The sequence below is a fragment of the Tellurirhabdus bombi genome (genome assembly GCF_021484805.1).
GTDB classification, from domain to species: domain Bacteria; phylum Bacteroidota; class Bacteroidia; order Cytophagales; family Spirosomataceae; genus Tellurirhabdus; species Tellurirhabdus bombi.
Genome location: NZ_CP090557.1, coordinates 2,710,544 through 2,768,214, shown reverse-complemented (window position 1 = coordinate 2,768,214; position 57,671 = coordinate 2,710,544). Strand labels below are relative to the sequence as shown.

Annotated in this window: 49 protein-coding genes and 1 tRNA gene (2 of these 50 running past the window's edge); 33 read left to right on the top strand and 17 right to left on the bottom strand. The window is 50.9% G+C overall.

Features of this window, described 5'->3' with window-relative positions:
- A protein-coding gene (locus L0Y31_RS11650; RefSeq protein WP_234733239.1) for a hypothetical protein crosses the window boundary here: on the top strand, window positions 1–305 show its 3' portion. 280 nt of this gene lie to the left of the window's left edge; only the last 305 of its 585 coding nucleotides appear in the window; its start codon lies beyond the left edge, outside the window; it ends in the stop codon at window positions 303–305.
- A complete protein-coding gene (locus L0Y31_RS11645; protein ID WP_234733238.1) occupies window positions 274–1,974 on the top strand; it encodes a hypothetical protein in 1,701 nt (566 codons plus the stop codon). Before L0Y31_RS11650 ends, L0Y31_RS11645 begins: the two co-directional genes overlap by 32 nt.
- Before the next feature lie 273 nt (window positions 1,975–2,247).
- Here the strand turns inward: L0Y31_RS11645 and L0Y31_RS11640 are convergent, their stop codons facing one another.
- The gene (locus L0Y31_RS11640; protein WP_234733237.1) at window positions 2,248–2,469 is read right to left on the bottom strand and encodes a hypothetical protein; all 222 of its coding nucleotides are present in this window, start codon (window positions 2,467–2,469) and stop codon (window positions 2,248–2,250) included.
- A gap of 94 nt (window positions 2,470–2,563) precedes the next feature.
- Here L0Y31_RS11640 and L0Y31_RS11635 point away from each other — a divergent pair, with 94 nt between their 5' ends.
- From L0Y31_RS11635 to L0Y31_RS11550, 18 genes are all read left to right on the top strand, one after another.
- Entirely contained in the window at window positions 2,564–2,926 is a 363-nt protein-coding gene (locus tag L0Y31_RS11635; RefSeq protein ID WP_234733236.1) for a hypothetical protein, read from the top strand.
- Window positions 2,923–4,302 (top strand): hypothetical protein, encoded by a 1,380-nt coding sequence (locus tag L0Y31_RS11630; protein ID WP_234733235.1) that lies wholly within the window; start codon window positions 2,923–2,925, stop codon window positions 4,300–4,302. The genes L0Y31_RS11635 and L0Y31_RS11630 overlap by 4 nt, the downstream gene beginning before the upstream one ends.
- Window positions 4,299–5,228: a DUF6712 family protein gene (locus L0Y31_RS11625; protein WP_234733234.1), complete on the top strand. Its 930-nt coding sequence runs from the start codon at window positions 4,299–4,301 to the stop codon at window positions 5,226–5,228. Before L0Y31_RS11630 ends, L0Y31_RS11625 begins: the two co-directional genes overlap by 4 nt.
- A 10-nt stretch (window positions 5,229–5,238) precedes the next feature.
- Window positions 5,239–5,526, top strand: coding sequence for a hypothetical protein (locus L0Y31_RS11620; protein WP_234733233.1), 288 nt, complete (start codon window positions 5,239–5,241; stop codon window positions 5,524–5,526).
- Window positions 5,483–6,013, top strand: coding sequence for a hypothetical protein (locus L0Y31_RS11615; protein WP_234733232.1), 531 nt, complete (start codon window positions 5,483–5,485; stop codon window positions 6,011–6,013). Before L0Y31_RS11620 ends, L0Y31_RS11615 begins: the two co-directional genes overlap by 44 nt.
- The gene (locus L0Y31_RS11610; RefSeq protein WP_234733231.1) at window positions 6,010–6,438 is read left to right on the top strand and encodes a DUF5675 family protein; all 429 of its coding nucleotides are present in this window, start codon (window positions 6,010–6,012) and stop codon (window positions 6,436–6,438) included. The genes L0Y31_RS11615 and L0Y31_RS11610 overlap by 4 nt, the downstream gene beginning before the upstream one ends.
- A gap of 6 nt (window positions 6,439–6,444) precedes the next feature.
- The gene (locus tag L0Y31_RS11605) at window positions 6,445–6,831 is read left to right on the top strand and encodes a hypothetical protein (RefSeq protein ID WP_234733230.1); all 387 of its coding nucleotides are present in this window, start codon (window positions 6,445–6,447) and stop codon (window positions 6,829–6,831) included.
- A 61-nt stretch (window positions 6,832–6,892) separates the two neighbouring features.
- Window positions 6,893–7,585, top strand: a complete 693-nt coding sequence (locus L0Y31_RS11600) for a hypothetical protein (RefSeq protein ID WP_234733229.1) — start codon at window positions 6,893–6,895, stop codon at window positions 7,583–7,585.
- Window positions 7,585–8,097, top strand: a complete 513-nt coding sequence (locus L0Y31_RS11595) for a hypothetical protein (RefSeq protein ID WP_234733228.1) — start codon at window positions 7,585–7,587, stop codon at window positions 8,095–8,097. The genes L0Y31_RS11600 and L0Y31_RS11595 overlap by 1 nt, the downstream gene beginning before the upstream one ends.
- 49 nt (window positions 8,098–8,146) lie before the next feature.
- Entirely contained in the window at window positions 8,147–10,042 is a 1,896-nt protein-coding gene (locus tag L0Y31_RS11590; protein ID WP_234733227.1) for a hypothetical protein, read from the top strand.
- Entirely contained in the window at window positions 10,035–12,116 is a 2,082-nt protein-coding gene (locus tag L0Y31_RS11585) for a hypothetical protein (protein ID WP_234733226.1), read from the top strand. The genes L0Y31_RS11590 and L0Y31_RS11585 overlap by 8 nt, the downstream gene beginning before the upstream one ends.
- A gap of 12 nt (window positions 12,117–12,128) precedes the next feature.
- A complete protein-coding gene (locus L0Y31_RS11580) occupies window positions 12,129–15,458 on the top strand; it encodes a hypothetical protein (RefSeq protein WP_234733225.1) in 3,330 nt (1,109 codons plus the stop codon).
- Between the two features lie 140 nt (window positions 15,459–15,598).
- The gene (locus L0Y31_RS11575) at window positions 15,599–16,030 is read left to right on the top strand and encodes a hypothetical protein (RefSeq protein WP_234733224.1); all 432 of its coding nucleotides are present in this window, start codon (window positions 15,599–15,601) and stop codon (window positions 16,028–16,030) included.
- 1 nt (window position 16,031) lies between these two features.
- On the top strand, window positions 16,032–16,514 hold the full coding sequence (locus L0Y31_RS11570) for a hypothetical protein (protein ID WP_234733223.1): 483 nt from the start codon (window positions 16,032–16,034) through the stop codon (window positions 16,512–16,514).
- Between the two features lie 10 nt (window positions 16,515–16,524).
- Window positions 16,525–19,785, top strand: a complete 3,261-nt coding sequence (locus L0Y31_RS11565) for a hypothetical protein (protein ID WP_234733222.1) — start codon at window positions 16,525–16,527, stop codon at window positions 19,783–19,785.
- A gap of 46 nt (window positions 19,786–19,831) precedes the next feature.
- Window positions 19,832–21,847: a hypothetical protein gene (locus L0Y31_RS11560; RefSeq protein WP_234733221.1), complete on the top strand. Its 2,016-nt coding sequence runs from the start codon at window positions 19,832–19,834 to the stop codon at window positions 21,845–21,847.
- Window positions 21,829–22,308: a hypothetical protein gene (locus L0Y31_RS11555; protein WP_234733220.1), complete on the top strand. Its 480-nt coding sequence runs from the start codon at window positions 21,829–21,831 to the stop codon at window positions 22,306–22,308. The genes L0Y31_RS11560 and L0Y31_RS11555 overlap by 19 nt, the downstream gene beginning before the upstream one ends.
- A 10-nt stretch (window positions 22,309–22,318) precedes the next feature.
- Window positions 22,319–25,657 (top strand): phage tail tape measure protein, encoded by a 3,339-nt coding sequence (locus tag L0Y31_RS11550; protein WP_234733219.1) that lies wholly within the window; start codon window positions 22,319–22,321, stop codon window positions 25,655–25,657.
- Here the strand turns inward: L0Y31_RS11550 and L0Y31_RS11545 are convergent.
- The 3 genes from L0Y31_RS11545 to hflX all read right to left on the bottom strand — a co-directional run bounded on the left by L0Y31_RS11545 (window position 25,654) and on the right by hflX (window position 28,364).
- Window positions 25,654–26,856 carry a tyrosine-type recombinase/integrase gene (locus L0Y31_RS11545; protein WP_234733218.1) on the bottom strand — a complete coding sequence of 401 codons (1,203 nt, stop codon included), beginning with the start codon at window positions 26,854–26,856 and terminating at the stop codon, window positions 25,654–25,656. The genes L0Y31_RS11550 and L0Y31_RS11545 overlap by 4 nt on opposite strands.
- 116 nt (window positions 26,857–26,972) lie before the next feature.
- Window positions 26,973–27,044: transfer RNA gene (locus L0Y31_RS11540), tRNA-Arg, on the bottom strand.
- A 63-nt stretch (window positions 27,045–27,107) separates the two neighbouring features.
- Window positions 27,108–28,364, bottom strand: a complete 1,257-nt coding sequence (gene hflX, locus L0Y31_RS11535) for a GTPase HflX (RefSeq protein ID WP_234733217.1) — start codon at window positions 28,362–28,364, stop codon at window positions 27,108–27,110.
- Window positions 28,365–28,933: 569 nt separating this feature from the next.
- Between hflX and L0Y31_RS11530 the strand changes: the two genes are divergently transcribed.
- From L0Y31_RS11530 to L0Y31_RS11520, 3 genes are all read left to right on the top strand, one after another.
- Window positions 28,934–30,319 (top strand): MATE family efflux transporter, encoded by a 1,386-nt coding sequence (locus tag L0Y31_RS11530; protein ID WP_234733216.1) that lies wholly within the window; start codon window positions 28,934–28,936, stop codon window positions 30,317–30,319.
- A 51-nt stretch (window positions 30,320–30,370) separates the two neighbouring features.
- The gene (locus L0Y31_RS11525) at window positions 30,371–31,084 is read left to right on the top strand and encodes a Nif3-like dinuclear metal center hexameric protein (RefSeq protein ID WP_234733215.1); all 714 of its coding nucleotides are present in this window, start codon (window positions 30,371–30,373) and stop codon (window positions 31,082–31,084) included.
- A gap of 193 nt (window positions 31,085–31,277) precedes the next feature.
- Complete coding sequence (locus tag L0Y31_RS11520) at window positions 31,278–34,724, top strand: pyruvate carboxylase (RefSeq protein ID WP_234733214.1); 3,447 nt, start codon at window positions 31,278–31,280, stop codon at window positions 34,722–34,724.
- Window positions 34,725–34,820: 96 nt separating this feature from the next.
- On the opposite strand, the gene clpB is transcribed toward L0Y31_RS11520, so the two are convergent.
- The 5 genes from clpB to pheS all read right to left on the bottom strand — a co-directional run bounded on the left by clpB (window position 34,821) and on the right by pheS (window position 41,751).
- Window positions 34,821–37,472 (bottom strand): ATP-dependent chaperone ClpB, encoded by a 2,652-nt coding sequence (gene clpB / locus L0Y31_RS11515; protein ID WP_234733213.1) that lies wholly within the window; start codon window positions 37,470–37,472, stop codon window positions 34,821–34,823.
- 182 nt (window positions 37,473–37,654) lie between these two features.
- On the bottom strand, window positions 37,655–38,200 hold the full coding sequence (locus L0Y31_RS11510; protein ID WP_234733212.1) for a hypothetical protein: 546 nt from the start codon (window positions 38,198–38,200) through the stop codon (window positions 37,655–37,657).
- A 14-nt stretch (window positions 38,201–38,214) separates the two neighbouring features.
- Window positions 38,215–39,132 (bottom strand): tryptophan-rich sensory protein, encoded by a 918-nt coding sequence (locus tag L0Y31_RS11505; protein WP_234733211.1) that lies wholly within the window; start codon window positions 39,130–39,132, stop codon window positions 38,215–38,217.
- A gap of 87 nt (window positions 39,133–39,219) precedes the next feature.
- On the bottom strand, window positions 39,220–40,518 hold the full coding sequence (locus tag L0Y31_RS11500; protein WP_234733210.1) for an OmpA family protein: 1,299 nt from the start codon (window positions 40,516–40,518) through the stop codon (window positions 39,220–39,222).
- A 198-nt stretch (window positions 40,519–40,716) separates the two neighbouring features.
- Window positions 40,717–41,751 (bottom strand): phenylalanine--tRNA ligase subunit alpha, encoded by a 1,035-nt coding sequence (pheS, locus tag L0Y31_RS11495; RefSeq protein WP_234733209.1) that lies wholly within the window; start codon window positions 41,749–41,751, stop codon window positions 40,717–40,719.
- A 313-nt stretch (window positions 41,752–42,064) separates the two neighbouring features.
- Here pheS and L0Y31_RS11490 point away from each other — a divergent pair, with 313 nt between their 5' ends.
- Both L0Y31_RS11490 and L0Y31_RS11485 read left to right on the top strand, forming a co-directional pair.
- The gene (locus tag L0Y31_RS11490; RefSeq protein ID WP_234733208.1) at window positions 42,065–42,496 is read left to right on the top strand and encodes a LytR/AlgR family response regulator transcription factor; all 432 of its coding nucleotides are present in this window, start codon (window positions 42,065–42,067) and stop codon (window positions 42,494–42,496) included.
- 243 nt (window positions 42,497–42,739) lie between these two features.
- Window positions 42,740–43,156, top strand: coding sequence for a LytR/AlgR family response regulator transcription factor (locus L0Y31_RS11485; RefSeq protein ID WP_234733207.1), 417 nt, complete (start codon window positions 42,740–42,742; stop codon window positions 43,154–43,156).
- A 151-nt stretch (window positions 43,157–43,307) separates the two neighbouring features.
- On the opposite strand, the gene L0Y31_RS11480 is transcribed toward L0Y31_RS11485, so the two are convergent.
- Window positions 43,308–43,994, bottom strand: coding sequence for a porin family protein (locus L0Y31_RS11480; RefSeq protein WP_234733206.1), 687 nt, complete (start codon window positions 43,992–43,994; stop codon window positions 43,308–43,310).
- 127 nt (window positions 43,995–44,121) lie between these two features.
- The gene (locus tag L0Y31_RS11475; protein WP_234733205.1) at window positions 44,122–44,826 is read right to left on the bottom strand and encodes a porin family protein; all 705 of its coding nucleotides are present in this window, start codon (window positions 44,824–44,826) and stop codon (window positions 44,122–44,124) included.
- A gap of 230 nt (window positions 44,827–45,056) precedes the next feature.
- On the opposite strand from L0Y31_RS11475, the gene radA reads away from it, so the two are divergent.
- The 3 genes from radA to L0Y31_RS11460 are packed head-to-tail and all read left to right on the top strand — an operon-like array spanning window position 45,057 to window position 48,309.
- A complete protein-coding gene (gene radA, locus L0Y31_RS11470) occupies window positions 45,057–46,430 on the top strand; it encodes a DNA repair protein RadA (protein WP_234733204.1) in 1,374 nt (457 codons plus the stop codon).
- A 30-nt stretch (window positions 46,431–46,460) separates the two neighbouring features.
- Window positions 46,461–47,414, top strand: a complete 954-nt coding sequence (locus L0Y31_RS11465; protein ID WP_234733203.1) for a tryptophan 2,3-dioxygenase family protein — start codon at window positions 46,461–46,463, stop codon at window positions 47,412–47,414.
- Window positions 47,415–47,460: 46 nt separating this feature from the next.
- Window positions 47,461–48,309: a sugar phosphate isomerase/epimerase family protein gene (locus L0Y31_RS11460; protein WP_234733202.1), complete on the top strand. Its 849-nt coding sequence runs from the start codon at window positions 47,461–47,463 to the stop codon at window positions 48,307–48,309.
- A 79-nt stretch (window positions 48,310–48,388) separates the two neighbouring features.
- On the opposite strand, the gene L0Y31_RS11455 is transcribed toward L0Y31_RS11460, so the two are convergent.
- The gene (locus L0Y31_RS11455; protein ID WP_234733201.1) at window positions 48,389–48,775 is read right to left on the bottom strand and encodes a T9SS type A sorting domain-containing protein; all 387 of its coding nucleotides are present in this window, start codon (window positions 48,773–48,775) and stop codon (window positions 48,389–48,391) included.
- Between the two features lie 336 nt (window positions 48,776–49,111).
- Here L0Y31_RS11455 and pgeF point away from each other — a divergent pair, with 336 nt between their 5' ends.
- Both pgeF and L0Y31_RS11445 read left to right on the top strand, forming a co-directional pair.
- Entirely contained in the window at window positions 49,112–49,885 is a 774-nt protein-coding gene (gene pgeF / locus L0Y31_RS11450; RefSeq protein ID WP_234733200.1) for a peptidoglycan editing factor PgeF, read from the top strand.
- 142 nt (window positions 49,886–50,027) lie between these two features.
- Window positions 50,028–50,195, top strand: coding sequence for a GlsB/YeaQ/YmgE family stress response membrane protein (locus L0Y31_RS11445; RefSeq protein WP_234733199.1), 168 nt, complete (start codon window positions 50,028–50,030; stop codon window positions 50,193–50,195).
- A 72-nt stretch (window positions 50,196–50,267) separates the two neighbouring features.
- Here the strand turns inward: L0Y31_RS11445 and L0Y31_RS11440 are convergent, their stop codons facing one another.
- Entirely contained in the window at window positions 50,268–51,056 is a 789-nt protein-coding gene (locus L0Y31_RS11440; protein ID WP_234733198.1) for a biotin--[acetyl-CoA-carboxylase] ligase, read from the bottom strand.
- Window positions 51,057–51,154: 98 nt separating this feature from the next.
- On the opposite strand from L0Y31_RS11440, the gene rsfS reads away from it, so the two are divergent.
- Together rsfS and ftsH are read left to right on the top strand one after the other, a co-directional pair.
- Window positions 51,155–51,541, top strand: a complete 387-nt coding sequence (gene rsfS, locus L0Y31_RS11435) for a ribosome silencing factor (RefSeq protein ID WP_234733197.1) — start codon at window positions 51,155–51,157, stop codon at window positions 51,539–51,541.
- Window positions 51,542–51,641: 100 nt separating this feature from the next.
- Window positions 51,642–53,678: an ATP-dependent zinc metalloprotease FtsH gene (gene ftsH / locus L0Y31_RS11430; protein WP_234733196.1), complete on the top strand. Its 2,037-nt coding sequence runs from the start codon at window positions 51,642–51,644 to the stop codon at window positions 53,676–53,678.
- Between the two features lie 67 nt (window positions 53,679–53,745).
- On the opposite strand, the gene L0Y31_RS11425 is transcribed toward ftsH, so the two are convergent.
- Together L0Y31_RS11425 and L0Y31_RS11420 are read right to left on the bottom strand one after the other, a co-directional pair.
- Window positions 53,746–54,564 (bottom strand): hypothetical protein, encoded by an 819-nt coding sequence (locus L0Y31_RS11425; RefSeq protein WP_234733195.1) that lies wholly within the window; start codon window positions 54,562–54,564, stop codon window positions 53,746–53,748.
- A 78-nt stretch (window positions 54,565–54,642) separates the two neighbouring features.
- Window positions 54,643–55,341, bottom strand: coding sequence for a hypothetical protein (locus L0Y31_RS11420; protein WP_234733194.1), 699 nt, complete (start codon window positions 55,339–55,341; stop codon window positions 54,643–54,645).
- Window positions 55,342–55,566: 225 nt separating this feature from the next.
- Here L0Y31_RS11420 and L0Y31_RS11415 point away from each other — a divergent pair, with 225 nt between their 5' ends.
- Window positions 55,567–56,352, top strand: a complete 786-nt coding sequence (locus L0Y31_RS11415) for a UDP-2,3-diacylglucosamine diphosphatase (RefSeq protein WP_234733193.1) — start codon at window positions 55,567–55,569, stop codon at window positions 56,350–56,352.
- Here the strand turns inward: L0Y31_RS11415 and L0Y31_RS11410 are convergent.
- On the bottom strand, window positions 56,336–56,965 hold the full coding sequence (locus L0Y31_RS11410; RefSeq protein ID WP_310587083.1) for a carboxypeptidase-like regulatory domain-containing protein: 630 nt from the start codon (window positions 56,963–56,965) through the stop codon (window positions 56,336–56,338). The genes L0Y31_RS11415 and L0Y31_RS11410 overlap by 17 nt on opposite strands.
- 195 nt (window positions 56,966–57,160) lie before the next feature.
- A protein-coding gene (locus L0Y31_RS11405) for a phosphatidate cytidylyltransferase (RefSeq protein ID WP_234733191.1) crosses the window boundary here: on the bottom strand, window positions 57,161–57,671 show its 3' portion. The gene runs 329 nt beyond the window's last position; 511 of the gene's 840 nt are visible here — the last part of the coding sequence; its start codon lies beyond the right edge, outside the window; it ends in the stop codon at window positions 57,161–57,163.

Below are 57,671 nucleotides of genomic sequence, written 5' to 3'. Positions count from 1 at the left end.
TGCTTAACACCCGGATTCGCAAACTCGAAGACTCTGCCGATTCCGATAAGGTCAAAGCCGCCTGCCACGCCAATTTGATCAAGCTCAACGGCTACGACAAGCCCCAGAATGTGGAAGAAGGCTCGAAACAGATTATTCTCAACATCGACTTTAATCCGGCTCTCATTGGCGCCAAGCCCATTCCGAAGCTGGAGCAGACGGTTGAGCGATTTATTGGCGAAAAAGCCAAACGCGAATTGATGATTGAAGACGTAGATTTTGAAGACATTACCGATGAACGAGACACTGCTAAACTACCTGAGTGAGCTGGAGCCGGATCGGGAACAACTCTCCCTGGAAGGCGTTGATATCAAAGACCTGCACTACAATTATATCCAGCTCATTTGCCTCCTGATCGGAGCGCAGCACCTGACTGCCGTGGCCGGTCGTGGTACCGGAAAGAGTGAGGGTATTCTGGCTCCCCGGCTCCATCGCCTGGTGGATGTAATGCCCCGGAGCAGCATTGTGGCCATTGGGACCACTTACATCCAATTGCTCGACCGCACGCTCCCGGCCTTGCTGAAAGGGATGGAGCGGATGGGCTACCAACGCGATAAGGACTACTGGATCAGGCGTTTTCCCGATAAAAAGGACAACCTGATCTTGCCGCACAACTGCCCACTCGATCCCCAGCATGCCATTTTTATCCGCAACCGCAATTCGGTTGCCGCTTTGCGCCTGGTTAGCCAGGACAGACCAGGCACGGCGAACGGTTTGTCGGTCAATGCCATTATTGGGGATGAAGCCAAGTTTCTCAACAAACCCAAGCTCGACACGGAAGTATTGGCCATCAACCGGGGCGATGAAGAGTTATTTGGCCACATCGCGGAGCACCATTCGACGACCTTCACCACGGACATGCCCACGACCCGCGATGGAGACTGGATTCTCAAAGAAGAAGACGAATGCCTGAAGCCCCAACACCAGGAAGCGATCCGGCTCATTCTGGCCGTGCAGCTGGAGATTTACAAGGAAAAAAAGCGCCTGAAGATCGGGCGCAACCACGCCAGTCGGCTCCAGCGCATTGCCAAGTACGAAAGCTACCTCAATGAATTGCGGCGCAGCCTGGTACACTACGCGTCGGCCAGCTCGTTTGCCAACGTGCACGCCCTGGGTCTGGGCTACTTCAAACGGCTATTCCGTACCCTGCCGCCCCTGGTGTGGAACACGGCGGTTTTGAATAAGCGCATGGAAGGGGTCGAGAACGGTTTTTATCCCGACTTTGATCCGAAAAGGCACTATTACGATTCGGTCGATTATGCGTATGTGGATGGGGTGGACTTCCTGACCAAAGGGTTCAACGACTGTAGGAAGGATGCTGACATTGACCATAAAAAGCCTTTAGTCATTGCGATGGATTACGGGGCATCGTTCAACTGTCTATGGGTGGGCCAACGCACGGGTAACGTGGTGCGGTGGCTCAACTGCTTTGGCCTGGCCAGCCCGCACAAGACCCAGGACGTGGTGCGCCTGTTCTGCAAGTACTACAAGTATTTCTATCTGCGGCATGTTGAGTATGTCTTTAACCATACCGCTATCGTTCGGGATGGGAAAAGCGATCTGACGTATTCTCAGGAAGTTATGAAGGTGCTCACCGAAGAAGGCTGGAAGTTCACGAAGAAGTACACTGGACAAACACCCAGCTACCACGGACGATACCTGGCCTGGGGGATTGCCCTAAAAGAAGGGGACGCTCGCTTCCCGGTGCAGCGCTTCAACCGGGAGAACACCATGAAGGGCGTTAGTGCCATGCAGCACGCCCGCACCCGTGAGGGCAGCAAGGGCTTTGAGAAGGATAAACGGGATGAGAAGAACATGGAGGTTGATCAGTCCACCACTACCCACTACACCGATGCGGCGGACGAACTGTTCTGGTACCTAAGCATCACATCCACCAACTCGACCGACCTATTGCCTGCCATCTTTACGAAATAATTATTCATCAACACCAGTCAATGCCCTAGCCCACCCCGTCCGGTTATCCGGTTACAGGGTGGGCTATCATATATCAGAGGGGCGGAAAAGTGCAGTTGCACTCGACCGACTGTGCGTGGCGGGGATAACTGACAGAAAACAAGCCTCTTTTTGCCTCTTTTTCAAAAGCAAAACCTGTAAATCAAGCCATTAAGCCAAAAAGCGTTAAAAAAGAGCGCAAAAAGGCGTGACAGATTTGCAACAGTGTTTAGCTGCAACTGAACTGATGTTCAATTATTTGAGGGGTCGGTTCCAGGTCGTAGGCATTTTGACGGAAAATCCGGCTTTGATTAGTATTTCTTCCTTTTTACCCGTGGAAAGGGTGCCTTTTACGAGTCGATGCAGATAGGTGCGCCGGTGGGCTAAGGTGTAGCCACAGCGGAGCCAGGTGGCCAGGTATTCCTCACTGGTGAGTAGTCGCTTCAGGGCTAGATCGGTGGTAAGTGCTTTTGCCATAAGGAGCAAGATAACGCTTTTCGGTCGGTTGATGTCGTTTTTTGCCCCGCTCCACGGTGCCAATTTGCTGCCCACTTTGAAGCTACTGGCACCAATGTCGAAACCAAACACGCAACGTTATGTAACCCCTTCCACTCCGGCTATGCTTTCCTGGAAGGAAGCCGTAGCTATCATCGAAACCACCGATCACCGGGGCGTACCGAAACCTTTCTCGATCACCTTCTGTACTGCCGACCAAAACCGGGGCACTGGAGGGGAGATCATCCGCTATGCGCGGGCCGTCTGGTACGTCCCCGGAGGTCGTGTAAAAAAACTATCTGACCAGCCAGCCAGCGAACGCGATCCGGTGGATGCACCCCGAAACTTTCACCGCAACATTCAGGCGGTGGACTCCAACCAACCGCGCAAGCTGCACCTGCACCTGATTTTAGCCATTAACGGCCACGACATACGATGAAAGAAGCCGTTCAAGACACCGTAATAAAGTACGACAACACGGGCCGCGTTGGGTACCTGCCCGCCATCCATGCCGTGGTTACTGGGCTACCCGCCATCAACGCCCGGCCTGATTTAGCCCTGATGGGTGCCCGCCCCACTGAGCCGGTGATCGAGCGGATGCACTCCCCCGGCGATGACCAGCTCATTTACTGGGGCGATGGCAACGATTTTCCGCAGCGCATTATCGAATTAGCCAGTAAGAACACTGTGATCCCCCAGGCGCTGAACGACAAAGCGGCGCTTTGGATCGGAGGCGGTGTTTTTGCGGCTGCCGATGAAGATTCGGATGTACCCATCAAAGGGAATAGCCCGGTCGATCTAAAGATTCGGGCGTTCCTGAAGAACATCACCACCAAGCGCTACCTGCTGGAAGCCACGCAGGACATTGCCTGGTGGGTGAATGCCTTCCCGGAATTTATCCTCTCGAAAGACCGCTCCGAGATTGTGCAGCTGCACAACAACGAAACGCCGTATTGCCGCTGGGGCCGCATGAACGAGCGGACAGGTGCCCTCGATACGGTGTATATCAATGCCAACTGGCCCCAGGCACGGGCTACCGATGCCACCACCACCAAACTCCCGGCCATCAACCCCTACCAGTATGACCGGGTGGATGCCGTCCGTAAAGGCAAAGCCTTCAAGTACATCTATCCGATTTCCTTCCCATCACCAGGTAAGTCCTATTACCAGCTCGCGGCCTGGGATTCGGCCCGCTCATCGGGTTGGCTGGAAGGTTTAGCGGCCATTCCTGAGTTCAAGAAGTTTGCGCTGCAAAACCAGATGACCCTGAAGTATCACATTCAGATACCGGAGGAATACTGGGAGCGGGTGTATGGCGAGCGCTGGACAGGCGGCAGCACCGACGAAAAGATGGCCATTCGGGACGGCTTCCTCAGTGCCCTGATGGATCGGCTGACCAACATCAAAAACGCCCATAAGGGTGTGATGACCGATACCTGGTATGATGCCGTGGCCGAGGAACACGTCGGCATCAAGATCGATGTCTTGAAAGACAACCACGTTGAAGGGAAATTCAACGATGACTATTCGGAGGGGATTGCCAACCTGCTCTACGCCCTGGGCGTCGATCCAACCCTGTTTGGGTTTGCCTCGGATAAACTGGGTGCCCGGTCGGGTGGGTCCGACAAGCGGGAAGCCTTCTGGATTTTCGTCAGCAAAGCCAAGCCTTACCGGGATCGCATCCTGGAACCCCTGCAATTCGCGGCGGAATACAATGGCTGGACAAAACACTACCCGGACTTAACGTTCAAATTTCGCGATACCCTGCTCACCACCCTGGACACGGGCCATTCAACCGCCAAACAAGCCTCATGAAGCTCTTAATCCACGATACCGACCTGCTCCGGGAGTACGTCACCATTGGCGATCTGCACTACTCCAGCATCGCCCCTCACTTGCGCCAGGCTCAGCTGTTTGTGGGTCGATTTGTGGGTTGGGGCTTGATTGATACGCTGGCCACGGCGTTCAAACAGGCATCACACACCAAATCCGACCTGAGCGAAGCCAATCAGCAGCTACTGGATTATGTCTGTGTGCCTATCGCCAACATGGCGCTATTGACCTACGCAAAAGCGGTGAACGTGAACATTGGCGATTTTGGCGTGAGTCGCAACACCACCGACACCGCCAAAGATGCGTTTGAGTGGCAGTTTAAAGACGTGACCGCGCAGTACCGACAGCTCGCCTGGGATGGGCTGGAGCAGCTGCTGCAATTCCTGGAGAGTAACATCGCCACCTACAGCGAGTACGGCAACGGAATGCACTTTCGGGAAGCGTCCAAATACCTCATTCATTCGGCCCAGCTGTTTTCGGAATACTTTTTCATTCGGGAATCCCGCCTCATTTTCTGGAGCCTGTGGCCGAGCCTGAAGACTGCCGAAAAGACCATTATCCGGCCCGCTTTGGGCGATAACTGGGCGGCGCTACAGGGCAATGATCTCAGCGTTTCGCAGGAGTTGCAACTGGACATGATCCGCCGTGCTCTGGCGTATGCCACAATGGCCCAGGCGCTGGAAGACCGGATTGTGGATGTCAACGAGCAAGGCGTTCAGGTGCTGGGCTGGGCCGATACGGTCGAATACCGCACGGAAGCCTCGGACGAACGCATCACGCGGGCCATCGCCAGCCATCGCAGCAAAACCAAACAGTTCATCGAGCTGTACAAAAAAGCCGCTACCCCAACGACCCCAGACGCACCCACGGGACACCGCCCAACGGGTGACGCCATCGTATTTTTTTAACCCCCTGATCATGAAAAAAGAAATGACCTTCCAGCGCGTGCTGGTATCGCTCCAGCTGCTGATCATTGTCCTGTTGGGCCTGATGACCACGCTATGCTTTCAGTCCTGCGACCAGAAGCCACGCCCCAAAGCGGTGACCACCATTGTCCTGCCGCCCTCTTTTTCCGACACCCTGCTGCTCCGGGCTGAAGAAGCCCGCAACCGGGTCATTATCCTCCGAAAGCGTAACAACCAAACTGTTGATAACTATGAAAATGCGCGCGTTACTTACGACAGCATTACTGTTGACCTCCCTTAGCCTGGTCTTTGCCCAGGAAGTGCGGCCCCTACGCCAGAAAGACCCGTTCCCGTTCGCTCAGGGCGTGGCCATCAATCAGCCTACTTACGAGCTGATCAAAACCAAAATAGCGGCGGCGGATGAGCTGAGCAAACGTTCCAAAAAGGCGGTTGATAGCCTCAAAGCGGAAATTGCGGGACTGGACACTGCCCTGGCTGCCCAACGGCGTTTTGGCCAGCAGCGGAGCCAGGAATACACCGATCTGGCGGGCCGTTATCACACCGCCCGCGATGCGTTGGAACTCTCCGAGGTCGATCTGAGACTGGCCACCAACAGTCTGGACGCGCTCAAAAACCTGCTGCCGCGCCGGTACCGGAAACGGGTGCTCCAGCCAGAGCAGCTGAGCCTGGTCTACGATGAATACCTGAGCGGCCTGAGAAAACAGCGGTGGCAGTTTGGGGCGGGTGGTGCGTTGCTGGGTGTGGCGGGTTTAATCATGTTGCTATGAAACTGACCCTCAAACGCACCGACCTGACGGGCACCTACACCGGCGGCATTCTGGAGGTGCGGGCCGACGACGACACGCTGCTGATGCGCTGCCACACCCTGGAAGATCCCGTTCGGGAAATCGAGCCGGGCGGCAAAGGGAAAATCCACGGGAAAACCGCCATTCTGGTGGGGGTCTACCGGGTGGTGCTGAGCTTTTCCAACCGCTTTCAGGTGGTCATGCCGGAACTGTTGGAGGTGCTTTATTTTGCCGGAATACGCATTCACGTTGGCAATACCGTTGTCGATACCGACGGTTGCATTCTGGTCGGAGAAAACCGGTCCGGGAGCTTCCTGGGTAATTCCAAAAAAGCCTACAAGCGGCTCATGGTGCACCTGAATGCCGCCCACAAAAAAAAGGAAAAAGTATTTATCACCGTAACGTAAAAAGACATGGAATTTTTCACGCCAGAACTCTTGCTCAAGGTATTTGAAACGTCCATTTTATCGGGCGTCTTATTGATTTTTCTGACCATCGTCTGGAAATACCTCAAGCAAAAAGACGAGCAAATGACGGCCACCATGCTGGGCCACAACGAACAAACCATTAAGCTGGTCCGGGAGCAGAACGACGCTCAGCTGACGATGCAACGCGACATGATCCACGGGCAAAACCGCTCGACAACAGCTATTGAAAAGCTCACCGAATTGACTGAATTGCAGCGTATTGAGGGAAAGCAGATGCATAAGGAGCTGCTAACAAAATTACGTCCCCTGCCTCGAAACGGTAAAGCAAAACTTCAGGATGCACCATTTACAGCTAAGAGCGCCGAAGCGTAGCAAAAGCTTCACCGGCCCCCAATCCTGGGAGGAACTGACCCCAAAGCAGTTCCTTCAATTCATGCGCTGGCAGCTCACCCTCCAGGCGAGTCTGGAAGGGCAGATTGTCCTGCTTCAGCTCTGGTACCGGATTCCGGGGCGCTGGCTCCAGCGGCTGGACGGGGAAAAGCTGACGCGTTTACTCAAACTCCTCGAGTTCCTGCACCAGCTGCCCACGCGCTGGATGATGTCCCGGCTTTGCCTGGGCTTTCGCACGTACGTGGGTCCGGGGGATAACCTGGAGTGCCTGACGTTCGGGGAGTTTATGTTTGCCGAAGCCGCCGTTTCGCGGTACCGCGCCGGTAAAAACCGGGAAGACTTGGCCGAGCTGGCCGCTGTGCTGTACCAGCCCCGTGCCCTTCCCTGGCAAAAGGAAAGTGACGGCAAGCGGGCGGTATTCGACCGGCGCAGGCTGGAAGGGGCCAAGAAGCGGTTTCTGCGGCTTTCGGATGCGGTTTTGCACGGCATTCTGCTCAATTATACCGGCTGTATGGAAGCCTTCCCGGTGCAATTTGAGTACCTGTTCAAGCGAAGCGATGAAAGTGGGGGCGCTTCCGGCACCTGGTTGGATGTGGGGCTGAATCTGGCGCGTAACACGGGTGCCCTGGGCACGTTTCAGCAGCTGGAGCAGACCAACCTGTTTTTAGTCCTGCCCACCCTGGACAAGATGATTCAGGAATCCGAAGAGTTTAAAACCAATCTGGAGAAAAAGTAATGAAGGATTTCAACACGTTCTACCACCAATACGGCGAAAGCCTGGCCACGCGCCTAACGGCCATTGCTCACCGCGACAATGCCCCCGCTTTTGTGCTAGTGGATGATGTGAGTAATCCCCGCCAGGTTCAGGAGGCTTCCCGATCCGAACTGAAAGTGGATAAAAATATACTGATTTGGGAGGACTTTCTGGATCAGGTCACCAACGCCGGACGGGATAATTACCACGCCGAAATCTCCGGCAGTTTTGCCGTGATTCGTAAGGCCCAAAATAATCGGGAGGCCAAACTGGAAGCCAAACAAATCTGCCGGACGGTGGCCATGAAAGTACTGGCTCTGATGCTGAAAGATGCCCTGTGTGGACCGCTTAATGAAAACACCATTCAACTCGACCTGCAAAGCGTTCCCGGTGAGCCGATCACCATGCTGGGCGATGGCTGGGTAGGCCGGGGTTACTCGTTTACCTGGCAGGTACCGATTTCGCTGCTGCTTAGCCCGGACGACCTGTTTTAGGTCGGTTGATGTCGTTTTTTGCCGACCCCTATAGGCCCAATTTTGGAGCATGGGGGTAACGATTTTAGAACAACCGGATCAATTTGCACTGACCAAAGGGGGCCGTACGAGCTACGTCTTTTCCGGTAATGCGCGTACGCTGCTGGTCGGCACCAAAGCGGTATCGAGCGTTGGCTTTGGCGGGCCGGTAGCCGACGGGGACATTGTGCATTTGTTCTGGAAAGGGCGCAGCCTTCAGCTCATTGCCCGCGATACTCCCACCGAACCCCACGAGTTCCCCACGGGCAACGGTGATCCAACCTACATCACCGGCATCCTGCCGTATTTCCGGGATTATTACCCCATCGAAGAAGATTTCATTGTTCATGATGCCGGGTTTCAGCTGATTTTTACGGCGCGTCAGCCCGGACCTACGTACAACCTGGCCCCGCGCACGCAGGGCACCATCGTCGTGGCTAATCCCACGGCGGGCGTTGATCCCGTTAAGCGTGAGCGCTACAGCGTGTACGTGCAAGTGTATTGCCAGAAAATTGGCTCTTCCGACTTTAAACGCATCTGGGACGGCCCCCTCGAATTTGACGACCAAGACCAGACCCGTATTGACCTATCGGGAACCCTGCACAGTGAGCTGGAGGCGGATTTGCCGTACTGGAATGCCGTGCAGCCAAAACTGTGCACGGCCAGCGCACGGGCGTATTACATCCGCTATGGGGAAGCCTGGGGCGAACCGGCCAACATTGGACGCCTGACCCAGCATACTACCAAATACGCCTACTGGGGCGGTCTGCCCTACGAGCTGAAGGGCAAGGTGCAGCTCATTGATCTGATCCGTCCGAGTGCGGATGCCCCGGAGCAGGATCGGGCGTTGCGCCTGGGGCCATCTACCCGCTACGTCCGCGTTGATGAACCGCAATACTTGTCGTTTCTGGCCCTGCGCGGGGAAATCACCTTTTCCTTTCTGGAGGTCACCATGACCTTTGACGACGATTCGACCCGCACGCGTATTGATTTGCTGCCTGGTTTGAGCATTCCGGCCTACGCCAAAGCGGTATTCCCGACCGGTGTCGATGAGCTGGGTCTGCGGCTTAATACGCCCCAGGGACGCCTGCTGAAGGAGTACACTGTCCAGCTGAAAAATGCCTTTGGTTACTGGTCGAAAAAGTACCGGTATATCGTCGATTACCGGCAACAGCCGTACGTGCGCTATCTGGCATACGTCAACAGCTTTGGGGCCATTGATACTGTCAAAACGCACGGAAAAGGCTCGCTGGAGCTGGATGTTTTCCACGATCAGGCGGAGCAGTACCTGCCCGCCAATTACGAGCTATCCGACGGGCAATTCGTCGAGTACAACACAGCGGTGCAGCAGCGTCTGGAAGTGGCCACGGGATGGCAAAATGAGCCAGTACTGCGGCTTTTTCACGACTTCTACCGCTCCCGCCAGCGCTGGCACCTGCTCCCGAATCGACAGTTTCCGATTGGCCTGCTCAGCAAGTCGATCAAGCAGAAAAAGGACGGGGACACCACATTCGCCCACAAATTCGAGATCGTGTACCTGTTCCAGGACGAATTTCTCCACCAGGGCGAACTCACGGACGGGGATGTATTGCCCCCACCAGGTACGCAGGTAGCGGGGAACGTATCGGTGCAACCTGCCGAAACCGTCTTTGCGCGGGATAATACCGTGCCCGAAGTGGCCCGCACACTAACGCCGGGGGATGTCAATAACTGGAACCAGGCGTTTGGCTGGGGCAACCACAGCCTGGCGGGCTACCTCACCCAGCAAACGGCCAGCACCCTATTCGCTACGAAAGGCCATGCTCACTCTTTCAATGACTTGACCCATAAGCCAGGCTTGGACGGTATCGCTGCCCTGGGCGCGGAAACGGGCCGGAAGCTAGGCATGGCAGGACTTATCATTTTTAAACGTAAAACAAATGGCTAACGAACGAGCGGGTGAAATCACCGGCGATGAAGACGGCAATCTGGAGTTTATTGTCGATCTCTTTGGGACGATCATGCGAATGCTCATCAACGGGCGTGTGGAGTTTCGCAAGGAAATCCAAGTACTGGGCAATATGCTCATGCTCTACCAGGGACAGGGCGGCCTACTCGGCCAGACCCGGGACAAAGACGGCAAGCTCCGCAACCGCTGGAGTCTGGGTAACTACGACGAAACCGATACGTCGCGTTTCTGGAATGAAGTAGAAGGCACCGGGGCCGTCATGAAAGAAGGCGGGGCGCTGGAGCTGTTTGGCCGGCCTTATTTTAGTTACCTGCAACAGGTATCGGACGGTATGGTTGGCGGGATTGGGTACCGTGTGAATGGGGGACTCTACGAGCCGCTGGCCCTAACGCCCAAGCAGCTGGCGACGATGATCCTGCCCCAGCTCAATGGGCAGGATTTGTTCGACGTGATCGCGCCGTTTATTCCCGAGGCCGTCAATGAAGTGGCTGGTCGGCCCCCTTTCATCGAGTCGATCCAGGTAAGCCGCGCATCGACCGGCCAGACGAGTCTGTGGGCTGTCTCGAACCTGCCCGCCGAACGGGTAAAAATGAAGCTGGTGCGCGTCGATGGTGCGCCCATGTCCTGGGTGGGTGATGATGAGCCGCTACCACCGGGTGCCGTTGGGCCAGGTTCCAGCGGGGTCTGGATGCCCGTCAGTAACCTGTGGACCGAAAACAAGCCTAACCTGCGGCGTCCGCTTAATCCGTCGGCTACTACCACCGGCATTCCGTCCAATACTCCCATCTGGGTGTATATCCGCGATGAGAATGCCAAAACCACCGTCTATAAATTCAAGGTGGTTATTCCCAGCGCCGTCGATGGGATTCAGGTGCTGCCGGTGGACGGGAACAGCGGTGAGGGGCCGGGGCCATCCAAGCCCTACGCCAACAAGCCCATTGCGGCCATGTCGTTTCAGGTGGGTACGCCTAAATCAACGGTTGTGCCGGCAGATACGGTAATTAGTTCGCTGGCGGTAACCGTCAGCGTTGACGCATCGACGCCTTTGCCCACCGGGGTAACCTTTGATGCATCCGTGGGTACCTACGGAGCCTTTACCGGCAACATCAGTCAGCCTTTCCCCACCACTCCCATAACCCTAAATTTCACCAATTCGGCGGGCACCACGGCGGTAAGCTTCTACATGCAGGGCTTTGGGGGCGATGTGATTGAGTGGATCGATGTTGCCTGGGCCGGAGGCGGCTCAAAAGTGGCCTACCTCTTTACCCGCATCAAAACCACCACGAATCTGAACGCGCCGCACATGCGCTTTCTGTTCCGGGGTCTGGGAGGTGATTCCTACGACTACAATACCGATTATTTCGTAACTGAAGCCGTGGCCAATAATGCATTGCCGCTGAATACCCTCAATCACGCCAATATTCTGGAATATACGGGCTATCCGGCCCAGTACTACGTCCCCCAGGGGGCGGGCTGGTTCATGGGCTTCCGGGATGCGTTGCAGAATCAGACTCACACGCCCCAGCTCCCGGCCACGATCTGGGTAAAACGGGGTGATGAGATCATTCAGTTCGATATCCCCAGCCGGGTGGGCATGAGCAACCAGAAAGACTTTGTGCGCTATTACCCGGTCTACACCGAGTACGTCAACCACTACAACAGCCTGGGTGGTAATGCCGAGGGAAATACGGACCAATCGTCGCCGGTGTTAGTTCCCGAAGTTGGCGGGCCGAACAATGCCCCGGTGCGTCAATCCCAGACGGTTTTTCTGACGGCCTATACCGGGGTGGCTACGCCCTTTGATTTTCCCGCCGACCGTTTTAGCGATTCGGATGGGGACTCGCTCACCTGGGGCGTGGAATTTTCGCCGTTTGGTGACGGCAACTATGGCCCGCTCCCTGCCTGGTCAAGCTTCAATGCTTCGACCCGCCGCTGGATGGTGACCCCACCCAGTGAAGGAACCTACTACTTCCGTCTGAAGGTAGACGACGGGCGCGGTGGCGTGGCCTACGATCCTTTCCCGCTTAGTGTATCCAATCAACTATCATCTTAATACGACTCACCGATGAACCGTAAAATCTGGTTTCTTTCCCTCTTATACGCCCTGCTGGCCACTGGCCTGACTGTCGATGCCCAGTACACGATGCGGCTAACGGACCCCGTGGGGCAAAGTCAGACTCCCCCGCCGGGGTACAACCGAGTCTACGTAATTAACCCCAATCCGCACGATAGCCCCGTGCTAGACCTGTCGGTACCGGCCAACCATAAATTTGTCATTTATAATTTCTGGACCAAATCCCAGGTTAAGACCGGCCCCAACGGCTGGAAGTACGTCGATGACTGGCGCAACTACGGCGGCGACCGCAGCTGGGTCATTCGGCAAAACGCCTACATCCGGGATTCCTACCGCCCGGATGTACCCATTGTGGCCAAGACCCTGACGGGCAACGGCACGACTGGCCTTTTACTGCCCCTGTTTGAAGAGTGGTACCTGCGTTCGGAGGGGCAGCTGGCAGTACACGGGAAAAACGCACCGCCGCTTACGTCCGCCGAAAAAGCCGCGCTGGCCAACAAAGTCTTTGGCGGCTCGATTCTGGATGGTAAAGCGACGAATCAGGAGCTAAAAGACCGGGGCTGGAAATTCTTCGAGCTACGAACGGCGGGCAACCGGATGAGTGGACTGGACTGGGAAACCGAGCTTTACTACATTCCCAATGGCGAGGAGTTTTCGTCGTATATCGGCCACGCGCCTTATACCGGACCGGTGATCTGGCCACCCCACGCGGCTCCGACCTGGGAACAGGGCGTGCAGGCAGCCAATGCCGGGGTGAACAGCATTCCGCACGGCCTGTTTATCGAGCAGACGTCCGAGGCCAAAAATCCCGCCCATGCCAGTCCCGTTCTGGGGCCGGGCAACCTGGCCTATAACTACACCATCCGGCAAAAATACCCCAATAAGATCAATACCTCGGGCTACGGCGAGAACGTGCAGCTGCCGGTACCCAACGAAAACTACCTGCACCCGGACTTTCGGCATTATTACATTGGCAATGCCCGGAAGATGCCCAACGGCGATGACGACCCGTTTTTCAAGATTCGGTGGAACAACCAGAGCTTTCATTCGGCGGGCATTACACCGCTGAACCAGCATTACGCCGATGATCCGGGGGACCCGGATTTTACGGTCAAAACGCTCTTTAAACTCGAAGTCAAAAAGAAGCAGACGCCGGATCGCCCTGCTCTGCTCTTTATGTGGCCCTGGTGCGAAACCCCCGACGATAATTCACGCTGGGGCAGTACGCAGTGGGATTTAAAAACAACCAGCCCCGGGGGCAAGGTCCGGTACGTGGCGGGAATGATTCCCGACATCATCGGCATTGAGCTTTGTTGGGTCGCGCACATGATCGAAGGCGGGGGCGGGCTGCTCTGGAGTGACACCAACAACCACATCGATGACCCCAACAAAATTGGGGCGGCGTGGGAACCCAGTCATACCTGGTGGATGCCCAATTCGTCCCAGAACAGCAGCTTCCCCTACGTTCCCGATGGGCAACCCAGCCGCCCCCGTTTTCCCTACATTGGGTACGATGCCGCTTACGCGGGCGTTCGCAAAGCCGCCAAGATCCTCGCCCACTTAGGCACGGACCAGGTGACGGCCCGGCACGCCACCTGGTCGTCGGGAGGAGTCGTGTACGCGGCTCCGGCAGACGGGACGGGGCTGTTGCAATCGGCCCATTACCGCCGTCCGATTGTGAAAATTTACTCGGGTAACGGCAAGCTGGCCGTGGTAGCCTGCGATTTGTTCTGCTCCGCCGGTGCCCGCAAGACGATCACCGTGGAGCTGGGCAACGACAAGACCATCGACATTCCCCTGGAAGGCAATGCCATTCACGCCGTGCTGGTGGGTGCCAGTGGCAGCGCAGTTACGCCGCCGGTGGTGGTCAATCCGCCGGTGGTGAATCCCCCGGTGAATCCGCCCACGGGTTCGGTTAGTTCGTTTGCGCTGCCTCAGATGGCCCTGACGTACTACCTGAACAACAATAATGTTGGTGAGCATACCAGCGCCCTGACGCAGTTCAAGAACGCGGCTACGGATAACGGAGCGCATCCTGAAATCAAGTGGGGCGCGGCCCTGAGTCAGTTCTGGCATAACTGGGAAACGTCGCCGGGGGTGTGGAACCAGGAACGGGCTACGCAGCTGAAGGGCATTATGGACTGGGCGCAGGCCAACGGCGCCAAAATGGGTTTCCGGCCCGTGTGCCTGCGAAATTACCACGAAAAAGGAAGCTTTCTGACCGATGATCAGTGTCAGCGGGATTGGCGCGGTAACATTTCCGTGGGTCTGCTTCGGTCTGTGGAGCATTACGAGTACAGCGTGCAGGCGCTCACTAATGCGGGCGAACTCTATAACAACAGCAACCCTGCCGTCCGGGCGCGTTACACCTATGTCAAGCACCTGGCGAACCTGCTCAAACCGTACTACTTATCGGGAACGTTAACCTACGCCTTGCTGGGAGCGGGTCAGAACGAAGAAAGCAACCTGGCGGGTGATCTGGGTCAAAGTCCGCCTTTATACTCGGATTTCCACGAAGTAGTCCGGCAAGGCTACGTGTCGTATTACAACCTGCCGGGGGGTACCCAGCTGCCGCAAGTCAATGAGGGCAACGCCTGGAGTGCCCTGACCCAGCAGGCCAACCGCCTGTTTACAAACTACCGGACCTACACCCTGGGCCATGCCCTGCTGCTTCAGGCCGTGGCCATTTACGAGGTCATGCCCGGTCTGCCGATTTTCATCGACGTAGGCCAGAGCGTTGAAGGCGGCGGGGTATTCGTTGGTTCCTGGAACACGCCGGAACTGCTTCAGATTGTGCGTTCGGGGCTGGCTTCCCGCTTCCCTGGTCAGACCGTCCGGGTGTACCTCAAAAAGAACCCGGCGCCGAGCTATAACATGACCTTCGATGGGGCACTGGCGGCGGCGCATTCGCTATCGGCTAACGATCCCGAAGCTCCTTCCGCAACCGAACAGGATTATTACACTGCTTCGTTGCAAGGAAATAACGGGTTGGTTGATGGCAGTGAAGGCGGGTACCAGATGGCCCAGAAAGCCGTGGCCGCCGCCAAAGGAGCCGGGGGGCAACACATTACGTTTTTGGCTCAGTGCCAGGATCAGGATGGCGGTTCATACCCGGGCGCTGCCTGGAACCTGGCGCTGGAGACAGCCCGTCAATACGCCCGGATGGATAAGGTCACGGGTCGAAAATCAGGCCAGCCTACGCACACCTACACCTACGATCCCAACACGCACCTGAACGCCTCCGACTTTAAGGGCGACCTCATAAACTGGTACAACCAGAATGGACAGCCTCGTTTTCGCTTTATCAAATCCACGCAATAATGGCAGTAGTAAGCTCAGAGCCGGAAAAACTGGAATCGAAGATTTACAACCGGCGACCCTACAAACAGCCCTTCCGTTTCGACGGAAGGGTTCCCCCCACCGATTTCGCAGTAAAAATGCTGCTCCCGGACGGCAGCGAAATGCCTACCGACAGACAGCCCGAAGTGACCCAGGAAGGGCCGTACTTCTACGTCGAATTTAACCTAGTTCAGGTGGGGAAACTCTCCGACAAGCACCGGGCCGAAATATTCTGGGATGGCACCGTGCAGGCAGATTGGCGGTTCAGACCTACCGATTCGGGTAGCAATTCCAGCAATGCGACTGCTCCCCTGATTGAAATCAAGCAGATCAACGCCGTTCAAGAAATTGTCATCAAGCCGCTTGACCAAAAGCTCATCGAAGCGGCAAACGAAGCTGTGATAGCTGCACAGCAAGCTCAGGCGGCCATCGGAGCAGTCGTTGTTCTGGTGGAAGAAGATGATACAACCTTCACTCTGGCGACCGGCGCAGGGGTGAGAGTTACTGATGAGCCAGAAGGGCAGTTATATCCATCATTTATAATTGAATTTTAGCATGGCAGACAAAAAAACATTAGTCGGGCTTAAGCCAGAAGCTGTTGGCATCATCCGGCAGGAATTAGAGGATGCCGTCGCCCTGGATCGGGAAGCTGTAGACATGGCTGCCCAGCAGGTGGAACAAAAACGTCAGCAGGTAGCGGCTGATACCCACGCAGTCGATTTGGCTGCGCAACAGGTGGAACTTAAACGCCAGCAAGTGATCCAGGAAGCGGCCCGGGTAGAAGCCTTAGTTGGTCGTTATACCATCGCCATTGATAACAAAAAGAATGGCGATGAAGTGATTACTAACCTGGGGACGATGCTGTTTTTACCCATTCGATTTAAAGAAGCTTCGGGGAAGATCGTTGATGGTTTAGGTTTAACTCCTAAAACAGTTAATACTGCCACCTTTATTGCTCCGCCCGTACGTAATCCAGAAGACCAGACACCCTATTTTTTCACCGGCACCGCCACCGTAATCGCCTACGCGGAAGATTAATCAAATCACCATGAAAAAGAACCTCTTATTCTTCGTTTTCCTACTTTCAACGACGCTAAGCCTTGGCCAGGCTCGCACGGGCGTCCCAATCGCTGAGCCGGGCCAGAAAGCAACTTCGCCGGGTCTATACGATTTTTCCGTACCACGGGGTACGATCCGGCCCAAACTTTCACCCACAACAGGGTCAGATATCTTCCTGGTACCTGACAAGCAATTACAGGATAGCTTAGCGGTAGTCAGGCAACGTTTAGCCGCCAAGGCGGATTCAGCAAGTTTTGTTAAACGCGAAACAGGCAAAAGCCTGTTCCCCTCGGCGACACAAGGACCTTTTCCTTCGTCTGCTTTTACGGCGCTGAACCAGGCAAGCCTTCAGGGGTTCATCAATAGCCAGTTTGGGTTGCCCCGCGTATTAGAAATTGATCGCAGTATTGCTGTTGCATCAAACCTGACAATACCCGCCAACATTTCACTAAAATTTTTGCCTAATCAGCAAATCGTTATCCCTGCGAACGCAACATTGACCGTTGAAGGAGTGATAGAGGCGGGTGACTACCAGATTTTCGGGGGGATGGGTAACGTAAAAATCACGGCCCAGTCGGCCAGGCTTGATTGGTTTGGCGGCCAGTCAAGCGTTCCAACGGAGGTGAATACAGCATTCAACAGAGCTCGGTATGCCGTAAGAACGGAAGGGGTCGAGACCAATGGAAGCGGCGGGGTTTTGTATCTGTCTGCGAGGGTTTACACATTTGCTACTAAAATAGAACGTTTTCCCAATAATTTCAGGCTGATAGGGTCAGGAAAGAATAAAACGATAATTACGTGGTCAGGCACCTCCGAAGCTGCCTTTGATATCGTCAATTCGAATAATATTGGCGACAACCCCCTAACCGATGCGCAGGTATATACTTATGCCAACACCAGTCGGAAAAGCGACAAGTTTATCGATTTAAAGGACGCTGCGTGGGCGGCTGATTTTTCGCCGGGTGATATTGTAATGCTAAGAAATGGGGGGCATTACTATGACCAGGATTTAGGCGAGTTCAACGAGGTTGAAAGGATTTCGGGTAGTCGTCTATTTCTTAAGCACAATCTGGTAAGGAATCTGAGTACCGAGTATACCGAGTATTGGGGCGTATTAACCGCCGATATCGTTCAACCCGCAATTGGTGGGGATGTCGTTATTACCTCGGATTTTCTGCCGTCTGCTCCCACTGGCCGGATATACAGTATTGGTGAGAATATATACCGATTAAAGGCCATAGGATCGGGCAACGTCACTTTCACTAATCTAGGTAAAGGCTCAGCCGCTGAGGGAACGGTCATACCAGCCGGTTCTCGAATTTCCAAGGGTAGACAGGTCATCAAAGTGACCAATACAACCACGCGTAATTTCTACGCGGAAAACCTAACCATACAAAGCCCGTCAACGACGATTCCCACCATTCGCCTGCTACGGACTAACGGGAGTTATGGTACTACGTTCGTAAACTGTAAAATCGAAATCCATCCCAATACCCCAAGTACGGCCAACGCGTCGCTTTGGTTCACGGACAATGCCCACGTAAATACATTTTTAGATTGTGATTTTGTGGCTCCTCACTTGTTCAGTACGCAGATCTCTCGTTCTGCTACCCGGAGCTTGTATGAGCGGTGCAATTTCATCAACACCAAAATCGATATCTCTGAGTTTGCCAACACGGGCCTGTTCGACAAGTGTAAATTCTATTACAATAATACAGGGAGCCTGCCTACGGCCCAATTTATCAATATTGGTTCTACCAGTGGCTCCTTCACCTTCGAGGATTGCGATATCTATGCCTCGTGCGAAAGTAGTAACCCTACGCCGGTTTTTGGAACCGGTGAAATCCAGGGGCAACGAATCGGCGATACCGATTACCAGATCGTTAACAATTGTCGATTTTATGTAAAAAACGTGAATAGTGTTCTGCCTCAATGGGCACAGGGCTATTGGCGATACACCAATAACACGGTTAAAGGAAGTACGGTATTTTTGGGTTATCTGGGAGGTCTCAGCCCGATAAAAACTAAGGGCAATATGTATGAAGTGTCCGGTAATAAGTTCTTAGTTAGTATCCTGACAAACTCTAATCCCCTGCTAGGATTTAGCGAGAATGTAAATTTCAGCAACAATTATCTTGAGTTTTCTCCCCCCGAAAACTTTGCGGTATCGTCCTGGAACAAAAGACTGATTCAGCTCCAGGTACTTCTTTCGGAAGGCTCCCGGTTGATCATCAAGGATAATGAGTTTGTGGGCTTCCCGGTGACCGTAGACTTCTTAAATCTGAATGGTAACAAAATTGATTCCAGATTCGATGTTTCGAATAATGTATTTCGGAATAACCTGCCGGTTAACCAACCCATCGCCTCTACCTTCTTATTGACCTTGCGCGACGGCCGGACGGGGCGTTATAGCGACGAGCGCTTAACGAGTTCTTTGCAGAAAAATCCACAGACCGATCTGCAAAACTACCTGGACAATGTCGCTGATGCCGGAGGAGTATTGACCCCGGCGCAAATAAGCGCAGTCCGTCAGGTAATCCAGAAGGTGTATGCCCAGGGACTAAGAGAAAACATTTATTATCTGAGTGTTTGTGCCGGGGATGCCAAAGCCGCAAAAGTTCCTATTTGGGGCTGGGAGTTAGGGGGGAATTTATACGGTGTACGAACACCCAGAATTGGGACCTATCTCAATACGATGTCCGATTCTAATTATGACCCGCTGTATGGATGGACTGGGGGAACAGCGGGCCAAGGACTGTATGCCGTAAACGCAACCGATCTGGATGTGACCCAAGGCATCGGCCTGTTCGTGCAAATCACAAAGCCAGAAACAGTGACGGCCAATCGTAACTATATGGGTGCCTTTGGTTCTCTTTCAATTATATACCTAGCCAGGTTAAGGGGACTGGGTGCCGCAGAGATCGTCAATAATGCCTATCAGCCGGGCGTTGGGTTTATTTTCAGCGAACGGAATCAGTCAACCTTAACGCAGCTTAACTACCTCAATAGCGTCAACCATCAAGTGACGAACAGCACCTATGGCGGGGAGAACATGGCCAATACAACGGATCCTAATTCAAAAATAACCCTCCATACGCTGTCCGGAAACGCGTCTAATAACCCGCACAATAATGCGGCAATTGGAGCTTTTGGTATTACAAAAGGGACGCTGGGGCAAACCAAGGCCGCACAACTTCAAACGATTGTGAAAGAGTGCATGGTTGAACTGGGCAGACCCGTGCAACCATAAAGTGGATTGATGAATTTCAAAAAAGCCTCAATTTTTTCACCCCACCATGCTCGAAATCCGTAACCTGTATTCCCAAACGCTCCAGCTGCTCCCCGGCCCGCGTATCACCATCGAGCAAGCATCCATGCTCATGGCGGATGATACGTTGCCGGGTTCATTCAGCTATCCTATTTCCTTTCCGCTGAATGAGGCGAACAAACGCTTTTTGCAGTACGCCTACCGCCCGGATCGGTTAAAGCCCAGCATGGAGCTGCCCGTGCAGGTAACGCTTCAGGGGCATTTGTACCGCCAGTGTACATTTTCGTACCGGCTGTCCGATGGCAAAGGGGACGGGCATTTAAAGATTGATTCGGGCGAGTTGGGGGAAGCTTTCAGCAAGAAAAGCTTGCTGGAGGTGTTGACCGATGAGATTGACCTGGGCGTTCCCGTTACGGCCAACGGCCAGGCGGCGGTACTGGGTCTGTCCACCCGGATGCGAGAGATTGCGGAGCTGGCCCCTGGCCAGTTTCCGCTTACCTTTTTTCCGGTAAAAAATTTGGGCTTCATGGAGCCTAGCACGGAGTTCAATTCATCGAAATTACCCGGCTACCAACCCCGTCCGTACGTCAATACCTTTCAGAATGGCACCTTCTGGGCCGATACGCAGACTGCACTGGGTTACCACGTCGTTCCGTTCTTTTATCTGTCCTACATCATGGAGCGGCTGCTCGCCGGTGTTGGGTATCGCATGACCGGCGAGCTGGCTACCGATCCCGAATTTCAGCGCCTGTGCATCCTGAACATGACGGCCATGCAGAGCGGGCGGCGGATCGACCGACCGTTCCGGGTTAAAACGGGAATGCATTTGCCCGAAATGTCGGCAGGGGATTTTCTGAAGGCGATCCGATCCCGCTACGGACTGTTGTACAACTTCAACGCCAACACCCGTGAATGCCGGATTCAGACGTTTAAGACGCTCAGCCGTCAGCCGCGCCTGGTTGATGTGTCCCCGTTTCAGCTCCAGGGCTACGGCATCGAGGAACCTTCCCTGAAGGGCTTTAAGGTGCTGGATTACATCGACGACGCTGACACGTTGTTTCAGGATGCAGGCAAGCAAGTCGAGCCAACGCCCCAGCTGGTGGGCCTGGCTAAGCAGGAAATCAAGCTCCAGGCCGGTGCACCAAAAATGCTCCGGGAGCTGAGCCTGGCCGGGAGTCAGTTTGTGGCCGATGCGTTCTGGAACCTGCCCCAGGTGAATCAACCCGGCAACCTGGTTGACCCCATCTACCGCGAATCCGCCCGGTATCTGGATGAACAGGGCAACCGCCGTAACAAGGTAGGCTTGCGGCTGGTCACCTACCAGGGCTTTCAGGCGGACACCAAGAATCAACCCTACCCATTCGCTACGTCCGACTTTTCTCAGCTGGAGGGTTATTACGGCGTTTGGCGGCGCTTCCTGCGTCCGTATTATTTCTTTCGGGATAATACCCAGAAAGTCACTCAGTCCCTTCGTTTGCCGGTTTCGCGCCTGGCTGATCTGGACAACAACAGCCGACTCGGTTTGCGCCTGGAAGATGATATTCTAGCGGGCTACCTGCCGGGCAAGCTCCAGTTTGAAGCCGGGGCGGCGGATCAGCTCCTGGTGCGGTTGGAAGTGCAGACGCTGCCGTCTGATCTGGAAAGTCAGGGGGGCTACAACAAGCCCTACGAAGGGGAAATCTGGGTGCGCCTCGATGTGCTTACCAAAAACATGGAATCGGGTGTTTCGGGCAACGAAACGTACACCCGCCAGAAGGCCGATCTGGCGCTTACGTTCTGGGCGGATCGGGAAGCCACCAGGCCGCTGGAGGCCAGTGCGCTGCCAGTGAACATTGAATTTACCACCCGCGAAGCCCTCACGGGTACGACGGTTTCGGTGGTGCAGGTCACGGCCACGGGGCATGAGTTTATGGCCTTTACGGATTACACCATTTACCAGTACAGTGTGGAAACGGCCACTGGGCAGGTACGGGATGATTACAGCGTGGAATTTAACGTCGTGCCAGGTGATGGCTACTACCCTCTATGGACTACAATAGTTTAGATATCAACGAAAAGATCAACACCAAAGCCGTGCTTTCGGCCTGGGCTAAATATTCGGTTGATCACTTTAAAGAAGAACTTCAGGAGCACGTTTACGGGCGTAGGATGCGGAAAGGCAACCGGCGCAGTGGCCAGCTCAAACGCACCTGGTACCAGGCAGCGAGTGACGACCGCGTGGTAATGAATTTCCTGCTCTATGGCCGCTTTCTGGACATGGGCGTGGGCTTTGTCAAAGCCAAAGGGCGCAAAAAAGTCAAAGGCTTGACCGTGACCCATACCGACCGCATTGTGGCCCGTCAACTCAAAGAAGGCAGAACAGGCCGCACCCGCCGCCCCTGGTATTCTAAGCGCAAAACCTACGAAGTAAAACGGCTCCGGGAAGAGCTGGCCAGGCTCCACGTCACCATTCCCCTGGAAGCCCTCGAAAACACGCTTTCTATCCGCGTCAACGTACCCTTGTAACTCTGTAACGATGTCAACGCAAAATGAAAAGGCGGTCATTGACCTGGTGGTGAATGGCCGTCAATCTGAAACCTCCCTCAAAGAAGTGGCCACCGCCGCCGTGAATGCCCGTAAGGAGCTGAACAAAATGCGGGAGGCCGACGATCCGAAAGCCTACGCCGAAAAGCTGAAGCAGGTACGGCTGCTGAACCAGGCCCAGCGTGAAATGACGGGCCGGATCAATGAAACCGCCAGTGCCTGGGACCGCTTCAAAAAGAATGCGGGCAGCACCCTAACCGGTATTGTAGGGGGCAACCTGATCACCTCGGGACTTCAGCAGCTGGTGGGCATTATCCCCATGATGGTCGATAAAAACATGGCGTTAAAAGATTCCTTTGCTGATATCGAGAAATCCACCGGCATGTCAGGGAAAGAAGTCGATGCGTTCAACGAAAAGCTGAAAAAAATCAATACCCGGACGGCTACCAAAGACCTGCGGGATATTGCCGTGGTGGGTGGTCAGTTGGGTGTGGCCACGGCCCAAATGGAAGGCTTTGTCGAGAATGCTGACAAAGCATCCGTTGCCCTGGGCGATGAGTTCGGCAGTGTGGAAGAAGTAGCCAAAGCCACGGGAACGATGGCCAAGCTGTTTAAAGAAACGCGGGATCTCGAAATCGGTCAATCCATCAACGATATCGGTTCCGCCCTAAATGAGCTGGGCGCTCAGGGATCGGCAACCGCTCCCGTTGTGTCCGACTTTACCATGCGCATGGGTCAGCTCGGTGACCTGGCACCGAAGATTGCCGAAACGATGGGATTAGGGGCAGCTCTTCAGGAGCTGGGGCTATCTGCCGAAATCGGGGCCGGTGGGCTTTCCAACATTCTGTTGACCGCCGCCAAAGACACGGGCATCTTTGCCCAGCAGCTGGGGATCACCGAGAAGGAAATGAAAGACCTGATCAACACCAACCCCAACGAATTTCTGCTTCAGTTGGCGGACAGTTTGAAGGGCGTACCGGCTGATCAGCTGGCTAAACGGCTCGACGACCTGGGCATTAAATCGCAGGAAGCGACGAAGGTGATGAGCCTGCTGGCCAACCAAACCGATTTTGTGCGCCAAAAGCAAGACCTGGCTAATCAAGCCATGATCGACGGTACGAGTTTGACCAACGAGTTTAACAAGAAAAACCACGACTTAGCCGTGAATCTGAAACGGCTTTCGGAGTGGTTTGATGACCTGCTGACTGGCCAGGGAATGCGTAGCTTTACCGCCGCCATTGTGGGCGCGACAACCAGCCTGCTGGGCCTCAATGATGCGTCTCAGGATTCTGTCCGTGAGTTTAAAACCACCCAGGGCGAAGTGAAAAAGCTGGAGTCTACGCTGAATCCGTTGTTGACCCGGTACGATGAGTTGAAGAAAAAAACCAACCTATCGAAGGGCGAACAAACCGAGATGAAAAAGGTATTGGGGCAGATCGTGCAGATCGTGCCGTTGGCCGCCAATGAGTTTGACAAATACGGCAACATCATTGGCGTGAGCACCACCAAAGCCAGGGAGTTCATCGAAACCCAAAAGGCGATGATGAAATACCAGAATCAAAACGCCATCGACGAAACCAGTAAAAAGCTCAATAACCTGCGCAGCCAATACGGGGAAGTTGACCAGGCTATCCGCACCGGCCAAAAAGAGGTTGGCGCTATTTCTGCCGACGATATCGCCACCACGCACAAGTTGACCAATGAGGAAATGAAGCAGGCGCTGGAGCGTCGGAAAGCGATCGGCAAACAGATTGTCGAATCCAAACGGCTTTTGGGTGGTCTTCAGGGAGATTACCTAGACCAGGCAACCACCTCTAAAACAGAAAACGCACCGGCCACCGGCACGGGCAAGCCAGGCGGATCAGCGACCGCTAACCCGGACAAGATCAATACGGGTAAAAAAAACAAATCTAATAAGCTTAGTCAGGAACAGAAAGACCTGAATGAGTTGAATAAGCTTCTGGAGAAAAGCCGTCAGGAGAACTTGGAGGACGCGGGCGATGCCTACCAAAAAGAGCAAATTCAATTCGGTTTCAAGTACAAAAAGATGATTGAACTGGCTCATGGCAATGAGGCGAAGATTGCCGAGATCAGGGAAGTCATGTACAAAGAACTGGAACAGCTTCAGAATAAGCATAACGAAATCGAATGGAAACAGACCGTTGCTCAAACTGAGAAAGAACTGGAATGGGAGAAGAAAAGCCAGTTGGCCGATATCAGTAGTACAGCCTCTAAGGCTGATCAGCTGAAGCAGGAGTATGCCCTGGAACAACAGCATTTGTTTGCGTTGTTAACCCTGCACGCTGATAATGAAGAGAAAGTTAAGGAGCTTCGGGCGCAAATCCTGCTGAACGAAAAGACGTTTAACCAGCAGCGCAGAGATCAGGACATTCAGGATAAGGATGCTCAGCTGCAACGCGAACTCGATTTGAACCTGAATCGGATTGATCGAGCCGATTTCAGGAATGGCGACATTGATGATGTATTCCGGGATGAAGAACGGTATGCAGCCAAAAAAGAAAGCCTGGAAAAGTTGCTGGCTCTGTATCAGAATGATGCCACGAAAAAGCGGGAAATCGCGGATCAGCTGGCAAAGCTGGAACTGGATCACGATGAGCAGGTGCGGGCTAGCCGGTGGAATGCGGTCAATGAGGGACTGGAGGCCGCGAAATTCTTCTTCAAAGGCAACGTCAAAATGATGAAAGCCATTTACGTGGCTCAGCAGGCAATGTCGATTGGGAAGGTGTTGTTCAACCTGTACGAATCCATCTCTGACATCGTTGCCTTTTACAGTGGAATGGGGCCGTTAGGTACTGCGCCAATGGCCGCACAAATTGGGATAACCACAGCAAAAGCAGCAATGAACATTGGCCAGATTCGGGCGCAAAAGTTTGAAGCACCGGCCTTCGCAGATGGGGGTTTTACGGGTATGGTGGAAAGTAATCAAATTCCGTCTGGATATGTTGGCCGACCTACTTTTTTCAACCAGGGCAAACGCAGTTATATCGCTGGAGAGGCGGGGACGGAATTTATTCTCAGTAATGAATCCCTACGGAATCCCGTGGTTGCCGATCTAGCCAGGGCCATGAATGCGTTGCAGCTATCTGGCCAGATCAGGGGTTTGTCCTACAGCTCACAGCCAGCCAGTACCGGAGCTGGAGCCGCCACGGTTCAGCCGGTCATTGTTCCGCAAGGGGGTGTAGAGCAACGTTTGGATGTATTGATCAGTCACATCGATGCGCTGGCTAACCGTCCGATTGAGAACAACTATCGAGTGTTTGAAGAGTACGAAAACAGGGTTCAGGGAATCCGGCAAGAAACCAGCATTTAAGCCACATCCTGCGCATCATCGGGTTTTTGAAACAGTTTATCAAAAACCCGAATCTTTTCTTTCTTCCGTTTCTCCGATAAGTGCACATACTTCATCGTCGTTTCAATCTTGGAGTGACCCATATAATCCTTCAGGGTAACAACGTCCCCTCCTAGCTCAATGAACAACGTGCCAAAGGTGTGCCTGGCCGTGTGGGTCGTTACCTTGAAATCAATACTGGCATATTTGGTAACCTTCTTCAGGAGCCGGTTGGTGTACTGCTCTGAATAAGTATCAAACAGTTTGCCCAGCGACGTTTTCACCAGCGTTAAAGCCATTGGATGCAGCGGAATGCGGACTACCTTATGGTACCGTTTTGTTTTCTTGGGCATCAGAATCAACCACTCCCCTTTTATGTTTTCGTGGGTTACTGTCCGGGCATCTCCAATGCGCAGGCCGGTAAAGCAGGAGAACAGAAAATGCGTTAGTACCATCTTCCAGTTGTCCGGGGTGGATTTATCATTGTAAATAGCCAGCAATCCCATCAGTTGATCATCCGTCAACGCTTCAGGCATGGATTCATCGGACGCAATCTTCACGCGGGGGAATGGATTGGCAAATTTCTTGCCGTCGTCGAGTGCGCGGTAAACGTAGGTACGAATCCGGCGCAGGGCCGAATTAACTGTGGTGGGAATGTTGTCTTTATTGGTCTTCAGCCACGCTTTGTAGTTCTCCAGTAATTTGGGAGTTAAGTCACGAAAGAGCACCGGGTCTTTAAATTCCTTAAACTTAGCCAAGGCGGACTTATGAGTTTTGTAGGTGGCATACTCGATTTTCTTCCGCTTATACCGCTCCTTCAAATCCCGCTCCCACCAGCTCGTAAAACTTTCCCGGTTGTTAAACTCCGCGTACTCCTGCTTCAAAATTGGCAGGGTCAAAATCGACGATGAGAGCCGATACGTTTTAAAGATTTCGTTAATCTTTCCGATTTCGGTATCAATCATCAGCTTATAATCCGAATAGTCGTTGTCATTCTTCATCCGGGGCAGAATGGCTCCAGCTGCTTTATCAAAAAATTGTGCGGGCCAGTTCAGTTTTAGGGGCAATCGCTCCCATTCTCCATCGATGGAGACATAAATATAGAGCGGACAGGTACCATCTTTCTTTACGTACTCGCTTCTGATTATCAGTTTCTTAGAAAAATTCTGTGACTGTCCCATTCGGAAAAATTTGGCTAAATGTGTTCGGAAATACCCGGATAAATTCAATTCGGAAACGGTTCGGAAACGCAAAATGCCCCAAAACGAGCTGTTTTGAGGCATTTACCACTGTTTCGTGGCCCCGACGGGAATCGAACCCATATCAAAAGTTTAGGAAACTTCTATTCTATCCGTTGAACTACGAGACCAAAAGAAACCTATAGCGTTTTGAGGGCTATAGGTCTATGCACTGCAAAAATCTAAAAAATCTGTCACACACCCAAACCGTCGCTGACTTCTACGTCCTGCGCCCAGTCACTCAGGGCAATATCTTTCCAGTTCGGGTAAATCATGTAATGCTTTTCCTTTACCTTCTTGAACAACGTATCACGCAGCTCATCAATGTTATCCCGCTGCTCAGCTGAAATAAAAACGACGTCTTCAGCGTGCTGATTCAAATACGTCTTCTTCAGGTATTGCAAAGCGGTTTGCCTGCGAACAGCTACCGGTACTTCGTCGTCAAATTCATCATCGGCTTCCATCCAAGCATCACGCGGCTCAAACTGATCCATCTTATTGAAAACCAGCATCGTCGGCTTATCCTTCGCGCCAATCTCGGCCAGAATGCTGTTCACCACATCGATGTGTTCTTCAAACGACGGATGCGACACGTCAACGACATGCAACAACACATCGGCCTCGCGAACCTCGTCCAGCGTCGATTTAAACGCCTCGATCAATGTAGTTGGCAGTTTACGAATAAATCCAACCGTATCCGACAACAAAAACGGAATGTTTTCCAGTACCACCTTCCGCACTGTCGAATCCACCGTTGCAAAGAGCTTATTTTCGGCAAAAACATCCGCCTTGGCCAGCGTCCGCATTAGCGTTGATTTACCAACGTTGGTATACCCTACCAGCGACACCCGCACCAGCCGATCGCGTTCTTTCCGGCGCGTCACGTTCTGCTTATCAATCTTGGCCAGCTTTTCTTTGAGGAACGAAATTCGGTCCTGCACAATCCGCCGGTCAGTCTCGAGCTCTTTCTCACCGGGTCCCCGCATCCCGACCCCCCCTTTCTGGCTGGTCAAGTGACTCCACATGCGGGTTAGACGCGGATACATGTACTGATACTGTGCCAATTCGACCTGCACCCGCGCCTGGGCGGTTTGAGCGCGCATCGAGAAAATGTTCAGAATAAGCAAACTCCGGTCCAGCACCTTGATTTCTTCAAATTCCTTCTCCAGATTTCGCACCTGCGAAGGAGTCAAATCATCATCAAAAATGATGGTATCAACCGGATTTTCAATAATATACGTTTTAATCTCTTCAATCTTACCCTTTCCCACATACGTGCGTGTATCGGGTCGGTCCAGCTTTTGCACGAACGACTTCAGGGTCCGAACGCCCGACGTTTCGGCCAGAAAAGCTAACTCTTCCAGGTATTCCTGGGTTTTTTCGGGAGATTGTTTTTGCGTTACCAACGCAACCAAGACAGCGGTTTCGGGTTGTTTATGTGTTTCAATCATATAGACAAAGTTTGATGCGTTGACCCAGCGAACATGCCGAAAATGCACGCACAGACAGGCTCAACATTGTAAGGTACAAATGGGGAATAATAGACGCAACTGTCCGAAAGAATTCGGATTGAGATGTTGCAGGAAAGTGGGGGCTATTAAGCAACTAGAATAATCATTGGCGTAAAAAGGCTTTAAGCGTTACAAAAGTAGTTAAGATTTATTCTCTGAAAACCAGAAATTAAGTAAATGGTTGATTTTTAGCTCTAAAACGAACGAAACGAGAAATGACCTATTACACTTGAATAACGATTAAGTAGCTTGGTATCTAATTAACAGCCGCTATTTGCAAAAAGTTTCGGTTTTTGCACCGCTGGCCGTTTCCTCAATTACTGCTTTAGTTTTGTCATAAATTGCCTAAGTTTGCAGCTCAAAGCATTAGGCCCATGAAGTTCACCTGCTAAAGACCTACGCGGTCTTTCTTTCCCTGATCGTCCACCTACTTACCGGCGATTCTTCCCTTTTTTTCTTTTTCTATTCGGTTGTTTCCGACGAACAACACCACATTTTCTTGCTCTATCATGACAAAAGTCATTCGACTTTTTTTAGCTGCGCTGCACGGCTCTGAAAAAAATTTTACATCCGGCAGCATCAACCGGGCCATCTTCCTGCTTTCCGTACCGATGATTCTGGAAATGCTCATGGAGTCCTTGTTTGCGGTAGTCGATGTTTTCTTTGTGGCCAAGATCGGAACCGAAGCCGTGGCTACGGTCGGCCTTACAGAATCCGTTTTGACGCTGGTTTACTCCGTTGCGATTGGTTTAAGTACTGCCGCCACGGCGCTGGTGGCCCGGCGCGTGGGCGAAGGGGCCCAACGCGAAGCCGGAAATGTAGTTGGCCAGGTTATTCTGGTATCGTTACTCTTAGCGATTATGATTGCCTTACCCGGTGCCATCTGGGGTGATAGCATCCTGCGCCTGATGGGGGGCGACGAACACCTGATTGCCAACGGCGCGGGCTTTACTCGCATGATCTTTGCCAGTGCGCCCGCTATCGTGTTGCTCTATACGTTAAGCGGGGCCTTACGCGGTGTAGGCGAAGCATCGGTGGCCATGCGCTCGCTCTGGGTGGCCAACGGCGTCAATATTGTTTTGTGTCCGCTTTTCATTTTTGGCTGGGGTCCAATTCCCGAAATGGGCGTTCTAGGCTCTGCCGTTGCCACCACCATTGGCCGGTCCAGCGGAGTCTTGTATCAGCTAACGGCGTTCTGGCGCAAGGGCAATGCAGTCACAGTTAGCCGGGCGGATTTAGTCCCTAATTTACCCATTATTCGCAACCTGCTCAGCGTAGCGGTGGGTGGCACGGGTCAATTTCTGATTTCGTCGGCCAGTTGGGTTTTCCTGACGCGGGTGCTGTCTACTTTTGGCAGCGACGTGGTGGCCGGTTATACCATCGCGATCCGCATTATTGTTTTTACACTATTGCCCTCGATGGGGATGGCGAACGCGGCGGCTACGCTGGTTGGTCAGAATCTGGGTGCCGGAAAACCCGACCGCGCAGAACAATCGGCGTGGCGGGCGGCTTTCTGTAACTTCCTGTTTTTGTTAGTGGTTGCTATTGTCTTTTTTGTCGGTGCCTCCACTATTGTAAGCCTGTTTAATCGGGAGACTGCCGTGGTAGCCATCGCGGTTCGGTGTCTGCGAATTATCTGTTTGGGATACATCTTTTTTGCCTTTGGCATGGTGATCAGCCAATCGTTCAACGGCGCAGGTGATACGAAGACTCCCACCATCATCAACATCATCTGCTTCTGGATCATCGAAATCCCACTTGCCTATATTCTGGCTACTCAGCTAAATTGGGGGCCGGATGGCGTTTTCTGGGCGGTAGCCATCAGTGAGTCGTTACTGGCCGTTATTGCCATCCTGGTTTTCAGGCGCGGACGCTGGAAACTGGTACAAGTCTAATTCAAACAATTCGGCAGGCAGTCGGCTTTGGTTATTATAAAGCCGACTGCTATGCTTCCTGCTGACTTTCTCCGGTACCTTGATGAATTATTTAATGTCCAGAACTACCCACCCGATGAGCAAGGTGGCCTCTACCGGGCATCTGATCAGCCTATTCATCGGCTCGGTTTTTTGCTGGAACCTTTTCCGGGCATCAATGACTGGATCAGCGCCCATCAACTGGATGCCCTTTGGATTCACCGGCCCTGGCAACTGGATTTAACATCGCTTCCTCCCCAACTTGGTATTTTTTACCATCATTTACCTTTTGATGAGCACCTGACGCTGGGGTATAATTCCTACCTGGCAGAAGCCATGAACCTGACAAGCTTGGAACCCATTGGCTACAAGCAAGCGCCTGATTTACAAGCCCGGCCCATTGGGATGTTGGGAGCCGTTCCTGTACAGTCGGTCGATTCCTGGCTGGCTTCGATGCTGGATGTGTTCGGAGGCTACGAAGCAGTTACAGGCAATCATCAATTGGTGCCGGAGCGGGTTGCGGTTGTGGGTGCGATGAATGACGCGCTGGTCCGGGAAGCCGCCAATCGCGGAGTTGGTTTGTACATTACGGGGCAGTACCGCCAGCCAGCCAGCAAAGCGGTTCAGGAAACGGGCATTTCCGTTATTTCAATTGGGCATCAGCGTAGCGAAGAATGGGGCTTGCGTGCACTAGTACAATTGGTGGAAAGCAAATGGCCGACCCTTGAGGTACAATTCAAAGCCTGATTTTTTTATCCTGCCTCAATGCTCTATCTTGTTCAGCGATGATTGAGTTTGCTGATTTTGTTTCTGTAATATTCCACGAAAAAGCATTCTTTTCCAACGAACCTTTGGAAAATAGCGTATTTTTCAAACTTTTCAACAAACTTGCCACTCTATTTAACAATTTCGTACCCCCAGCCTGCTTTTTTTGGGAACTATGAAAGAATACATTCGTCCTATTCACCGACTTCTCGTTGCTAACCGAGGTGAGATTGCCATCCGCATCATGCGGGCAGCCACCGAGTTAGGAATCACTACTGTTGCCGTCTACACCTACGAAGACCGCTATTCGCTCCACCGTTATAAAGCCGATGAAGCCTACCAAATTGGCCGGGACGACGATCCGCTTAAACCCTATCTGGACGTAGAAGGCATTATTCTGCTGGCCAAGCACAAAAAGGTAGACGCCATCCACCCGGGTTACGGCTTTTTGTCCGAAAATGTAACGCTAGCTCGTCGGTGCCGGGAAGAAGGCATCATTTTCGTTGGTCCGTCTCCGGAAGCCATGGAAGCGCTGGGAGACAAGGTTCGCGCCAAGAACCTGGCGACTAAGGCGAATGTACCCATGATTCCCGACAGCCGTGAGGAACTGGTCAGCGTTGAGTTTGCCCTGTCGGAAGCCAAGCGAATTGGTTTCCCCGTCATGGTGAAAGCCGCATCGGGTGGCGGCGGACGCGGCATGCGCGTGGTTCGCGCCGAAGAAGAGTTTGAAAAAGCCTTTAACGAAGCCAAAAACGAAGCCAAAAACGCGTTTGGCGACGATACCATCTTCCTCGAAAAATTCATTGTTGACCCCAAACACATTGAAGTTCAGCTCTTGGGCGATACGCACGGCAACATTGTTCACCTGTATGAACGGGATTGCTCCGTTCAGCGCCGGTTTCAGAAAGTCGTCGAAGTGGCGCCTTCGTTTGGCCTGCGGCAGGAAACCAAAAACAAGCTTTACGAATATGCGCTGAAGATTGGAACCCAAGCGGGCTACTCCAACGCCGGTACGGTTGAGTTTCTAGTCGATAAGCACGAAAATATCTACTTTATTGAGGTAAATCCACGGATTCAGGTCGAACACACCATTACGGAAGAAGTAACTGGTATTGACCTGGTTCGCACCCAGATTCTGGTTGCTATGGGGTATAAATTGTCAGACAACGGCATTTATATCAACCATCAGGATGAGATTCCACTCAACGGGTACGCTATCCAGTGCCGCATCACCACGGAAGACCCTGCCAACGGGTTCAAACCTGATTTTGGCACCATTATCGCCTACCGTAACGCTGCCGGTTTTGGCATTCGGCTCGATGAAGGCAGCTCTTACCCGGGCGTCAAAATCTCGCCTTATTTCGACTCGATGATTGTCAAAGTATCATCGCGGGGCCGGACTTTGAAAGGCGCTACCCAGCGGCTCCTGCGGGCTTTGGTCGAATTCCGGATTCGGGGGGTTAAAACCAACATTCCGTTTCTGCTGAACGTGATTGCCCACCCGATTTTCCAACGGGGCGAGGCGCGGGTGTCGTTCATTGAAAATCACCCGGAACTCTTCGATCTGCGCAAACCGCAAGATCGCTCGACCCGGGCGCTGAATTACCTGGCCGACGTGATCGTTAACGGCAATCCCGAAGTAAAAGTCAAACAAAACAAGGTTTTCCGGACACCGGTTGTCCCTCATTTTGACCGCTACGCGCCCTACCCAAAAGGCAGTAAAGATTTACTGAACGAGCTGGGCCGCGACAAATTCATCGATTGGGTACGCGATCAGAAAGGGATTTTATATACGGATACAACGTTCCGCGATGGCCACCAATCGCTGCTTGCCACGCGGGTTCGAACCCAGGACATGCTGAAAGTGGCCGAAGGGTTTGCCAAAAACCACCCGGAACTGTTCTCGATGGAAGTTTGGGGCGGCGCGACGTTCGACGTAGCCATGCGCTTTCTCTACGAAAATCCGTGGGAGCGTTTGCAAGCCTTCCGCGAAGCCATGCCGAACATGCTGTTACAAATGCTGTTCCGTGGTTCAAATGCGGTTGGGTACTCGGCTTATCCAGATAATCTGATTGAGAAATTCGTCGAGAAATCCTGGGAGAGCGGCATCGATGTCTTCCGCATCTTTGATTCTTTGAACTGGGTAGAAGCCATGAAGGTCAGTATCCGGGCCGTTCGTGAGCGCACCAACGGTATTGCCGAAGCGGCAATCTGTTACAGCGGCGATATGCTGGCCCCCGGTCAGGACAAATATACTTTGCAGTATTACCTGGATATGGCCCGCCAACTGGAAGACGAAGGCGCACACATGCTGGCAATCAAAGACATGGCTGGTTTGCTAAAACCACTCGCCGCCGAGGTTCTGGTCCGCGAGTTGAAACAGGCGGTTAGCATTCCCATTCACCTGCATACGCACGACACGGCGGGCATTCAGGCGGCAACGTACCTGAAAGCCGTTGACGCGGGCATTGACGTAATCGATTGTTCGTTGGGTGCTCTGTCTGGTTTAACCTCCCAGCCAAATTTCAACTCGGTGGTGGCCATGCTGCAAGGCCACGAACGCGAAAGCAAAATTAACCTGCCCTCCCTGAACGCCTACTCCAATTATTGGGAAGATGTTCGAGAATGGTATTATCCGTTCGAGTCGGGCATGAAAGCGGGTAGTGCCGAAGTTTACGAGAATGAAATTCCCGGTGGTCAATATTCCAACCTGAGACCGCAGGCCATTGCCCTTGGTTTGGGGGATAAATTCGAGACGCTGAAAAAGAATTACGTTACGGTTAACAAATTATTTGGGGACATTGTAAAAGTCACGCCTTCGTCCAAAGTGGTTGGCGACATGGCGCTTTTCATGACCTCGAATAACCTAACAGCCGACGATATTCTGACAAAAGGCCAATCTTTGTCGTTTCCAGAATCGGTAAAAGGCTTTTTCAAAGGTGAGCTGGGCCAGCCTTACGGTGGCTTCCCCGAGGAGTTACAGGAAGTTGTTCTGAAAGGTGAATCACCCATTGAAGGCCGTCCGAACGAGCACCTGAAACCCATCAATTTTGACGAGGATTTCAAGAAGTTTAGCGAGAAATTTCCGCTTAATTCCGGCTTCAACGATTACCTCTCGTACCAGATGTACCCGAAAGTGTACGAAGAGTACTACCGGGCGATGGAACAACACGGCGACGTCAGCATCATTCCAACTCCCGCGTTTTTCTACGGATTGAAACAGGACGAAGAAATCCTGATTCCCATCGACGAAGGGAAAAATATTCTGGTTCGGCTGCTTTTCGTCTCGGAGCCAAACGACCAGGCGCTGCGTACCGTGACCTTTGAACTGAACGGGCAAAGCCGCCAGGTGCAGGTTCGTGACAAATCGCAAAAAGTAGATCGTCCGCAGAATCAGAAAGTAAGCAAAGACGGCGATGTGGGTGCACCGCTTCAAGGCCGCCTGACCAAGATTCTGGTTAACCCAGAAGATGTAGTCAAGAAAAACCAGCCTTTGTTTGTCATCGAAGCCATGAAAATGGAAAGCATCGTGGCGGCTCCGAAAGCAGGCACGGTCAAGCAGGTTATCTTGAAAGAAGGCGCAGTCGTTGAGCAGGACGACTGGGTGATTGAATTAGCCTAAACGCAAAAACGGCGTGACCGTGCCGTATTGAGCAGCATTGGTCACGCCGTAAACATAGAGTGCAAAAAAGCCAACGATTGCTCGTTGGCTTTTTTGTTAGTCAAGTTCTGGTACTACTTTATCCAGGTTGTAGAAGATGATTTCATCCTGACCGTCTTCGTTTTCGTTCAGCATCATGCCCACAACCGCATTTTTCTGAATCCGGCCCGCCAGAATCTCTTTAGATAAGGCATTCAGGATACGGCGTTGCAGAACGCGCTTCAGCGGACGAGCACCAAACTGCGGATCAAAGCCTTCGGAGGCCAATTTGTCCAGTACTTCATCGTCCGTTTCGAGCATAATCCCCTGTTCTTCCAGACGTTGCTGGATATGTTTGAACTGAATACCAACGATCTTGCGAGTTTCGCGCGGTGTCAGCGGCTGGAACATCACGATTTCGTCAATCCGGTTCAGGAACTCAGGACGCACGGTCTGTTTCAGCATTTCAAATACCTCATCTTTGGTGCTATCGATCACATTTTCCCGGTTCCACTCATCAATGGTCGCAAAACGCTCCCGAATGATGTGGCTACCAATATTCGAGGTCATGATGATAATCGTGTTCTTGAAGTTGGCAACGCGGCCTTTGTTATCGGTCAGGCGTCCGTCGTCCAGGACTTGCAAAAGAATGTTGAATACATCGGGGTGCGCTTTTTCGATCTCGTCCAGCAAAATAACCGAATAAGGCTTCCGGCGCACGGCTTCCGTCAACTGGCCACCTTCGTCGTACCCAACATAACCCGGAGGCGCTCCGATTAGACGGCTTACGGCGTGCCGCTCCTGAAACTCCGACATATCGATCCGCACCAGCGCGTTCTCATCATTGAAGAGGTATTCAGCGAGCGTTTTGGCTAATTCGGTTTTCCCGACGCCGGTGGTACCCAGGAAAATAAACGAACCAATCGGACGCTTCGGATCCTGCATTCCGGCGCGGCTCCGGCGAACGGCGTCGGCCACTACCTGAATGGCTTCCTCCTGCCCAGCTACCCGACGTGCCAGCTCATCTTCCAGGTGCAGTAATTTGTCGCGCTCCGATTGCATCATCCGGCTTACCGGAATGCCTGTCCATTTCGCCACCACTTCGGCAATATCGTCAGCCGTTACTTCTTCTTTCAGTAAGTTCGTGCTATCCTCATCCTTGGCGGTCAGGCTTTCGAGTCGGTTTTGCGCTTCGGGCAGACGGCCATACCGAATTTCGGCAACCTTGCCATAATCGCCCGAACGCTCGGCCTGATCGGCTTCGATGCGCAGTTGATCCAGTTGCTCTTTCAGCGTCCGAATTTCGTTCACCGATTCTTTTTCAGTTTCCCAACGCGCCTTCAGACTGCTCCTTACTTCATTCAATTCGGCGATTTGCCGGTTCAGGGAGCTTTCTTTATCGCGGTCGCTTTCCCGGCGGATGGCTTCGCGTTCGATCTCCAATTGCATAATCCGGCGATTCAGCTCATCCAGTTCTTCCGGCACGGAGTCGATTTCAAGACGCATCTTGGCGGCGGCTTCGTCCATGAGGTCAATGGCTTTATCGGGCAGAAAACGATCGGATATATACCGGTTGGATAACTCGACGGCAGCAATAACGGCATCGTCTTTGATCCGAACACCGTGGTGCAATTCGTATTTGTCTTTGATCCCGCGCAGAATCGAAATGGCATCCGTTACGTTTGGCTCATCGACCAGCACGGTTTGGAACCGCCGTTCGAGCGCCTTATCTTTTTCAATGTATTTCTGGTATTCTTTCAGCGTAGTGGCACCGATGGCGTGTAATTCACCGCGAGCCAGGGCCGGTTTCAACAGGTTAGCGGCATCCATTGCCCCTTCTCCCCCGCCAGCACCAGCGCCAATCAAGGTGTGAATCTCGTCGATAAAGAGAATAATCTCTCCTTCGGCATCCGTCACTTCTTTGATAACCGCTTTCAATCGCTCTTCAAACTCACCTTTGTATTTGGCACCCGCCACCAATAAACCCATGTCCAGCGACACAATGGTTTTCGATTTCAGGTTTTCGGGAACGTCGCCCTGCACAATTCGCTGCGCCAGGCCCTCCACGATGGCGGTTTTACCCACACCGGGCTCACCGATCAACATGGGGTTGTTCTTTGTCCGACGACTTAGAATTTGCAGTACGCGCCGGATTTCCTCATCGCGGCCAATCACGGGATCGATTTTCCCTTTTTGGGCCAGTTCGTTCAGGTTTTTGCTATACCGCTCCAGCGAACGGTATTTAGCTTCAGCATTTTGATCTTTTACCGAATTGTTGTTTCCTCTCAATTCCTTAATTGCTTCTTTAAGTAATTTCTCGTTAAAACCAACGTCTTTCAACAGGCTCGCAATGGAATCTTTTCCACCCGCCAGACCTGCGAGAATCAGCTCTACGCTTATATAGTCATCGCCAAATTCTTTGGACATGGCCGTAGCCCGTTGCAAAGCGGCGTTCAAATCATTGCCTAAATAGATGTTGGGAGTAGCCCCCGTTCCCGCATCAACAGATACTTTGGGATACGTATTTACGATAGCATCCAGCGCGAGGGTTAAACGGCTGGTTGCAACCCCGGTTTTTTTCGTCAGGTAGCCAATTGTATTCGAGTCTTCGTCCAGAATGGCTTTCAAAACGTGACCGGTTTCTACAGTTTGCTGTTGATTTCCCTGCGCAATCTGAGCGGCATGTTGAATTACTTCCTGCGCTTTGATTGTATAATTATTAAAGTTCATGGCTGTGGCTTTCTTTAGTCGTTAAGCACTTTCTTCACTGATGCTACTTATCTAACAAAGGCTAAGCCAAGAACGAATTTCGGCCTTTCTGACAGAAAAAACGGCATTTACAATGATTTTTTAAGACAAAATAGCAGAGTTTTGTCTTGATTTTATATTGAAGGAACGACTTTAACCTCTTCTTATTTGACCGATACGGAGTCTGCTGGGTTCTGGATTGTCATGCCTACTATATTCCAGCAAGTTGACCCTTCGCTGTCTTCGCATTCATACATACCAAACAGTTCTACGCCTTTATCAAGCCGCTCGAAATAAAGCCGAAACACGGTTTGGTCGCCCGCGTCAACCGTTAAGCGATTGGGCGCTACCGGGATTCCCTCCGCTTTGATAAAGTTGTATTTTCGTTGTCCGTCCCGCGTAATCAGATGCACTTCTGGCTGAATCGAAATCTCACTCGAACCCTCGTATCGTTCCTGAGAGCCAAACGTCATGGACAAAACGGTGTAGCTGTTGGTTAACTGAATATCCGTTACCCGAATGCTCGGATCATTGGCTTTTCCAAGGCCATTTGTCGGATCAGGAAACAAACGCTTTCCCGTAATCAAACTAATTCCACCCGGTTGGTAATATTCCGTTGGATCCGACGGCGGGCTCTGCGGCGTGTAGGTGCTGGTCGCACAAGCGCCTGCTATCAGCGCAATCAGGCAGGCGAATAACATCAGTTTCATTGCTTTATCAAGGCTTACATACCCAAGGTAGGATTTATTTCTTTCATGCGCTCACGCTGGATCTCGTTTTCGTGGGCTTCGACAAATGGCTCTATTTCAATAACCTTAGCGGGCGCGTCTGCGGGGGGAGATAGCGGCCGGAAATTTTTCCTGGGGAGCCATTTGGCGAGTATAGCCACATAAGCCAACGCTAGCCCGCCAGCGGCGATAGCAACCGCATCGCGTTTTCCATACTGCCGACTGGCAATTCCCGCAAAACCAGCCACAAAAGGCAGCATGTAGTAAGGATCGTTTAGCTGACGGGCAATAAAGTACCCAGCCCCGCCGGTTGCCCCCAGAATCCCGATGGATAATGGAACATCCCGGCGCGCATCTGGCCGCCAGACGCCCAAGTCCAGGAGCACGTTAGGCGTCCCCACCACTGACGCGGCCGTTAGCCAGCCAGCGTACAAACTAACCGGAATACGCAGGTATTTTTCGGGAGATTCTACCTCGGTCTTGCCAATTTCCAGGCTTTGGTGCAGCGCAAGTCCAATGGGAAGATTCAGCTTGGTGACCAAGTCAGCCCCAAACCGGCTTTCCTTGCGGGGATCAGAGAAGAAATAACCGAAGAGTGTATTAAAAACGTAACTAGCAGCCAGCCAGGGCATGGCCTTCCGGTAGCGTGGATTATCGACCTGATCAGGCAAAGCCTGGTGAATGCTCAGGGCGGCAGTGCCCGTGTAGATGGTTGACCAAACGGCGCCAAATGTCCAGCCAGCCGGAATGATCAAATTTTGCTCGAATACTTCTCCGTATTCGGGCAATGCTTTTTTAAATTCAGCCTCTTCTTTCCGTTTTTTAGCCGACCGCTGGCCCGAGCGGCTGGTATAAACAATGCTGCCAATGACAAAAACTGCCGTAGCGATCCGCCACACTGATGGTTTTTTCATGATGCTTACAGACTGGCCGAATGACACGCGCCATTCTATCTTGAAAAAACCAACAGGAGTCGGGGTTGTTTTAAATTTAGGCTTAAATCACTTACTTACTATTTTCACCATAATCTCGCGGCGAGTCGGCTTTTTGGCGGCCAGGCTATCGCCCGGTTTGATTCGTACACCCGTTCCATAGCCAACGGCATCAATACGAACAAAGTTAATCCCTGCCTGCACCATTTGTTGCTTAACAATATTGGCTCGCTTACCGGATAAAAACTTGTTGGTTGTTGGCAAACGTGCATCGTTCGCGTAACCAATCAACTGAATCTGCATCGTTGGATTTGCCTTCATCAGGTTGACCAACTCATTAACGGTAGGTTGTAATTCTGCGCTCGGAATGGAGGTACCGGGCTCGAACAACAGGGCAGGCTGCTTGAATGTCCGACCCGCAGGAGCCTGTGGATTAGCCAGGTAAGCCGCTAACTCAGCCGTTGCCGTTCCATTGGTTACGGTGGTTGTGGTCGGAGTAGCCAGTGAAGAGCTATTTGGCCGCACGCCTGCTAACGAGTCCCGGAGATTTGTTGGGGCTACTCCGCTGGTTGTGTCGGTAAATTCCGTTGAGATCGCCGTTTCTTCCTGATTGGCATCGGAATAGCTTTGCGTGTTATTCCAGATATAATAGCCTCCTCCTACCAAAGCGGCCAATACCAGAGCACCAACGCCCCACTTAGCCAACGATCCGTTGTTATCTTCTTCTGGCTCAGGCACGAAGCGGGGGCGCTCCTGGCCAACACGTTGGGGACGTTCGAGAGCCGCGTTGCGCTTGGCAGGAACGACGCCAACAGCCAGTAATTGATTAATTCCCAACCCTTCGGCCATTTTTTCCAGCAAGCGTTCGGGTGTATTTTCAATCAGGTGATCCCGTTGATCAGCCAGCAGCAGGGCTAAGCTATCGGCATCTAACTTCTTTTCCTGTACAGTCTGGTGCAAAATGCCCAAAGCCAGCGGCGTCACTAAACCCAGCAGCGTAATAGCCGCCGAATTACGGATGTTGGCATAGCTACTGATCATTGTGCCAATTGAACTTTTCATGGCTGGCAACAGGTGACTGATGCTGTAGTTACCTTCGTCAGCCAGCCGCCTTGTTTGCTCAGGATCGTTCAGAATGGCCGAAAACGAACTCACAAGCGAAGCATCCGCTTTGCCTTTCTGAATGGCATTGAAAAGTTGCCCTACTCCTATTTCGGTTGTTGTTCGCTTCATTAAGCCCGCGACCACCGTATAAACAAGCCCTTCCAGAGCAACCTTTGTCTTCTCTGGTTTCTCGTCTACGTAATAAGCCGCTCTCGAAACAACACTATCAGTTAAGCTCTCTTTCAGTACGGCTATTAAATTCATAAAAATTATAATATTTCAATATAACATCAACCAAAGACCTCATCCGCTCACACCTGAAACTGACGACTGCCATACAGCGGTTAAAATTATACACCTTTTATCTACAAAAAAAGCCGGACGTTTGTCCGGCGGGGAAAATTCAAGGGAATATAACAGAAAAAGAGTGCTTTTATCCGAATAGATCTTTGTTCCGTACGCTCAAGCGCCTTCAAACTGCCGGAGAAAACGCACGTCATTTTCTGTAAACAGCCGCAAGTCGCGAATCTGGTATTTAAGCATGGCGATCCGCTCGATTCCCATTCCGAAGGCGAAGCCCGTATATTCTTCGGCATCGATGCCACAATTCGTTAATACGTTTGGATCAACCATGCCCGATCCGGCAATCTCAACCCATCCGGTGTACTTACAGACATTACAGCCTTTGCCTTTGCAAATCAGGCAAGATATGTCGATTTCGGCACTTGGCTCCGTAAACGGAAAGAACGAAGGACGGAAACGAATCTGCGTGTCTTTGCCAAACAATTCTTTTACGAAATGATACAGCGTGTCTTTTAAGTCCTTGAACCCGACATTGCGATCCACGTAGAGACCTTCCACCTGGTGGAACAGGCAATGGGCGCGGGCAGAAATCGCTTCGTTCCGGTACACTCGCCCCGGCATAATGGCGCGCACGGGCGGTTTCTGCCGTTCCATCAACCGAATCTGCACGTTTGACGTATGCGTTCGGAGTAGCACATCCGCCGCAGAGCCCTCGCTTTTTTTCTCGACAAAGAAAGTATCCTGCATGTCGCGGGCGGGGTGGTTGTCCGCAAAGTTCAACGCCCCGAAATTATACCAGTCGGTTTCGATTTCCGGGCCATCGGCAACGCTAAACCCAATCCGCTCGAAAATATGAATAATCTGCTGCCGAACCAGCGACAAGGGATGAATGGCTCCCGTTTGATTGGGGACAACGGGCAGGCTCAGATCAACCGCTGATGCGGTTTCTTCCTGGCTATTTTCCAGCGTTGCCTTATAATCGGTGAATCGCTGCTGCGCCAAATCCTTGAGGCTATTCAGCTCCTGGCCAACAGCCCGCCGATCTTCCTGCGGTACTTGCTTCAGGCTGTCAAACAGCTCCGCAACCACGCCTTTTTTGGCAACAAACCGAAGCCGAAACTGCTCTAGTTGTTCTTTTGTCTGAACATCGAAATGTTCTATTTCCTGGTAAATTTCCTTAACTCTTTCAAGCATAAGTCAACAAATATTAAACGCGGCTGGAGCGCTTCCACCATTTGAGGATGGCGTTCCCTTTAAAGGCTGCTCGATTATTCTACGCAAAGATAGTAAATCAAAAGTGGTTTGGTGGTTCTTTCCCCAATTCCAAAAAGGAAAGGCAATTTGTCTAAACGATGATTTATCAGATGTGAATGTGTAAACGGTACGGTTATTGGGTAATCCAAACCAGTGGGCCACACCAATTATTTATTGAATGGCTTAGTTTAATCTATTGAGTGTCACCCACAACCGAGCGTTGCCAACTTTCTAACTGCTTACTCGATTTACTATGGAAACAATCCTGCGAGACAATCTTCTTGACCAAGTGTCTACGAATTTCCCCAAAAGTGTGGAAAAAAAGCCCGCAACTTCCTCACTTCAAAAACTGCTCATTCCTTTTTACGATCGGAAGCGGACGGTAACCATTGAAGAAATTGTTCGTCTGGAGGGTTCAGGTAACTACACGAATTTCTTTCTGAAAGACGGCACCCGTATGCTTGTATCACGTACCTTGAAAGAATACGAAGAATTACTGGACGGCCAAGCTTTTGTTCGGGTTCACAAATCTTGCATCGTTAACCTGGGCTACGTCCGTCGGTTTTATGTGAAAAAAGAAGGAGAATTAGAATTAACCGATGGCCAGCAAGTAAAAATTTCTCGCCGTCGTGCTCAGACCTTTATTGATCGCATCCGCAATTTCTTGCCTGCTACAACCCGTTAATTGCTTGTTGCCGGCCCAAAGCTCATTTTTTTGAAGTAATCCCGCCTAGTTGAGAGCACGTATAAATACGTAATCCGTTGCGGAAATTTACGGAAAAAGAATTCGCTTTCTAGACATTATGACCTGATTATCAGCTGATTAATTGTGAAAAACAACTTCTGGTGATCAGGTCTTTTTACGTTCTGTATAGTCATTCCGTGTAAGTTTGTGTTAATCATTTCCGCACATAAAACACAAATACACATGGAATCTCCCGTACTGCCTTCATCGTTATCACCACTTCAACCTATTTTCCCGCAAGCCTACCAGCGCAATGCCCATCGCATTGCATTACCTTACCTAAATCGTACGATTCTACTGTCTGTTGATGACATTGTTAGTTTACAAGGAGAAGGTAACTACACGTACTTATTTACGCGAGACAAAAAACGATACCTGGTATCTAAAACACTAAAAGCATTTGAAACGTCGCTTAATGAATTGATGTTTCTCCGGATTCATAAATCAACCATTGTCAATTTAGGGTACGTACAATTTGAGTCACTTATTCCCGATCGCATGATTCGTTTAACGGATGGCCAGGAAGTAAGCATCTCTCGCCGCCGGGCTAAAGAAATCGGCCAACGGTTACAGTCGTTCCGAATGACACTGGTTAACTAATAAATAGTTAATACTTATCTAGGGTTAGTTGATCTAAACAGCCGTTACGTCGTTTCGCCCGAAACTGGTAACGGCTTGTTTTTTTGTGATATACTAAAACAGCCGCCGCAATGAATTTTGCGGCGGCTGTTTTAGTACTTGCCAATACTTGTTAAAATCCAAATCCAACGGTGAGCTGCCACAGCTTGCTTTTGGTGGTAAAACGCTCATCTGACGTTGAGGTTTTGATTCCCGCCTGTGACAAATCCGACAGGTTTCCTTCGTAGCGCAGATCCAGGTTCAGGCCTAATAAACTGGCCCCTACTCCTGCCTGGTACCCAAAAACAGCCTGCTTGACGGTCTCCTTTAGCGGCTGGTTGGTATACTGATTAACGGCGTCTTTCAATTGCTTGTCTTCAGCTACCGTCAGCGAAGCCATTGGCCCTGCATTTAACCTCAACGGACCTAGCTTCAGCCCAACCAGGACGGGAATATCGATTGTCGTAAATTTAACATTTACCTGTTGCGTGACCAGTCCGGTTTTAACCAAGTCAAACGATCCGCCCTTGGATGATACCAACACTTCAGGCTGCAAATAGAGCGTCCGGCCAAAGCGGAAAAAAGCGCCGCCAACAATTCCGGTTGTCCTTGACTGGTTGTTCTGGAAGAAGTCATAAACCACTTGACCACCCGATAATACAGGCAAGCCGTTTTCCATCAGCCGGGGCGTTTTGACCTCCAGCGTATTGAGTTGCGAAAAGTTGGCTCCAACCTTCAGACCAAAAGTGAAAAACTTTCCACGCGACTGCGCAGAGGCTACCGCGGGTAGCAACAGGATCAAGACTAGCAAACGCTTCATTACCGAACTGGATTTGTTGTTTATTCCAGAAAGTTAATGAACACCTACCTAAGCGCTAATCCCTTTTTGTATGAACAGAAGCTAATTCTTGCTGAACTGAGTAATTGGCCGTATGAAAAAGATAGGGCTAGAAAATTCGGTAGGCCAGTGTGACCTGCCACGATTTCAGCTTCTGGTTGAATTGGGTGCGATTGGCATCGGTACCCAGGTCAATGACAGACACGTTCGTCAGGCTTCCTTCGTGACGTACGTCAATGCCGAACCGAAAAATATCCAGGCCTGCGCCAATCTGGTAACCATAACTAGCCTTAGCAAAAGCGTCATTAATTGATCCAGAGGTGTACTGCCGCAGGGCATCCCGTAGCCGATCGTCATCATTGATGCGAAACGAGATCAGTGGGCCTGCCACCACGCGCAGTGGTCCACCCTTCAAGCCAATCAGGATTGGTACATCGAAATTAGTTACCCGGCTGGTCACTACTTCGGTCGTTTGCTGGCCGTTAACATCCCGAATAATCTCAAAAGAACCTTTTTTGGAGGAGACCAGCAGCTCGGGTTGCAGATACAGGTTGCGGCCAAAGCGCGTATAAATTCCGTAGGCCCAACCGGTTTTACTGTCGAAGCTTTCCCGGATATTATCCCGAAGTTCTTTTCCGTCTACACCTACCTGCGGCGTTCCGTTGGCGTTCAGCCGTGTGGTTACAAAATCGCCTGTTTTAAACTTCGACAGGTTTACCCCACCTTTTATACCGAAACTAAACGAATTCAACTGGGCAAATGCGATCGCAGGACACAAAGCGGCCACGGCGAACGAAAGAAGGATTTTTTTCATGCTGTAATGGTGATGGTTGACGTTGACTGATTAACGGTTTCTAGCGACTTTATGCTATGCAAAGCCAGCTTTTTTTCGTAAATTGTAAAGCTAGACAAGCTGCTGCTTACAGGATAAACGTGCAATTGGCTTATTCATGACTAAGACATTTATTTGCCGGTTTACCCCTACGCGGTTACTCCTTTTTCAAACTTTGCGCTGCTTGGATATTTCTTGTTACTATTGGTTTAATGGCTAAAACAAAAACTTCATACTTCTGCCAGGCTTGCGGCTATCAGGCGGCAAAATGGCTGGGACGCTGCCCCTCCTGCGGCGAATGGAATACCTTCGTTGAGGAACTGATTACCAAAGAGGAACCCGACAAAGGCAACTGGCGCACGACAACAACCGTAAAAACGGCCAATAAGCCCAAGGCCATTCACGCCATCAACTACGAAGAGCAAACCCGCGTTGAAACGCCCGACGGCGAACTCAATCGCGTGCTGGGTGGTGGTATCGTTTCAGGTTCCCTCGTTCTGATTGGCGGAGAACCCGGTATTGGCAAATCCACGCTGCTGCTGCAAATCGCGTTGGGATTAAACGGCTTGCGTGTCCTGTATGTTTCGGGCGAAGAAAGTGAGCAGCAAATTAAGATGCGTGCCGAGCGCCTGCCCACTCCCACCAGCGATTGCTACATCATGTCGGAAACGTCTACCCAGAACATTTTCCGCACGGTCGAGCATTTCGAGCCCGAAGTGCTCATTATTGATTCAATTCAGACGATGCATTCCTCGCTCGTCGAGTCGGGCGCGGGCAGTGTTTCGCAGGTTCGGGAGTGTACCGCCGAACTGATGAAATACGCTAAAGAAAGCGGAGTTCCCGTTTTTATCGTTGGCCACATTACAAAAGAAGGCTCCCTGGCTGGTCCGAAAGTGCTGGAACACATGGTCGATACGGTCCTTACTTTTGAAGGCGACCGTCATACTACGTACCGCATTCTCCGCACGACAAAAAACCGCTTTGGCAGCACCTCCGAACTGGGCATTTACGAGATGCTCAATTCAGGCCTGCGTCAGGTAACGAATCCGTCAGAAATTCTGATCTCACAGCGCGAGGAGGCTCTAAGCGGCATTGCCATTGGGTCGATGATGGAAGGCAACCGGCCTCTGCTGATTGAGATTCAGGCGCTGGTGAGCGTGGCGAATTATGGAACGCCCCAACGAAGCAGCACGGGCTACGACAGCAAGCGCTTACAGATGCTTTTGGCCGTGCTCGAAAAACGGGGTGGCTTCCGGCTGGGCCAGCAGGATGTGTTTCTAAACGTGGCTGGTGGCCTCAAGGTGGAAGACCCGGCTATTGACCTGGCGGTTTGCGCCGCCATTGTTTCCAGCTACGAGGATATTGCCATTCCATCCTCGGTTGCTTTTGCCGCCGAGGTAGGTCTGGGCGGTGAAGTCCGTGCCGTTAACCGCATTGATGCTCGCATTTCGGAGGCAGAAAAGCTCGGTTTTAAGGAAATTTACATCTCGAAATACAACGTCAAAGGCCTTGACCAGAAATCGTTTGGCATCAAAATCCGGCCGGTGTCCAAGCTAGACGAGGTGTTTCAGGGTGTTTTAATGTAATTTTGCTGACCATTTACGCTCATCAGCATCATGACTAACCAAACCGACATCTCGCCTGAAATAGCGGATAAGTTGCGTCAGCTCTCCGAAAAGTTCGCGGTTATGGGTCAGGATATTGGCTCTTACCTGGAAGGACTGCTCCAGGCAGACTACCTGACTTACTGGGATTACATCCATCTGGAAACGTTGCTATCGCTCCAGAACCCGCGCACGGCTTATCCCGATGAGTTAATTTTTATTACGTATCACCAGAGTACCGAGCTGTATTTCAAGCTCATCCTGCACGAAATTCGTCAGATCGCCGCGCATGAATCGCTCACCGCCGATTTTTTTGCGGCCCGCATGGAGCGCGTTAATCGGTACTTCAGCATTCTGGAACAGTCTTTTACCATTATGGTGGAAGGCATGGAGAAAGAACAGTTTCTGAATTTCCGAATGGCGTTGCTGCCTTCAAGTGGTTTTCAATCGGTGCAGTTTCGGGAGATTGAAATCGTCTCCACTGACTTTTCACAGTTGTTGGTTGACGTTCCGGCGGGCATTGATCCAGAGGCGTCTTTTTCCGACCTATACGCTTACATTTATTGGAAACGCGGGGCTACCGAGCTGGCTACCCAGAAAAAAACGCTGACACTTCAGCAATTTGAAGCCCAGTATTCTGAGCGGTTAATTCGCCTTGCCGATGAATACCGCGACCGGAATCTCTGGCAATGCTTTCTTAAGCTTCAGGTCACTGGTGATGTAACGGAGGCCTTAATCGATCAGCTTCGTCAATTCGATCAGATCGTAAATGTGCGCTGGAAACTCCGGCACATTCGCTCCGCCGTACGTTACCTGCATAAAGATCCCGAAGACATCAAAGCAACCGGTGGCACCAACTGGCAACGTTATTTGCCGCCCCGCGAACAACAGCGCATTTTCTTCCCGAATCTCTGGAGCGAGTCTGAGCGCCAGGAATGGGGGAAAATGATTGACCTACACGGGTAATTCAGAAGCCAGGATCGCTTTAGTACTCACATAACCTACTCGAATAATGAACAAAAAAATTCTATTGCTTGGCTGCTTGCTTGTTGGCAGCATCCTACCGCTGGCCGCCCAGAAAGCTCCCGAAGACAAGGCAGGCTGGAAATTAGGCGCCCAAGCCTACTCGTTCCGTTTGTTTCCTTTTGCCGAGGCACTGCGCAAAATCGATAGCTGCGGCCTTAAGTACGTAGAAGCGTTCCCCGGTCAGGAAATCGGCGGAGGCGTGTCGGGCAAAATGGACTTTAAAATGGATGCTCAGACCCGTCAGGCTGTCAAGAAGCTTCTAAAGGACAAAGGAATTACCGTCAGTGCCTACGGCGTTGTTCGTGCCAAAGATGAAGCAGAATGGCGATCGCTTTTCGAATTTGCCAAGGATTTAGGAATTTCAAACATCAACACCGAGCCTGATCCGCAACAATTTACGTACCTTATCCGGTTGGCCAACGAATATAAAATCAACGTTGCCCTCCACAATCACCCCAAACCATCGCGTTACTGGCATCCCGATACTGTATTGAAATACGCTGGCGATAGCAAGTATGTTGGTGCGTGCGCGGATATTGGCCACTGGGTTCGCTCGGGTCTTGATCCGGTTGAATGCCTGAAAAAACTGGAAGGTCGGGTATTGGGTATGCACTTCAAAGATGTGAAGAAAGACACGCCCGATGGGAAATACCATGATGTGATCTGGGGTTCTGGCGAAAGCAAAGTAGATGCTGTCATTGCCGAAATGAAACGCCAGAAATTTAAAGGCCCGATCTCCGCTGAATACGAATATCATTGGGAAAACAACGGCCCGGAAATTGCCGAAAGTGCGAAATACTTTCGAAGTGCCTACGAGCGCATCAAAGCTAAATAGTTGCTTCTTATGCACTAAAAAGAGGCCATCCAATTGGATGGCCTCTTTTTATTCTATCTCTCTATTCGTTAACTACTGCTTATTGTAATGCAATTGTCCGGTAAGTCGAAGGCGTCGGAACAGTTGTGCTCAACGTGATTTCTTTGATTTCTTTCTTTTCGCCATCAGTGATTTCTACTTTGTAGACACCATCTTGTAGGTTAATCAGGTCAAAACGAACGTGAGTGGCTCTTTTGGATTTGACAATCCGTTGAGTCGCCAGCTCATTTCCATCCGTAGTCAGCAGACGAACCAACAAAGAGTTGTTTGATTTGCTATCGACAATTACATTCAATTTCGTACTCTCAGCGGAAGGATACACCACTGATTGGAATGAATTATTAGTTACGATGGGTTCATTTTTAGCAAAGCTCGTCGAAGTACCTAGTGTCAGTGCAATAACAAAGGAAGCAAGTAGCGTTTTCATAATTCCTGGACCGCCGGTGCGGTATGTTTATGGGTGTGAATCGTTGTTGGTAACTATCATAGCCTTTTTGTGGCTGTTTGATGGTTCAAAGATAGAGGGAGGAAGCCTTGTAGCACCAGGTATTGTACAACGGTGGTTGTTTTATGAGGACAAGTGGCAACTATCCTTGATGAAATGATTTTCAGAATTTTATTTGGTCACTAGTTCTAAAAAACCTTAACAATTCGTTAACAATAAGACTTAAACGCTAAAAAAGCGATTACAACCAATTAATATTTGGCTATAATTGAAAATATAAAATAGAACAATTCCTCTTTACCATTTACTCAAACGAATATGCTTTCTCGCTCTGTGTCTTTTCGGGTCCCGTCTATATTTAATTCATTTGCGAATCTTATCAGTGCAGAAAGTACGCGCCACGGTGGACATAGCCAGCTTCCTTTCTCTTCCTTAAATTTAGGGTTAAACACGGCCGACAATCCACAGCATGTGCAAGCCAACCGAAATCTTTTTTTCAGCCAGTTTGGTATTGCGCCTACCCAGGTAGCCTTTTCACACCAGGTCCACGGCGATCAGGTTTTGGTTGCCACCCAGGCGGGTCACTACACGGGTTATGACGCGTTGATTACCAATAGCGCGGGCCTTTTTCTAAGTGTAACGGTTGCCGACTGCACGCCTATTCTTATTTATGATGCCGGGCAACAGGCCGTAGCAGCCATTCATGCGGGTTGGCGGGGTACCGTAGCCCAGATTGCGGTTAAAACCATCCAAGCCATGCAGCAAACCTTTGGCACCAACCCGCGCAATTGTTATGCCTATATCGGAACTTGTATAGATGATTGCTCTTTTGAAGTTGGCTCTGAAGTAGCCGCCGAGTTTGAAGATCAATTTAAACGATATGATAGCGATAAACAGAAGTATTGCATTGATTTAAAAAATGCCAATGCGGCGCAATTGATGACGATGGGTCTTCCAAAATCTCAGATTGAAATCTCTCCTTATTCAACTGTTTTGCACAACCAGGACTATTTTTCGTATCGCCTCGAACATGGTCAGACTGGACGCATGCTTGCTCTGATTGGATTAAAATCTAATTCGCTAAACAAATAAAGCCCTGCACCAGTTATTTATACGTTATTTATACACACTCAACGATTAGAGAGACATGGGAATTTTAGTAACAATCTTGGTAGGGGCTGTAGCCGGCTGGCTAGCCGACCTTTTGTTTAAACGATTTTCATTATCCCTTTTAATGGAAATCATCCTGGGTATTGTAGGGGCGTTAGTTGGTGGCTGGATTTTTGGAAATACATTCTCGACTGGCGCTAGTGGTTTTCTGGACCGTGTCCTGACCGCCTTTGTAGGAGCAGTAATTATTTTAGGTATCGCTGCTCTTTTCTCGCGTCGCCGCACGACGTAGAATTTACAAGTAGTTATATAGTTGTGAACCGTTGAAAAGCTGTCAGGCAAATGCCGACAGCTTTTCTTTTGCCTATCTATTTCCCAATACAAACTCTACTTCCTTAAAACCGAAATAACGAAGCCGTTCGCCACTCTGAATAGCCAAAAGCCCTGTTTCGCTGACTCCAACAATAATTCCCCGAAAACGCTCGTTATCGGCAATAAAGTCGTGCTCTTCCTGGTACCGAAAAAGACGTTGCAGGTAAGCGGCTTTCAGGACATTCCGCTGGGCGCCATTGGTTCGGCTGGCGCGCAGGGCCAGATACCGTTGCTCAAAGCTTGTCAACAGTAAATGAAGTGCTTCTTCAAGAACAAATTCACTATCATTTGGTGTTTCATTAAGTAAGGAGGTTGCGTTCGGATTACTGAATTGCGTCTGGTTGATGTTCAAACCAATACCAACCACTGACCAGGCAATTGAATAGCCTTGTAAGGTATTTTCAATCAGTATTCCACCAATTTTGCGCTCGTCAATGTATAAATCATTGGGCCACTTAATTTTTAGCCGGTCATGAACGTACGTTTCCAGCCAGTCGCTAATACCGAGTGATACCGCAATGTTTAGCCAGAATTGTTCACTAGCCTGAAGGAAAGACGGTTGTAGAATAATAGAGATCGTTAAATTTTGGCCTGCACGGGCTTCCCATTGATTGCCACGCTGCCCCCGCCCGGCAGTCTGGTTATCCGTTATGACAACGAGACCCTCCATGGCTTCGTCTGCCGCAATTAGTTCGGCAGCGACATCATTGGTGGACTGACAACTTGGCAGGTATTTTATTTTTTGGCCAATAATTAGCGTTTTGGGTCGAAAGTTGTACAAGTTTTCTTATATTTAATTAAAGTACGCTGACTGATATGGTACATTTGTCTTAAGAATGTCCCCGCTGCGGCAAGCGATGTGCAATTTAAATGAACAGCATGAGAATTAATAAAGCAAAAGAACTGACATCAGCAGAACTGTGCGATCTGGTTGTAAAAGGAATGCAAGAGAAAAAAGCAACGGATGTAGTCGTCATGGATTTGCGCAGTGTCAAAAATGCAATAGCTGACTTTTTTGTGATTTGCTCCGGGACTTCCGATACACAGATTGATGCCATTTCCACTTCTATTGAAGAAGAAGTCTATAAAGCCAGCCAGGTTAATCCTTGGCATAATGAAGGCAGACTGAATCGGGAATGGATTTTGCTGGATTATGTAGATGTTGTCGCTCACGTATTCAAGAAAGAGCGCCGGACTTTTTATGATCTGGAACAACTCTGGGGCGATGCCGAAATCCGAGTTGTTGAGGAACCCGTAACCGTCTAACCTTCTATTTCCCCACCCATCAAAACCGTTTAGTGTGAGAAACATTCCATTGTAAAATGGTGTTCTCTTTTTTTACATAGCCGTAAGACTGTTACGAGAAATGCCTGAAACGAATAATAGAAACCCCTTATCTGGCCGCGGTCCGCGTCGCCCCAATTTTCAGGGCTGGATTGTTGCCCTGCTGATTGCCGCCATTCTGGGTATCACGTTTTTCAATCGCAATAGTGCTGTTCGCGAAACAACACAGAAGCGATTTGAAAAAATGGTGAAAGACCGGGAGGTTGGCGAAGTCGTAATTGTTAACGACAACGTTGTTGAGGTGACATTGACGCAACAAGCGATACAAAGTCCTAAATACCGTACGATTTTTCAGGAAAAGCCTTATTTTTCCACGTCAGGCGGCCCTCACTACAGCTTTCGGATCACGTCTGCTGAAGCCTTCAAAAAGGATTTGGATAAAATTCAGGAAGGAATACCAGATAGTGAAAAAATAGAATATCGCATTGACCAGCGGAGCGACTGGAGCGGCTTCATCCAAACTTGGGGCTTCTTTATTGTCATGATTCTGGCCATGTATTTCCTGCTCGGACGTATGTCGGGAGGAGCCGGCCCAGGTGGCCAGATTTTCAACATTGGAAAGTCGAAAGCGGCTTTGTTTGATGCTGAGAATAAGGTTAAGATCACATTTAACGATGTGGCTGGCCTGGACGAAGCCAAAGAAGAGATCAAAGAAATTGTTGACTACCTGAAAAGTCCGGGTAAGTTCACGAAACTGGGCGCAAAAATCCCTAAAGGAGCCTTGCTAGTTGGCCCTCCAGGTACGGGTAAAACTTTGTTAGCCAAAGCCGTAGCAGGCGAAGCGGGTGTTCCCTTCTTCTCCCTATCGGGTTCCGACTTCGTAGAAATGTTCGTTGGTGTAGGTGCTGCCCGGGTGCGTGACCTTTTCAAGCAAGCAAAAGAAAAAGCGCCTTGTATCATCTTTATCGATGAGATTGATGCCGTTGGCCGCTCACGTGGACGTGGCTCCATGCCAGGCGCTAACGACGAGCGCGAAAATACGCTGAACTCTCTTTTAGTAGAGATGGATGGTTTTGCAACAGACTCCGGAATTATCATCCTGGCGGCTACTAACCGTCCTGATGTACTTGATTCTGCCTTACTACGCCCAGGTCGTTTCGACCGCCAGATTAGTATTGATAAGCCCGATATCGTTGGTCGCGAAGCCATCTTCAAAGTGCACTTGAAGCCGTTGAAGTTGGGTCAGGATGTTGCGCCGAAAGAGCTGGCCGCCCAGACACCGGGCTTCGCTGGTGCCGAAATCGCTAACGTTTGTAATGAAGCCGCTCTGATTGCTGCGCGTCGTGATCGTGAATTCATTACCATGCAGGATTTTCAGGATGCAATGGACCGCGTAATTGGTGGTCTGGAGAAAAAGAACAAAATCATTTCTCCGGAAGAAAAGCAAATTGTTGCCTATCATGAGGCTGGTCACGCCGTCACAGGCTGGTTCCTCGAACACGCCGATCCGCTGGTAAAAGTAACGATTGTACCCCGTGGTGTGGCAGCGCTTGGATACGCCCAGTACCTGCCTCGTGAGCAGTATCTGTACCGTACCGAACAGCTTATCGACGAAATGTGCATGACGCTGGGCGGACGCGCGGCTGAAGACATTGTGTTTGGTAAGATCTCAACGGGCGCTTTGAGTGATCTAGAGCGAATTACAAAGCTAGCTTACAGCATCGTGACGATCTATGGTATGAATGATAAAATTGGTAACGTTTCGTTCTACGATTCAAAACAAAGCGAATACCAATTTAACAAACCTTATTCCGAAGCAACTGCTGAAGCCATTGACGATGAAGTTCGTAAATTAATCGACATGGCTTACCAGCGTACGAAGTCAATGCTATCGGAGCACCGTGAAGGTCTGGAAATTATTGCCCAGGAGTTGCTGAAAAAGGAAATTCTGTTCCAGGCTGATCTGGAGCGCCTTTTGGGCCGACGTCCTTTCCAAAAGGAAACAACGTATCAGGCTTATAAGAACAAGGGTGAAGAAGTGAAGGAGGAAATCGGCAGCGAAAGCAAGCCCGAAGAAACGAATCCACTGCACACGCCTGATCTGCCAGCCTTGAGCTAGTACATAAAATGGAACATAAAAAAATCCCGCTGGTCTCAGCGGGATTTTTTTATGCCATCAGAACAGCTTAATCAGGCTGCGTGAATGATCTTACTTCTTTGGCAGCTTTGTCTAAAACCACACTCGCAAGCTGTCTCGCCATCTCAAGATCCGAAGCGGCGCTCTTGCCATTATCTACCATTATATGGAAAATATGATTATCGCTGAGGATGTGTAACGTGCGTGTGCTAGCACTCCAAATCGCTTTGTCTCCTATTCCGGTCACAGCCTTTCCCGCGGGGCTATTTTTAGGGGGCTCTACTAACGCAGGACTCACATCTCTAATGTTTCCGGCTCCTATCTTTGTCGTATCACCAGCCGCTGCTGTCGAGTCGGCCCCCCTGCTTGGTCCTTCCTGACTATTTCCTGGAATATTTGATAAAGGTGATCCCATGGCTGGCCCTTCAGAAACGGTTCCTTCCGTACTAGGACCAAACAAGGATGGTCTATGGATTCGACGGTGACGAGTCGCGTATTCTTTGGTCTGGTACAAACTATCAAACATGGCTTCAGCCTGATAAGTCGATGGGAAAGCTTTATAGCCCGTAGTAGATAGGACTACATGCTTTTTGTCACCCCACCAAAATTCGCAACTGTTTTGTCCATCCTTAACAGAAACATCACCGTGTTCTACATCAAATATAGAACCAACATACCCTTCATCCAGAACATTGCAAAGTTTGTCGTATTTGGTATCTTCACTTAAGGTAAAAGATCCTGATACATAACGAGCTAATGGTCCTTCATTGCCCGTATTTCCACCTACGTCTTCTGGACGGCCGGAGTCAGGGCCACCGCAGGCTACGCAGAGCATTGCTAACGGTATCCATTTCAATTTATTATTCATAGCGTTTAGTGGTGTTTTTCCATTAAATACTACGAAAGTCTAGACTTTGTTTTTATAAATTAGACTAATGTTTCCGTCTTAACGCCAACGATAGCCAGTTGCATCAAATGAATAATTCATCGGGCCATAATAAACCAGCTTGAGGGTACTAACGGCTGGACGGCCATTTACCAATTCAGAATAATATACCTTCTTCGACTCAATCAGTAATTCGCCCGAAGTTAGGCGACCAACAAAATTGATACTGTGCGCGTCTGGTAACTTAGCTTCCAGTTCCAGTTCGTTGAACAAATACAACGGATAAGGATTAAAACCAACTTTGGCAACACTGATGTATTCCATGTCCTTTCGGCCTAAACTAGCCTGGTATTGTTTCGCCATGAACCCGTTTACCTGCTGGCTCTGGCCGGTCAGACGATAACGACGGCTAAAGTTCTGCCGACAAGTGCTGGAAAAAGCAGACGCATATGCTTTCCGCCCCGTGGAATAACGCAGGATTACTTTGCCTTCGCCGGGGTCGTTGACGTAAATTCGGTATGATCCATCAGGCTGACCCGTTGCAAAGGTAAATCCGTCACCAAAAGCAGGTAAGCTCATGCTGGCCAGTTTCTTATCAAAGCCCATAACACCCGTTTTGGAGTTAAGGAGAATCTGATAACGAACGATCGAACCATTGTAATCCGACTGTTCATAAACCAGCATTCGGTCAAACGAAAGTGTCTCAGTACGTGTAGGATTCGGCTTATTGACGACTGGCGTAGTAGCTTCGGCAATCATTGGCTGAGCGAGCAGCCTGTCTGATAAAGCGAAGAGGCAAATTGAAAACCAGACAATACGGATTAAGGAAAGATTCTTCATAAGCAATGTAAAAACAACTTGCAATATAACCATAAAATGTTGTTCGTCCGGGAAATTTCCCCCTATGATCTGAGCCAGAAAAGTAATTTTGACGGGACGAGAGCAAACAAAATGTTATTTTTGCAGGCTTGTCTACTTATTCGCATGTTACCCATTGAGAATCTGACCTTACCCGCCAATCGCGCGATTTATTTTGCCTCTGATTTTCACCTGGGTACGCCTACCCCCGAAAAAAGCCGCGAACGCGAACAACGCGTTGTCCAGTGGCTCGATATGGTTCGTCAGGATGCCGAAGTGATTTTTCTGGTTGGCGATGTCTTTGATTTCTGGTTTGAATACAAAAAAACAATTCCCAAAGGCTTTATTCGCTTACAAGGCAAACTCGCTGAGCTAACGGATGCGGGCTTGTCTGTTGTGCTCTTTACGGGCAACCACGATATGTGGATGGAAGATTACTTCACGCAGGAAATGGGCATTCCCGTTTATCGCCAGCCCCGCGTTTACCAAATTGGGGACAAGCGTATTCTAGTCGGGCATGGTGATGGACTCGGCCCAGGCGATCATTTCTACAAACGGCTGAAGGTTGTTTTTGAAAATCGGCTGGCTCGTCGCCTCTTCCGTTGGGTACATCCAGACGTAGGCGTTGCTTTGGCCGATCGCTGGTCACGCCACAGCCGGGCGTCGAATCAACACAAGGGTGAAGAGACTTTTCAGGGCGAAGAAAAAGAGTGGTTGCTGAGTTATTGCCGGGAAATGGAAAAGCACCAACACCACGATTTTTACATATTCGGGCATCGCCACCTGCCCCTGGATTTAGCAGTTACCCCCAATAGCCGCTACATCAATTTGGGCGAATGGCTTTATTCCAATACCTACGCCCGCTTTGACGGCGAAAAAACCGAGCTTCTAACCTTTAATTCTTATACTTGATGATGTCGTCGCGCGTCAGGTTTTCGCGGGGCGTGGCGTTCATTTCCTGCCGGTACTCTTTCTTTTTCAAATCGCCGTTTTTAACGGATTGAATAAAATTAGCCCAAGCAAAAGGGTTCAGGAAGGGAATCGTTGTCATTTGGCTGCGGTTGATCAGGTTATCCCGCCCAAAAAACTGCTGGTTCATGAAATAACGGTAGTTCGCCGCAGCGCTCATGGGTGTCATAGCAGCCAGGCGCTGCATCGCCTCAGCGCTGGTATTTCGTGCCAGATTCTCGCGTTCTTTTTCATCCGGTAACTTCATGTTAACTAGCGCCTGCTTAAATAACTCTTCGGTTGCGTACGGATAAACTTTTACTTCAGCTAGCGTCGTTACGTCCTCCTGCATGGCAATTACCGCCGAGAAAGACGTTTCAGTCAGGCGGCGGGGAATAATTGTGTATTGCTTTTTGAAGCCGACATAGCTAAACACAACGCTATCACCCGGCAATACAGGCAAGGCAAAATAGCCCATCCGGTTCGAGAGAATACCCCGTCCCGCTTTGGGAATATACACGTACGCCTCTGGCAGCGGCTCACTGGTTTTTCCAGAAGTTACAATACCAGTAAACATAACCAGAGATCCCTGGCCCTGCGCGTAAGTAGTAGTCTGATTTATAGTCAATAAGGTAAGCAGCACCATCCCTGGTAGTACCAGTCGGCTCCCCCCCCAACATATCGCTTGTAAAAAGCGTTGGAATCTAGTCAATGCTTTCATACTTATATAAACCTAAAAACGACCGGCATTTCTGGTCTATTGTCCTAATTTCTACGAGAAAACTTTCAAAAACGTAATGATAAAAGGCGCTGCTACCAATAAACCGTCGAAGCGATCCAGAAAACCACCGTGTCCTGGAATACTCGAACCGGAGTCTTTAATGGCAATGCTCCGTTTAAACAACGATTCAACCAAATCGCCGTAGGTACCCGTCACTACGATAATCGCGCCAATGCAGTACCATTCCCAGGCTTGCAAATCAGGCTCAAACTTTCCGACAATCAACCCAAACGCGACAATTCCGGAGGCAATGGCACCTCCCACGCTCCCCTCCCAGGATTTTTTGGGCGACACCCGTTCAAATAATTTCCGTCGACCAAATTTGGTTCCGGCAAAGTAAGCCCCAATGTCGCTGGCCCAAAGCAGCATCAGGCAGCCCAGCACCAAACCGGGTCGGTATACGCCTCGCCAGAGTGCCAGCACATTCAGCAGGGCAAAGGGCACTGCCACGTAAATGATACCCAGAAAAGTAAACCCGATATTCGAAAAAGGCTTTAGATCG

Coding starts and splice junctions, on each gene's coding strand:
- L0Y31_RS11645 (WP_234733238.1), top strand. CDS start 274: ATGAACGAGACACTGCTAAACTACCTGAGTGAGCTGGAGCCGGATCGG.
- L0Y31_RS11640 (WP_234733237.1), bottom strand. CDS start 2,469: ATGGCAAAAGCACTTACCACCGATCTAGCCCTGAAGCGACTACTCACC.
- L0Y31_RS11635 (WP_234733236.1), top strand. CDS start 2,564: ATGTCGAAACCAAACACGCAACGTTATGTAACCCCTTCCACTCCGGCT.
- L0Y31_RS11630 (WP_234733235.1), top strand. CDS start 2,923: ATGAAAGAAGCCGTTCAAGACACCGTAATAAAGTACGACAACACGGGC.
- L0Y31_RS11625 (WP_234733234.1), top strand. CDS start 4,299: ATGAAGCTCTTAATCCACGATACCGACCTGCTCCGGGAGTACGTCACC.
- L0Y31_RS11620 (WP_234733233.1), top strand. CDS start 5,239: ATGAAAAAAGAAATGACCTTCCAGCGCGTGCTGGTATCGCTCCAGCTG.
- L0Y31_RS11615 (WP_234733232.1), top strand. CDS start 5,483: ATGCGCGCGTTACTTACGACAGCATTACTGTTGACCTCCCTTAGCCTG.
- L0Y31_RS11610 (WP_234733231.1), top strand. CDS start 6,010: ATGAAACTGACCCTCAAACGCACCGACCTGACGGGCACCTACACCGGC.
- L0Y31_RS11605 (WP_234733230.1), top strand. CDS start 6,445: ATGGAATTTTTCACGCCAGAACTCTTGCTCAAGGTATTTGAAACGTCC.
- L0Y31_RS11600 (WP_234733229.1), top strand. CDS start 6,893: ATGCGCTGGCAGCTCACCCTCCAGGCGAGTCTGGAAGGGCAGATTGTC.
- L0Y31_RS11595 (WP_234733228.1), top strand. CDS start 7,585: ATGAAGGATTTCAACACGTTCTACCACCAATACGGCGAAAGCCTGGCC.
- L0Y31_RS11590 (WP_234733227.1), top strand. CDS start 8,147: ATGGGGGTAACGATTTTAGAACAACCGGATCAATTTGCACTGACCAAA.
- L0Y31_RS11585 (WP_234733226.1), top strand. CDS start 10,035: ATGGCTAACGAACGAGCGGGTGAAATCACCGGCGATGAAGACGGCAAT.
- L0Y31_RS11580 (WP_234733225.1), top strand. CDS start 12,129: ATGAACCGTAAAATCTGGTTTCTTTCCCTCTTATACGCCCTGCTGGCC.
- L0Y31_RS11575 (WP_234733224.1), top strand. CDS start 15,599: ATGCCTACCGACAGACAGCCCGAAGTGACCCAGGAAGGGCCGTACTTC.
- L0Y31_RS11570 (WP_234733223.1), top strand. CDS start 16,032: ATGGCAGACAAAAAAACATTAGTCGGGCTTAAGCCAGAAGCTGTTGGC.
- L0Y31_RS11565 (WP_234733222.1), top strand. CDS start 16,525: ATGAAAAAGAACCTCTTATTCTTCGTTTTCCTACTTTCAACGACGCTA.
- L0Y31_RS11560 (WP_234733221.1), top strand. CDS start 19,832: ATGCTCGAAATCCGTAACCTGTATTCCCAAACGCTCCAGCTGCTCCCC.
- L0Y31_RS11555 (WP_234733220.1), top strand. CDS start 21,829: ATGGACTACAATAGTTTAGATATCAACGAAAAGATCAACACCAAAGCC.
- L0Y31_RS11550 (WP_234733219.1), top strand. CDS start 22,319: ATGTCAACGCAAAATGAAAAGGCGGTCATTGACCTGGTGGTGAATGGC.
- L0Y31_RS11545 (WP_234733218.1), bottom strand. CDS start 26,856: ATGGGACAGTCACAGAATTTTTCTAAGAAACTGATAATCAGAAGCGAG.
- hflX (WP_234733217.1), bottom strand. CDS start 28,364: ATGATTGAAACACATAAACAACCCGAAACCGCTGTCTTGGTTGCGTTG.
- L0Y31_RS11530 (WP_234733216.1), top strand. CDS start 28,934: ATGACAAAAGTCATTCGACTTTTTTTAGCTGCGCTGCACGGCTCTGAA.
- L0Y31_RS11525 (WP_234733215.1), top strand. CDS start 30,371: ATGCTTCCTGCTGACTTTCTCCGGTACCTTGATGAATTATTTAATGTC.
- L0Y31_RS11520 (WP_234733214.1), top strand. CDS start 31,278: ATGAAAGAATACATTCGTCCTATTCACCGACTTCTCGTTGCTAACCGA.
- clpB (WP_234733213.1), bottom strand. CDS start 37,472: ATGAACTTTAATAATTATACAATCAAAGCGCAGGAAGTAATTCAACAT.
- L0Y31_RS11510 (WP_234733212.1), bottom strand. CDS start 38,200: ATGAAACTGATGTTATTCGCCTGCCTGATTGCGCTGATAGCAGGCGCT.
- L0Y31_RS11505 (WP_234733211.1), bottom strand. CDS start 39,132: ATGAAAAAACCATCAGTGTGGCGGATCGCTACGGCAGTTTTTGTCATT.
- L0Y31_RS11500 (WP_234733210.1), bottom strand. CDS start 40,518: ATGAATTTAATAGCCGTACTGAAAGAGAGCTTAACTGATAGTGTTGTT.
- pheS (WP_234733209.1), bottom strand. CDS start 41,751: ATGCTTGAAAGAGTTAAGGAAATTTACCAGGAAATAGAACATTTCGAT.
- L0Y31_RS11490 (WP_234733208.1), top strand. CDS start 42,065: ATGGAAACAATCCTGCGAGACAATCTTCTTGACCAAGTGTCTACGAAT.
- L0Y31_RS11485 (WP_234733207.1), top strand. CDS start 42,740: ATGGAATCTCCCGTACTGCCTTCATCGTTATCACCACTTCAACCTATT.
- L0Y31_RS11480 (WP_234733206.1), bottom strand. CDS start 43,994: ATGAAGCGTTTGCTAGTCTTGATCCTGTTGCTACCCGCGGTAGCCTCT.
- L0Y31_RS11475 (WP_234733205.1), bottom strand. CDS start 44,826: ATGAAAAAAATCCTTCTTTCGTTCGCCGTGGCCGCTTTGTGTCCTGCG.
- radA (WP_234733204.1), top strand. CDS start 45,057: ATGGCTAAAACAAAAACTTCATACTTCTGCCAGGCTTGCGGCTATCAG.
- L0Y31_RS11465 (WP_234733203.1), top strand. CDS start 46,461: ATGACTAACCAAACCGACATCTCGCCTGAAATAGCGGATAAGTTGCGT.
- L0Y31_RS11460 (WP_234733202.1), top strand. CDS start 47,461: ATGAACAAAAAAATTCTATTGCTTGGCTGCTTGCTTGTTGGCAGCATC.
- L0Y31_RS11455 (WP_234733201.1), bottom strand. CDS start 48,775: ATGAAAACGCTACTTGCTTCCTTTGTTATTGCACTGACACTAGGTACT.
- pgeF (WP_234733200.1), top strand. CDS start 49,112: ATGCTTTCTCGCTCTGTGTCTTTTCGGGTCCCGTCTATATTTAATTCA.
- L0Y31_RS11445 (WP_234733199.1), top strand. CDS start 50,028: ATGGAAATCATCCTGGGTATTGTAGGGGCGTTAGTTGGTGGCTGGATT.
- rsfS (WP_234733197.1), top strand. CDS start 51,155: ATGAGAATTAATAAAGCAAAAGAACTGACATCAGCAGAACTGTGCGAT.
- ftsH (WP_234733196.1), top strand. CDS start 51,642: ATGCCTGAAACGAATAATAGAAACCCCTTATCTGGCCGCGGTCCGCGT.
- L0Y31_RS11425 (WP_234733195.1), bottom strand. CDS start 54,564: ATGAATAATAAATTGAAATGGATACCGTTAGCAATGCTCTGCGTAGCC.
- L0Y31_RS11420 (WP_234733194.1), bottom strand. CDS start 55,341: ATGATTGCCGAAGCTACTACGCCAGTCGTCAATAAGCCGAATCCTACA.
- L0Y31_RS11415 (WP_234733193.1), top strand. CDS start 55,567: ATGTTACCCATTGAGAATCTGACCTTACCCGCCAATCGCGCGATTTAT.
- L0Y31_RS11410 (WP_310587083.1), bottom strand. CDS start 56,965: ATGTTTACTGGTATTGTAACTTCTGGAAAAACCAGTGAGCCGCTGCCA.